At 36.7% G+C, this 57,671-nt stretch carries 60 protein-coding genes (2 of these 60 cut by a window edge); 53 read left to right on the forward strand and 7 right to left on the reverse strand.

From position 1 onward, the window contains the following. From BK577_RS09280 to BK577_RS09300, 5 genes are all read left to right on the forward strand, one after another. Positions 1-246, forward strand: the end of a protein-coding gene (locus BK577_RS09280; RefSeq protein ID WP_078432629.1) for an ABC transporter ATP-binding protein. It extends 723 nt beyond the left edge of the window; only the last 246 of its 969 coding nucleotides appear in the window; its start codon lies off the left edge, out of view; the stop codon is at positions 244-246. A 45-nt stretch (positions 247-291) separates the two neighbouring features. Next, positions 292-1,905 (forward strand): ABC transporter substrate-binding protein, encoded by a 1,614-nt coding sequence (locus tag BK577_RS09285; RefSeq protein WP_078433518.1) that lies wholly within the window; start codon positions 292-294, stop codon positions 1,903-1,905. A 192-nt stretch (positions 1,906-2,097) separates the two neighbouring features. Next, on the forward strand, positions 2,098-3,105 hold the full coding sequence (locus BK577_RS09290; protein WP_078432630.1) for an ABC transporter permease: 1,008 nt from the start codon (positions 2,098-2,100) through the stop codon (positions 3,103-3,105). Positions 3,106-3,123: 18 nt separating this feature from the next. Further along, positions 3,124-4,023, forward strand: coding sequence for a nickel transporter permease (gene nikC, locus BK577_RS09295; protein ID WP_078432631.1), 900 nt, complete (start codon positions 3,124-3,126; stop codon positions 4,021-4,023). Positions 4,024-4,183: 160 nt separating this feature from the next. Next, positions 4,184-5,071, forward strand: a complete 888-nt coding sequence (locus BK577_RS09300; protein WP_078432632.1) for a patatin-like phospholipase family protein — start codon at positions 4,184-4,186, stop codon at positions 5,069-5,071. Here the strand turns inward: BK577_RS09300 and BK577_RS09305 are convergent. Beyond that, positions 5,068-5,448: an SA1362 family protein gene (locus BK577_RS09305; RefSeq protein ID WP_026558835.1), complete on the reverse strand. Its 381-nt coding sequence runs from the start codon at positions 5,446-5,448 to the stop codon at positions 5,068-5,070. The genes BK577_RS09300 and BK577_RS09305 overlap by 4 nt on opposite strands. A gap of 44 nt (positions 5,449-5,492) precedes the next feature. After that, positions 5,493-6,440 (reverse strand): DUF1385 domain-containing protein, encoded by a 948-nt coding sequence (locus BK577_RS09310; RefSeq protein ID WP_078432633.1) that lies wholly within the window; start codon positions 6,438-6,440, stop codon positions 5,493-5,495. A gap of 382 nt (positions 6,441-6,822) precedes the next feature. Here BK577_RS09310 and BK577_RS09315 point away from each other — a divergent pair, with 382 nt between their 5' ends. From BK577_RS09315 to spo0A, 27 genes are all read left to right on the forward strand, one after another. Then, a complete protein-coding gene (locus tag BK577_RS09315) occupies positions 6,823-7,344 on the forward strand; it encodes a YqhR family membrane protein (protein ID WP_078432634.1) in 522 nt (173 codons plus the stop codon). Between the two features lie 141 nt (positions 7,345-7,485). After that, the gene (aroQ, locus tag BK577_RS09320; protein ID WP_078432635.1) at positions 7,486-7,929 is read left to right on the forward strand and encodes a type II 3-dehydroquinate dehydratase; all 444 of its coding nucleotides are present in this window, start codon (positions 7,486-7,488) and stop codon (positions 7,927-7,929) included. After that, on the forward strand, positions 7,926-8,987 hold the full coding sequence (locus BK577_RS09325; RefSeq protein WP_078432636.1) for a M24 family metallopeptidase: 1,062 nt from the start codon (positions 7,926-7,928) through the stop codon (positions 8,985-8,987). The genes aroQ and BK577_RS09325 overlap by 4 nt, the downstream gene beginning before the upstream one ends. Positions 8,988-9,079: 92 nt before the next feature. Next, positions 9,080-9,637 carry an elongation factor P gene (efp, locus tag BK577_RS09330; protein WP_078432637.1) on the forward strand — a complete coding sequence of 186 codons (558 nt, stop codon included), beginning with the start codon at positions 9,080-9,082 and terminating at the stop codon, positions 9,635-9,637. A gap of 195 nt (positions 9,638-9,832) precedes the next feature. Next, a complete protein-coding gene (locus BK577_RS09335; protein WP_078432638.1) occupies positions 9,833-10,114 on the forward strand; it encodes a YqhV family protein in 282 nt (93 codons plus the stop codon). Between the two features lie 106 nt (positions 10,115-10,220). Then, a complete protein-coding gene (gene spoIIIAA, locus BK577_RS09340; protein WP_078432639.1) occupies positions 10,221-11,138 on the forward strand; it encodes a stage III sporulation protein AA in 918 nt (305 codons plus the stop codon). Further along, positions 11,139-11,654, forward strand: a complete 516-nt coding sequence (spoIIIAB, locus tag BK577_RS09345) for a stage III sporulation protein SpoIIIAB (protein ID WP_026558843.1) — start codon at positions 11,139-11,141, stop codon at positions 11,652-11,654. A 19-nt stretch (positions 11,655-11,673) separates the two neighbouring features. Further along, on the forward strand, positions 11,674-11,880 hold the full coding sequence (spoIIIAC, locus tag BK577_RS09350) for a stage III sporulation protein AC (protein WP_026558844.1): 207 nt from the start codon (positions 11,674-11,676) through the stop codon (positions 11,878-11,880). Between the two features lie 8 nt (positions 11,881-11,888). After that, on the forward strand, positions 11,889-12,287 hold the full coding sequence (gene spoIIIAD / locus BK577_RS09355; RefSeq protein ID WP_026558845.1) for a stage III sporulation protein AD: 399 nt from the start codon (positions 11,889-11,891) through the stop codon (positions 12,285-12,287). A 67-nt stretch (positions 12,288-12,354) separates the two neighbouring features. Beyond that, on the forward strand, positions 12,355-13,566 hold the full coding sequence (gene spoIIIAE / locus BK577_RS09360) for a stage III sporulation protein AE (protein ID WP_078432641.1): 1,212 nt from the start codon (positions 12,355-12,357) through the stop codon (positions 13,564-13,566). Between the two features lie 15 nt (positions 13,567-13,581). After that, complete coding sequence (spoIIIAF, locus tag BK577_RS09365; protein WP_078432642.1) at positions 13,582-14,235, forward strand: stage III sporulation protein AF; 654 nt, start codon at positions 13,582-13,584, stop codon at positions 14,233-14,235. After that, positions 14,225-14,884, forward strand: coding sequence for a stage III sporulation protein AG (spoIIIAG, locus tag BK577_RS09370; RefSeq protein WP_078432643.1), 660 nt, complete (start codon positions 14,225-14,227; stop codon positions 14,882-14,884). Before spoIIIAF ends, spoIIIAG begins: the two co-directional genes overlap by 11 nt. Further along, positions 14,885-15,604 (forward strand): SpoIIIAH-like family protein, encoded by a 720-nt coding sequence (locus tag BK577_RS09375; RefSeq protein WP_078432644.1) that lies wholly within the window; start codon positions 14,885-14,887, stop codon positions 15,602-15,604. It abuts the gene before it with no gap. A gap of 271 nt (positions 15,605-15,875) precedes the next feature. After that, entirely contained in the window at positions 15,876-16,376 is a 501-nt protein-coding gene (gene accB / locus BK577_RS09380; protein ID WP_078432645.1) for an acetyl-CoA carboxylase biotin carboxyl carrier protein, read from the forward strand. A 12-nt stretch (positions 16,377-16,388) separates the two neighbouring features. Continuing rightward, positions 16,389-17,741 (forward strand): acetyl-CoA carboxylase biotin carboxylase subunit, encoded by a 1,353-nt coding sequence (accC, locus tag BK577_RS09385; RefSeq protein ID WP_078432646.1) that lies wholly within the window; start codon positions 16,389-16,391, stop codon positions 17,739-17,741. A 48-nt stretch (positions 17,742-17,789) separates the two neighbouring features. Continuing rightward, positions 17,790-18,173 (forward strand): Asp23/Gls24 family envelope stress response protein, encoded by a 384-nt coding sequence (locus tag BK577_RS09390; RefSeq protein ID WP_078433519.1) that lies wholly within the window; start codon positions 17,790-17,792, stop codon positions 18,171-18,173. 484 nt (positions 18,174-18,657) lie between these two features. Then, positions 18,658-19,050, forward strand: a complete 393-nt coding sequence (nusB, locus tag BK577_RS09395) for a transcription antitermination factor NusB (RefSeq protein ID WP_078432647.1) — start codon at positions 18,658-18,660, stop codon at positions 19,048-19,050. Positions 19,051-19,068: 18 nt separating this feature from the next. Next, complete coding sequence (locus tag BK577_RS09400) at positions 19,069-19,926, forward strand: bifunctional 5,10-methylenetetrahydrofolate dehydrogenase/5,10-methenyltetrahydrofolate cyclohydrolase (RefSeq protein WP_078432648.1); 858 nt, start codon at positions 19,069-19,071, stop codon at positions 19,924-19,926. 97 nt (positions 19,927-20,023) lie between these two features. After that, on the forward strand, positions 20,024-21,376 hold the full coding sequence (xseA, locus tag BK577_RS09405) for an exodeoxyribonuclease VII large subunit (RefSeq protein ID WP_078432649.1): 1,353 nt from the start codon (positions 20,024-20,026) through the stop codon (positions 21,374-21,376). Continuing rightward, a complete protein-coding gene (locus BK577_RS09410) occupies positions 21,369-21,623 on the forward strand; it encodes an exodeoxyribonuclease VII small subunit (RefSeq protein WP_026558856.1) in 255 nt (84 codons plus the stop codon). The genes xseA and BK577_RS09410 overlap by 8 nt, the downstream gene beginning before the upstream one ends. Then, the gene (locus BK577_RS09415) at positions 21,620-22,504 is read left to right on the forward strand and encodes a polyprenyl synthetase family protein (protein WP_078432650.1); all 885 of its coding nucleotides are present in this window, start codon (positions 21,620-21,622) and stop codon (positions 22,502-22,504) included. The genes BK577_RS09410 and BK577_RS09415 overlap by 4 nt, the downstream gene beginning before the upstream one ends. Before the next feature lie 325 nt (positions 22,505-22,829). Next, a complete protein-coding gene (gene dxs, locus BK577_RS09420; RefSeq protein WP_078432651.1) occupies positions 22,830-24,731 on the forward strand; it encodes a 1-deoxy-D-xylulose-5-phosphate synthase in 1,902 nt (633 codons plus the stop codon). Beyond that, positions 24,728-25,576 carry a TlyA family RNA methyltransferase gene (locus tag BK577_RS09425; RefSeq protein ID WP_078432652.1) on the forward strand — a complete coding sequence of 283 codons (849 nt, stop codon included), beginning with the start codon at positions 24,728-24,730 and terminating at the stop codon, positions 25,574-25,576. Before dxs ends, BK577_RS09425 begins: the two co-directional genes overlap by 4 nt. Before the next feature lie 222 nt (positions 25,577-25,798). Further along, complete coding sequence (gene ahrC, locus BK577_RS09430; RefSeq protein WP_026558860.1) at positions 25,799-26,248, forward strand: transcriptional regulator AhrC/ArgR; 450 nt, start codon at positions 25,799-25,801, stop codon at positions 26,246-26,248. A 32-nt stretch (positions 26,249-26,280) separates the two neighbouring features. Beyond that, entirely contained in the window at positions 26,281-27,981 is a 1,701-nt protein-coding gene (gene recN / locus BK577_RS09435) for a DNA repair protein RecN (RefSeq protein WP_078432653.1), read from the forward strand. 443 nt (positions 27,982-28,424) lie between these two features. Continuing rightward, positions 28,425-29,702 carry a SpoIVB peptidase gene (spoIVB, locus tag BK577_RS09440; RefSeq protein WP_078433520.1) on the forward strand — a complete coding sequence of 426 codons (1,278 nt, stop codon included), beginning with the start codon at positions 28,425-28,427 and terminating at the stop codon, positions 29,700-29,702. A 335-nt stretch (positions 29,703-30,037) separates the two neighbouring features. Continuing rightward, positions 30,038-30,826: a sporulation transcription factor Spo0A gene (spo0A, locus tag BK577_RS09445; RefSeq protein WP_078432654.1), complete on the forward strand. Its 789-nt coding sequence runs from the start codon at positions 30,038-30,040 to the stop codon at positions 30,824-30,826. A 150-nt stretch (positions 30,827-30,976) separates the two neighbouring features. Here spo0A and BK577_RS09450 read toward each other — a convergent pair whose 3' ends face one another. From BK577_RS09450 to BK577_RS09460, 3 genes are all read right to left on the reverse strand, one after another. Next, a complete protein-coding gene (locus BK577_RS09450) occupies positions 30,977-31,195 on the reverse strand; it encodes a helix-turn-helix domain-containing protein (protein WP_169908181.1) in 219 nt (72 codons plus the stop codon). A gap of 93 nt (positions 31,196-31,288) precedes the next feature. Next, a complete protein-coding gene (locus BK577_RS09455) occupies positions 31,289-32,263 on the reverse strand; it encodes a ketoacyl-ACP synthase III (protein ID WP_078432656.1) in 975 nt (324 codons plus the stop codon). A 193-nt stretch (positions 32,264-32,456) separates the two neighbouring features. Continuing rightward, positions 32,457-32,603: a YycC family protein gene (locus BK577_RS09460; RefSeq protein WP_078432657.1), complete on the reverse strand. Its 147-nt coding sequence runs from the start codon at positions 32,601-32,603 to the stop codon at positions 32,457-32,459. 49 nt (positions 32,604-32,652) lie between these two features. Between BK577_RS09460 and BK577_RS09465 the strand changes: the two genes are divergently transcribed. Continuing rightward, positions 32,653-33,402 carry a glycerophosphodiester phosphodiesterase gene (locus BK577_RS09465; protein WP_078432658.1) on the forward strand — a complete coding sequence of 250 codons (750 nt, stop codon included), beginning with the start codon at positions 32,653-32,655 and terminating at the stop codon, positions 33,400-33,402. 198 nt (positions 33,403-33,600) lie between these two features. Here BK577_RS09465 and BK577_RS09470 read toward each other — a convergent pair whose 3' ends face one another. After that, the gene (locus tag BK577_RS09470; RefSeq protein WP_078432659.1) at positions 33,601-33,843 is read right to left on the reverse strand and encodes a DUF2627 domain-containing protein; all 243 of its coding nucleotides are present in this window, start codon (positions 33,841-33,843) and stop codon (positions 33,601-33,603) included. A 254-nt stretch (positions 33,844-34,097) separates the two neighbouring features. On the opposite strand from BK577_RS09470, the gene BK577_RS09475 reads away from it, so the two are divergent. The 17 genes from BK577_RS09475 (at position 34,098) to BK577_RS09555 (ending at position 54,676) form a co-directional block, all read left to right on the forward strand. Continuing rightward, complete coding sequence (locus BK577_RS09475) at positions 34,098-36,170, forward strand: sigma-54 interaction domain-containing protein (RefSeq protein WP_078432660.1); 2,073 nt, start codon at positions 34,098-34,100, stop codon at positions 36,168-36,170. 317 nt (positions 36,171-36,487) lie between these two features. After that, the gene (yqiS, locus tag BK577_RS09480) at positions 36,488-37,384 is read left to right on the forward strand and encodes a phosphate butyryltransferase (RefSeq protein ID WP_078432661.1); all 897 of its coding nucleotides are present in this window, start codon (positions 36,488-36,490) and stop codon (positions 37,382-37,384) included. Positions 37,385-37,405: 21 nt separating this feature from the next. Then, positions 37,406-38,503 carry a branched-chain amino acid dehydrogenase gene (gene bcd / locus BK577_RS09485; protein ID WP_078432662.1) on the forward strand — a complete coding sequence of 366 codons (1,098 nt, stop codon included), beginning with the start codon at positions 37,406-37,408 and terminating at the stop codon, positions 38,501-38,503. Between the two features lie 194 nt (positions 38,504-38,697). Beyond that, positions 38,698-39,804 (forward strand): butyrate kinase, encoded by a 1,107-nt coding sequence (buk, locus tag BK577_RS09490; RefSeq protein WP_078432663.1) that lies wholly within the window; start codon positions 38,698-38,700, stop codon positions 39,802-39,804. Between the two features lie 125 nt (positions 39,805-39,929). Further along, positions 39,930-41,351 carry a dihydrolipoyl dehydrogenase gene (gene lpdA, locus BK577_RS09495; RefSeq protein ID WP_078432664.1) on the forward strand — a complete coding sequence of 474 codons (1,422 nt, stop codon included), beginning with the start codon at positions 39,930-39,932 and terminating at the stop codon, positions 41,349-41,351. A gap of 77 nt (positions 41,352-41,428) precedes the next feature. Next, positions 41,429-42,421, forward strand: a complete 993-nt coding sequence (locus tag BK577_RS09500) for a thiamine pyrophosphate-dependent dehydrogenase E1 component subunit alpha (RefSeq protein ID WP_078432665.1) — start codon at positions 41,429-41,431, stop codon at positions 42,419-42,421. 12 nt (positions 42,422-42,433) lie between these two features. Beyond that, positions 42,434-43,417 (forward strand): alpha-ketoacid dehydrogenase subunit beta, encoded by a 984-nt coding sequence (locus BK577_RS09505; RefSeq protein ID WP_078432666.1) that lies wholly within the window; start codon positions 42,434-42,436, stop codon positions 43,415-43,417. A gap of 39 nt (positions 43,418-43,456) precedes the next feature. Then, complete coding sequence (locus BK577_RS09510; protein ID WP_078432667.1) at positions 43,457-44,695, forward strand: dihydrolipoamide acetyltransferase family protein; 1,239 nt, start codon at positions 43,457-43,459, stop codon at positions 44,693-44,695. Positions 44,696-44,936: 241 nt separating this feature from the next. After that, positions 44,937-46,835 (forward strand): methylmalonyl-CoA mutase family protein, encoded by a 1,899-nt coding sequence (locus tag BK577_RS09515; RefSeq protein WP_078432668.1) that lies wholly within the window; start codon positions 44,937-44,939, stop codon positions 46,833-46,835. Further along, positions 46,832-48,979: a methylmalonyl-CoA mutase gene (gene scpA / locus BK577_RS09520; RefSeq protein WP_078432669.1), complete on the forward strand. Its 2,148-nt coding sequence runs from the start codon at positions 46,832-46,834 to the stop codon at positions 48,977-48,979. Before BK577_RS09515 ends, scpA begins: the two co-directional genes overlap by 4 nt. Continuing rightward, positions 48,976-49,986: a methylmalonyl Co-A mutase-associated GTPase MeaB gene (meaB, locus tag BK577_RS09525; protein WP_078432670.1), complete on the forward strand. Its 1,011-nt coding sequence runs from the start codon at positions 48,976-48,978 to the stop codon at positions 49,984-49,986. The genes scpA and meaB overlap by 4 nt, the downstream gene beginning before the upstream one ends. Positions 49,987-50,055: 69 nt before the next feature. Then, positions 50,056-50,493 carry a BrxA/BrxB family bacilliredoxin gene (locus BK577_RS09530; RefSeq protein ID WP_078432671.1) on the forward strand — a complete coding sequence of 146 codons (438 nt, stop codon included), beginning with the start codon at positions 50,056-50,058 and terminating at the stop codon, positions 50,491-50,493. Positions 50,494-50,755: 262 nt separating this feature from the next. Continuing rightward, positions 50,756-51,550, forward strand: a complete 795-nt coding sequence (locus tag BK577_RS09535) for a transporter substrate-binding domain-containing protein (RefSeq protein ID WP_078432672.1) — start codon at positions 50,756-50,758, stop codon at positions 51,548-51,550. Between the two features lie 132 nt (positions 51,551-51,682). Beyond that, positions 51,683-52,345 (forward strand): amino acid ABC transporter permease, encoded by a 663-nt coding sequence (locus BK577_RS09540; protein WP_026558879.1) that lies wholly within the window; start codon positions 51,683-51,685, stop codon positions 52,343-52,345. Continuing rightward, positions 52,338-53,060 carry an amino acid ABC transporter ATP-binding protein gene (locus BK577_RS09545; protein WP_078432673.1) on the forward strand — a complete coding sequence of 241 codons (723 nt, stop codon included), beginning with the start codon at positions 52,338-52,340 and terminating at the stop codon, positions 53,058-53,060. Before BK577_RS09540 ends, BK577_RS09545 begins: the two co-directional genes overlap by 8 nt. A gap of 99 nt (positions 53,061-53,159) precedes the next feature. Next, the gene (locus BK577_RS09550; protein WP_078432674.1) at positions 53,160-54,113 is read left to right on the forward strand and encodes an aromatic acid exporter family protein; all 954 of its coding nucleotides are present in this window, start codon (positions 53,160-53,162) and stop codon (positions 54,111-54,113) included. A 38-nt stretch (positions 54,114-54,151) separates the two neighbouring features. After that, positions 54,152-54,676, forward strand: coding sequence for a L,D-transpeptidase (locus tag BK577_RS09555; protein ID WP_078432675.1), 525 nt, complete (start codon positions 54,152-54,154; stop codon positions 54,674-54,676). A gap of 294 nt (positions 54,677-54,970) precedes the next feature. Here the strand turns inward: BK577_RS09555 and prli42 are convergent, their stop codons facing one another. After that, positions 54,971-55,063, reverse strand: a complete 93-nt coding sequence (prli42, locus tag BK577_RS25960; RefSeq protein WP_156931818.1) for a stressosome-associated protein Prli42 — start codon at positions 55,061-55,063, stop codon at positions 54,971-54,973. Positions 55,064-55,223: 160 nt separating this feature from the next. On the opposite strand from prli42, the gene mce reads away from it, so the two are divergent. The 3 genes in view from mce to BK577_RS09570 are tightly spaced (at most 21 nt apart) and all read left to right on the forward strand, a layout consistent with a single transcriptional unit that may run on beyond the window. Continuing rightward, entirely contained in the window at positions 55,224-55,652 is a 429-nt protein-coding gene (gene mce, locus BK577_RS09560) for a methylmalonyl-CoA epimerase (RefSeq protein ID WP_078432676.1), read from the forward strand. Then, a complete protein-coding gene (locus BK577_RS09565) occupies positions 55,642-57,195 on the forward strand; it encodes an acyl-CoA carboxylase subunit beta (RefSeq protein ID WP_078432677.1) in 1,554 nt (517 codons plus the stop codon). The genes mce and BK577_RS09565 overlap by 11 nt, the downstream gene beginning before the upstream one ends. Before the next feature lie 21 nt (positions 57,196-57,216). Further along, a protein-coding gene (locus BK577_RS09570; protein WP_078432678.1) for a M20/M25/M40 family metallo-hydrolase crosses the window boundary here: on the forward strand, positions 57,217-57,671 show its 5' portion. The gene runs 667 nt beyond the window's last position; the window shows 455 of its 1,122 coding nt (coding positions 1-455); the start codon lies at positions 57,217-57,219; its stop codon lies beyond the right edge, outside the window.

Raw genomic sequence — 57,671 nt, forward strand, 5'->3', positions numbered from 1 at the left:
GAACTTTATAAAAAGGCGATGCATCCATATACAAAAGCACTATTGTCTGCTGTTCCAATCGCTGATCCTGATGTTATTCGTCATAACATTCCTCTATCAGGAGAAATGCCAAGTCCTTCAAACCCACCTTCAGGATGTGCCTTTCATACACGGTGTACAGAAGGTATGGACATTTGTAAATCGATTAGACCTAATGATCAAAACATTGATGGTCATTTTGTTGCTTGTCATCTATACAATGGCTGACAAGAAGCATTGATGATAAATAATTAATGGGGGTACGAAATGGAAATGAAAAAGAATATGAAGTGGTTACTAGTTTCATTGTTAGCAATAAGCATGCTGCTGGTTGGATGTAGTGGAAATTCAAATCAAGAAACGGGTGGAGAAGAACAGCCTTCAAACAATACGGAAACCAAAAAAGACACACTGGTATTTGGGCGTGGAGGGGATTCTACATCACTGGATCCTATTACAACGACTGAGGGAGAAACCTTTAAAGTAACGGAAAATATTTTTGAAACACTACTTGAATATGGTGAGCAAGATACGACCTTACATCCTGGTCTTGCCGAATCATGGGTGGTATCAGATGATGCATTAACTTACACTTTAAAGCTCCGTCAGGGTGTGAAGTTCCATGATGGGACAGATTTTAATGCAGATGCTGTTGTTTTTAACTTTAATCGTTGGATGAGTGGGAATGCAGATGATTTTCCTTACTACACGATGTTTGGCGGATTTAAAGGAGAAGAAGGCCATGTCATTAAAGAAATTAAAGCTATAGACGAGTATACAGTTGAATTTACACTTAACCGTCCCCAAGCTCCATTTTTGAAAAATTTAGCCATGTCCCCATTTGGCATTGCAAGTCCAACAGCTGTTGAGGAACATGGTGATGATTTCAGGAAAAATCCAGTCGGTACAGGTCCTTTTAAATTCGTAGAATGGAAGCAGAATGACCGAATTGTTTTGGAGAAAAATGAAAGCTACTGGATGGAAGGATTCCCGAAGTTAAATCAAGTAATATTCAGAGTTATTCCTGAAAATACGGCAAGGCTAAATGCTTTAACGAACGGAGAAATTGATTTAATGGATGGAGTTAATAATTCTGATGAAGCGACCGTCACTAATAATGATCAATTACAATTAATTGAGCGACCATCTATGAATGTTGGATACTTAGGTTTTACGACTAATCGACCGCCATTTGATAATAAGCTTGTTCGCCAAGCATTAAATCATGCGATTGATAAGCAAGGAATAATTGATGCGTTTTATGGTGGCAAAGCGGAGGCGGCGAAGAATCCAATGCCACCTTCAATTGAAGGATATAACAAAGAAATTGAAGATTATCCTTATGATTTAGAAAAGGCGAAAGAGTTGTTGGCGGAAGCTGGATATCCAGATGGATTTGACATGGACCTATGGGCTATGCCGGTAGCACGACCTTATATGCCGGAAGGAATGAAGGTTGCGGAGGTTATTCAGGCATCTTTTGCGGAAATTGGCGTCAAAGCAGAAATTCAGTCAGTTGATTGGGCAACATATTTGGAAAAAGCAGCAAAAGGGGAATTTGATGCATACATGTTAGGCTGGACCGGTGATAATGGTGATCCTGATAACTTCTTATATACCCTCTTAGATAAAGATAGTATCGGAAGCAACAACTATTCTTACTATAGTAATGATGAACTTCATGATGTATTAATTAATGCTCAAAAAGAGACAGAACAAGATAAACGAAATGAATTATATAAGCAGGCTCAAGAGATTATTCATGAAGATGCACCTTGGGTTCCACTTGTTCACTCTACACCTTTATTAGCTGGAACGAGTGATATTGTTAATTACTTCCCACATCCCACCGGCTCAGAAGCATTGACAAAAGTTGAATTTAAATAATGTTGTTAAAGGGGGAGACATAGTCTCCCTTAGATCGCCTGAAAACATTGAATTGGCACACTTTTCTCTCCTAGTAAACTTAATCCCTATTTGAACTTTACTTTAAGGCTAGCTGCTTGATTTCTTTCTCCTCTATAAAAAGGGGGCGTTAAAATACAAAAACCAATATGTTAATAAAAAAGAGGTGAGCATATGTTGTCCTATACCGTTCGTCGACTGTTTTCACTCATACCTGTTTTGTTTGGAATGACATTGGTTGTTTTTGCTATTATTCGAGCAATTCCTGGGGATCCTGCACAGGTTATTCTCGGGCAAAAGGCTACAAAAGAGGCGATTGCTACATTAACGAAAGAATTAGGGTTAGATAAACCGTGGTATATCCAATATGTCGATTATTTACAAGCTCTATTTTCAGGGGATCTTGGTACATCATTACGGACAAGAGGGCCGATAAATGAAGAAATATGGTCATATCTGGCTGCAACCATTGAACTAACACTTGTAGCTATGATTATAGCGATCTTCATTGGAGTCAATGCAGGGATTATCAGTGCGTGGTTTTCAAATTCATGGTTTGATTACCTTGCCATGATTTTGGCATTAATAGGTGTGTCAATGCCTATATTCTGGCTTGGTTTAATGGAGCAATGGGTGTTTTCGATCGAATTAGGATGGTTACCGTCAACTGGAAGGGAAGATGTAAGAAATCCTGTTGAGGCGATAACGAATATTTATATGGTTGATACAATTCTTCAAGGTAGAGCAGATCAATTTGTACAGGTTATCCAACACTTGATTCTTCCCAGCTTTGCCCTTGCTACCATTCCAATGGCTATTATCGCAAGAATGACACGTTCTACCATGCTTGAAGTAATGAAATCAGACTATATTCGTACTGCGAAAGCAAAAGGATTAAACATGTTTTGGGTTGTATATAAACATGCATTAAAAAATGCCATTATACCCGTTTTAACAGTTATTGGGTTGCAGACAGGTCTCCTTTTAGGCGGAGCGATTTTGACTGAAACAATCTTTGGATGGCCTGGTATTGGCCGCTATCTCTATGATGCCATTAGTTACCGTGATTACCCAGTTATTCAATCAGGAATTTTAATGATCGCAGCGATTTTTGTTTTTATTAATCTAGTCGTTGATCTATTATATGCCGTTATCGATCCGCGAATTAAATATCATCAATAACGAAAAGAGGGGATACCAATGGCAGAGATTGCTAAAAATAAACCTCATACTTTGAATAAGATAGCAGAAGAACAGGTTACACCACCATGGAAAGAGGCATGGCAAACCTTTTGTAAAAATAAATTAGCCTTGATTGGATTAGGTCTTGTGATTTTTTTCCTTATCCTGGCGTTTCTTGCTCCAATTATTGCTCCATATGGTTTTAAAGACCAAGAACTGTCAAAACGATTACTAGCCCCTTCAAGTGAGCACTGGTTTGGGACTGATGATTTCGGTAGAGATATTTTTTCCCGCGTTCTTTACGGTGCAAGAATATCTCTCTGGGTTGGTTTCTTTTCAGTATTAGGGTCTGCGGTAATTGGTACGTTTCTTGGTATTATCGCAGGTTATTACGGAAGATGGGTTGATACAATCATCTCAAGGATATTTGATATTATGTTAGCATTTCCTAGTATATTGCTAGCTATTGCAGTTGTAGCTATTCTTGGGCCATCCTTGCAAAATGCCCTGATTGCAATCGCTATTATAAATATTCCAAATTTTGGTCGACTTGTAAGATCAAAAGTACTGAGTGTCAAACAGGAGGAATACATAATGGCAGCAAAAGCAATAGGGATGCGGGACAATAGAATTCTTTTTCGGCATATTTTACCGAACAGTATGACACCAATTATTGTGCAGGGGACATTAGCCATTGCAACAGCTATTATTGAGGCGGCAGCACTAGGCTTCCTCGGATTAGGAGCTCAAGCGCCAAATCCGGAATGGGGAAAAATGTTATCAGATTCAAAGCAATACCTTATGCAGGCTCCTTGGACTTTGTTCTTTCCAGGTTTAGCCATTATGCTAACAGTTTTAGGTTTTAATTTAATGGGAGATGGATTACGAGATGTTCTGGATCCAAAAATGAAACAGTAGAAAAATTACACATTATTATTTTTCAAAAAACTCCAAGTTGCAGGAGTTTTTTATTTTTTACTCCAAGAAATATCGTAACCAAATTGCTTTCTAATGACAATTCGATTGGTCTATTTTTCCTCCCCATCTCTTACACTATATAGGAGGAAGGTGAGGAGATATGCAAATAGATGGTGTATTTTCAGGTGGTGGAATAAAGGGGTTTGCTCTAATTGGAGCATATGAGGCGATTGAAAAGAGAGGGTTCGAGTTTAAACGTCTTGCAGGTACAAGTGCAGGATCTATTATTTGTGCCTTTGTCATGGCTGGTTATAAAAGTGATGAAATTTTAGAAATGATGGACGAATTAGACCTGAAAATGTTATTAGATGCCCGAAAATCATTTCTACCGCTCCCCTTTACAAAATGGATTTCACTTTATTGGAATTTGGGTTTATATCGTGGAGTCAAACTGGAAGAGTGGATCTGTCAAAAATTAAAAAATAAAGGGATTTCTACATTTGCGGATTTGCCGGTAGGTAGTTTAAGAGTTGTTGCATCAGATTTAACAAATGGTCGTTTAATCGTGTTGCCTGATGATCTTCTTAAATATGGAATCGAACCATTATCTTTTTCAGTTGCAAAAGCAGTGAGAATGAGCTGCAGTCTCCCTTATTTTTTTGAACCTGTAAAATTAACAACTTCAAAAGGTGTTAATATTTTTGTTGACGGTGGCGTACTTAGTAACTTTCCAATTTGGCTTTTTCAGCAAAATAGTAAACATGCCAAAAAAAGGCCTGTTCTAGGTATAAAATTGAGTTCTAGTGAACAGGAAAGACCCGCTAAAGAAATTCATAATGCAATTGATATGTTTAATGCTCTATTTGAAACAATGAAAGATGCACATGATAGCAGACATATTTCTAAAAGACATGAAAAAGATATTGTATTTATTCCTGTTGAAAACATTGTCACAACAGAATTCGAAATAAATGAACAAAAAAAACTAGCTCTAATAGAGCTAGGTCGAAGACGAACAAACGAATTTTTGAAAAATTGGTCATTTTAGAAAAACGCTCGGTTTTTCTTTTTTCCTTTCTTTCCTTCAATCACTGTTAAATGTGAAGGTTGTTGCTTTTTCTTTTTAATGGCAGAGGCTTTTTTTGTTTTCTTTACTTGAGATATGTTTCTTACATTTGAACCTTTATTGCTTCGGTCATCAAAACGTCTTTTGGATTGTTTCGCAGCTTTTAAATAGGAAGATTGCTCTTTCCCCATTTTTCTTCTAGAAACTAATCGATAAATAAGGTAAATTAACCCGGCGATTGCTGCATAGATTGCAATTTGTTTTAAAAGCCATAGAGGCTCTGACACGAGGGTTGTGACAAAACCTATTACTCCTAATAAAATAATAACCATGACGATCCAATTAGTACGACGAGTCATCCTGACCACCTCCAAGGAAAGATACCAATCAAAATACGCTCAAATTACACGATTTGCTCTGCGGATGTCTGAGTCTCTTTTTCCATCCGAAGAAGTTCATTAAAACTTGCGATTGCTACTTCAACTTGGTCATTTGTAGGTTCTTTTGTTGTTAAGAGCTGTAACCATAAACCCGGATACCCTAAAAATCGCAAAACCGGAATGTGGCGAACCTTATTTGTGAGCTGTAGTACTTCAAAAGAAATACCAAGTACGACAGGTATTAAAGCCAAGCGATTTACGATTCTTAACCATAATGGATCTGTCGGAACAAGTGTGTAAACAAAAACACCAACAATGACAGTGAAGAGAATAAAGCTACTGCCGCATCTGTAATGCAATCGTGATTGGCTTTGAACATTTTCAACTGTTAGCTCTAGATTGTTTTCGTATGTGTTAATTACTTTATGCTCTGCCCCGTGGTATTGAAACACGCGTCTTATCAAAGGTGTAAATGAGATAGCATATATGTATGCTAAAAGTAACGCGAGTTTGAAAGCACCTTCTATGAGAATTTGCCCGAAATCTGAAGAGATAAGGGGACGGAAAAATTCTGCTAAGAAAACAGGTAAAAGCGTAAAGATAACTTTACCAAAGAAAAAGGAAAGAACCCCTACTGCTGCAATGCCGAGCCACATTGTTAATTTTGAATCACTTTTCTTTTGTTCTTCAATCATTTGCTCGTCATCCGCCGGATCAACTTCAAAGCGCTCAGTAGCGAAATTCAAGTGCTTTGACCCATTAGCACTTGCCTCGATGATTGCCACAATTCCCCGTAAAAAAGGAATCTTTTTCAAAGAAGATAACGTTTTCTGATTTTTCCTAGGTAGATGGAAATAATCAATGGAGCTATCTGTTCGACGAATGGCTGTTACGTAGTGGTGTTTTCCACCAAACATAACGCCTTCGATAACAGCTTGCCCACCATATGCAGGTTTTTTTTCATTTGCCATGTGACACCAACCTATCTAATTCTTATTATGGAAGTAAACAATGTTTAATCAGAGTTTAGCTATTATCTCTATAATACAGAATTTAGAAAGAAACCTCTACAGTGATGTTTAGAAATAAACATTATAAGAGCCAGCATATTACAAGGAACGATTAAACTGTTTATTTGGATGGTAATAATGGACAAATGATCATGATTCTTCCTTTTTCTAACGTTTAGTTTAAACGAATTGTTGGAAATTATTCCTATACTAACATTATACCCACGCATTTTTTTACTAGACATGATTAAGTTGAAAAAAAGTGTAAATTTCAGGCCACAAGATCTTTAAGGAAACATGCATACGCAAAAATTGGACATAGTAAGAATGGAGGTGTTGGAAAATGGCAGCTAAAAAAGAGGATAAAAAGAAAAAAGATCAACCAGATTTAGAGCAGAATAAAAAAGAAGAACCGATGTCTTTGATGGGGAAGTCGATTGTAACGGGATTTATTGGTGGTGTTTTTTGGAGTGCATTGGCCTATCTTGCTTACATCTTGAATTTCACAGAAGTAAGTCCTAACCTGATATTACAACCATTCGCATTAGGAAATTGGAAAGATGGCGTTGTTGGTAACGTGATAAGTATTATTATTATAGGAATAATTTCCATTGGAGCAGCATTAGTGTATTATGCAATCTTAAGACGTTTCGATGGCATATGGCTTGGTCTTGCTTACGGAGTCGCATTGTGGGCGCTGGTATTTTTTGTTCTGAATCCGATTTTTCCAAATGTAGAAACTGTTTTAGAATTATCTCGTGGAACCATAGTAACAACAATATGTCTTTATATATTGTACGGAGTGTTTATCGGATACTCGATTTCATTTGAGTATAAAGAATTCAATACCAGGTTAGAAAGCTAAGGAAAACAATAGCTTGATATGGTAGAATGTTCATGTGATGAACATTCTTTTTTATGTAATTAAAAACGTATCTAATAATATAAGTGCACATCACATTTAGGCACTACATCCTTGCTTATGAAAAGAGGTGTAAAATCATATATGAGAGTGTTAGTTATAAATGGACCGAATTTAAATCGATTAGGCGTACGTGAACCAGGAGTTTACGGGTCAAATACATTAACAGATCTTGAAAAGGATCTCTTAACATTTGGTGAAAAGTTCAACTCTGAAGTGACTTGTTTTCAATCAAATCATGAAGGTGATTTAATTGACGCGATTCATGAAGCAGATGAACAGTATGATGGAATTGTGATCAATCCTGGTGCTTTTACACATTATAGTTATGCCATTCGAGATGCAATTGCGAGTATCACTGTTCCAGTTATTGAAGTCCATATCTCAAATGTTCATGCAAGAGAGGACTTCCGCCATACATCAGTTACAGCTCCCGTTACAGCCGGTCAAATTATTGGGTTAGGGTTTAAAGGGTATGAATTAGCCATTCTTGCATTAAAAGACAAGATAGGAGGCAGTAGAACATGAAATTAGAAAACATTCGCAAACGCTTTAAAGAGTTATCCATTGAAGGGCTTGTTATAACAAGTAGTTACAATAGAAGATATATGACAGGTTTTACAGGTACAGCTGGAGTAGCCGTTATTTCTGAAGAAAAAGCTGTGTTTATTACAGATTTCCGTTATACAGAACAAGCTGCAAAAGAGATAGATGGTTTTGAAATTGTCCAACATACGGGTCCTATCGTTGAGGAAGTTGCAACTCAAGTTGAGAAACTGGGAATTAAGAGATTGGGATTTGAGCAAGATCATGTTACATATCAAACATATACAGCGTATAAAAATGCCTTGAAAAATACAGAGTTTATTCCGGTATCTGGTGCAGTAGAAAAGTTACGCTTGATAAAGTCCCCTTCAGAGATTAAGATATTAAAGGAAGCGGCTGAGATTGCTGATGCTGCGTATAAACATATTCTTACTTTTGTCAAACCGGGTTTAAAGGAGATCGACGTAGCAAATGAGCTCGAATTTTTTATGAGAAAAAACGGAGCTGTTTCTTCATCTTTTGATATTATTGTAGCATCGGGGTATCGTTCCGCATTACCACATGGTGTAGCAAGCGAAAAAGAAATTGAAAAAGGTGATTTTGTTACACTTGATTTTGGTGCATACTACAAAGGATACTGTTCAGACATTACGAGAACGTTTGCTGTAGGTGAACCGAGTGATGAACTGAAAAATATATACTCTGTAGTACTTGAAGCACAATTGCGCGGAATGAATGGTATTAAACCGGGAATGACAGGCAAGCAAGCGGACGCTTTGACTCGTGATTACATAAAAGATCAAGGCTATGGTGAGTATTTTGGTCATTCAACAGGACATGGTCTTGGAATGGAAGTACATGAAGGGCCGGCTTTATCTTTTAGATCTGATACAATTCTAGAACCAGGGATGGTTGTAACCGTTGAACCAGGTATTTATGTAGCTGGTCTTGGCGGGGTGAGAATTGAAGACGATACAGTCATAACCGCTAATGGTAATGAGTCTTTAACACATTCGCCAAAAGATCTTATTATTTTATAATAGGGAAGACATGTTCTTTACATATAAGAATGAGGTTATGAGTGAAATGCTCATGTTTCCTTATTTATTTACCAACTTAGGAGGACTATTTCATGATTTCAGTAAATGACTTTCGTACAGGATTAACGATTGAGGTGGACAACGGTATTTGGCGTGTAATGGATTTCCAACACGTGAAACCTGGAAAAGGTGCTGCATTTGTTCGTTCAAAATTACGTAATCTACGTACCGGAGCGGTTCAAGAAAAAACATTTCGTGCGGGTGAAAAAGTAGCGAAAGCTCAAATCGAAACTCGTAGAATGCAATACCTTTATGCAAATGGTGATCAGCATGCATTCATGGATACAGAAACATATGATCAAATTGAATTACCATCATCTCAAATCGAGTATGAATTGAAATTTCTTAAAGAAAATATGGAAGTTCAAATTATGATGTTTGGTACAGAAACACTCGGCGTAGAGCTTCCAAACACTGTTGAGCTGGAAGTAACAGACACTGAGCCTGGTATTAAAGGTGATACAGCTTCAGGCGGTTCTAAACCAGCTACCCTTGAAACAGGTTTAACTGTACAAGTACCATTCTTTATTAACCAAGGTGATCGTTTACTTATTAATACAACTGAAGGTAGTTACGTATCACGTGCGTAATGACTTTATTGAAAAAAGATGCTGCTTTTGTTAGCATCTTTTTTTTATTGGCTTCTTCCTTATCCCCAATATAAATAACAATGTAACAAACCTCATGATAATTCATTCATTATATTTTATCTTCTGCCATCTTTTCTGTCTAAAATACTTCTCTTTGGCATATGGTGTACAAACTTATGCTTTTAGGAGGACAACATGAAACGTTTATTTTCACATATTGATTCAACAGTATTCGCTATGGCAGGTCTTCGTTTTTTATCAGCTGGAATTGAATTAACAGCTGCTATTTTAATGTTGGTTTTTAATGATGTAAAAAAAGCAGTAACGATTAATTCATTATTGGCGATTGTTGGTCCTGTTATTTTTATTGTAACGATGACAATAGGGATTTTTCATATTGCCGATCAACTGTCTTATGCAAAACTACTATTTATTGGATTAGGTGTTTTTTTTATCCTCTTTGGAATCTACAAATAGATGAATAGCCCATATGCTTCACAATAAATCTCCGGGCTTTTATGTCATGAATGTGGTCAAGCATGCATAGATTAAAGTAACGAATAGGTTAATAGGAGGAAGCGGTATGAAAGAGTTGCTAGAAATGCTTCCGGAATCCATAAGAAAAGAAATCTTAAAGCTTCATCCTGCAAGTTTGTCTCGAGTAGAAGAAATTCGTATTCGTATCCTGAAAAAGGTTGAAGTCATCATAGCCGGGAAACCCATTTTTCTCTCATCTATGACAACATATGAAGATTCAATCAATCTATTAAACGAGCTAAGCCATTATTCAATTTATACGTTAGAAGATGAATTGAAGAAGGGCTATATCACAGTTCGAGGTGGTCACCGTGTCGGGTTAGCCGGCCGGGTGATTACAGAAAATGGACGAGTTAAAGCGATACGTGATGTAACATCTTTTAATATTCGAATTGCAAGAGAGAAGCTGGGAATTGCGGAACCATTTGTTTCATATGTCTACCATCAAAAGTGGTTAAATACCCTTATTATTGGTCCACCACAAACTGGAAAAACCACCTTGTTGCGGGATTTTGCCCGATTAATTAGCAGCGGCTATCAACATATTCCTTCAAGAAAAGTCGGAATTGTCGATGAGCGATCTGAAATAGCAGGATGTGTTAAGGGAGTACCACAGCACAGATTAGGAGATAGAGTGGATGTCCTTGATGCATGCCCTAAAGCTGAGGGAATGATGATGCTGATCAGATCGATGAGTCCGGACGTACTTGTGGTTGATGAAATCGGTACTGCTGAAGATGCAGAAGCTGTTTTAGAAGCTGTACATGCAGGTGTTCAGTTATTTGTTTCTGTACATGGATATAAAGCTAGTGAATTAATGAATCGCCCAAGCATCAGATCGTTGGTAGAGGCAAATGTTTTTGATCGGTATCTTGAATTATCAAGAAGAGATGGACCGGGAACTGTCCAGCAAATCCTAAATCATCAAGGTAAACACTTACTAAAAGAAGGAAGTGTGTCGTAAATGATCAAATGGATGGGTGCGTTCCTTATCATTATTGCTACAACTTGGGCCGGATTTGAGGCAGCAAAGCATTTAAGTCAGCGAACAAGACAACTTCGTCAGCTAAAAGTTGCCCTTCAATCCTTGGAGGCAGAAATTATGTATGGTCATACCTCGCTTATTGTGGCAGCACAGAATATTTCAAAACAGCTTCCAAAGCCATTATCAGGCTTTTTTGAACAGTTTGCTGAAAAGCTAATAAAAGGACACACAAGTGTAAAGGGTGCATGGGAGGAAAGTTTAAAGGAGATATGGCGCTTAACGGCTTTTAAACAGGGAGAATATGAGGTGTTAAAGCAATTTGGTGAAACACTCGGTCAGCATGATCGTGTTTCACAGCAAAAGCACATTAGACTTGCACTCACCCATTTAGAAAGAGAAGAAGCAGATGCTATTGATCGACAAAACCGATATGAACGTATGGTCAAAAGCTTGGGAGTCTTAACGGGGTTGTTATTAGTCATTTTATTGATGTAGGTGAAAGGGAGTTGTCGCAATGGGCGTAGATATAAACACCATTTTTCAAATTGCAGGGATAGGAATCGTCGTTGCATTCCTTCACACAATTTTAGATCAAATGGGCAAGAAGGAGTATGCACAATGGGTCACATTAATTGGCTTCATCTATATTTTGTTTATGGTGGCATCAATTGTAGATGATTTATTTAAAAAGATTAAATCAGTCTTTCTTTTTCAAGGGTAAGGGGGGCGATTTTTATCGAGATCATACAAATTGTCGGACTAGGATTAATTGCAACCTTTCTTGCCCTTATCGTAAAGGAGCAAAAACCTACTTTTGCATTTATGCTTGTTGTATTTGTGGGATGTGTGATTTTTCTTTTTTTAATTGATCAAGTGTATGAAATTGTCCGAATGGTTGAACGGATTGCTCTGAATGCAAATGTAAATTTGATTTATGTTGAAACAATCCTAAAAATAATCGGCATCGCTTATATAGCAGAGTTTGGTGCGCAAATTACAAAAGACGCAGGACAAGGTGCCATTGCTTCTAAGATTGAATTAGGTGGGAAAATTCTAATTCTTACTATGGCTATCCCCATTTTAACGGTTATTATTGAGACGGTTCTAGGGATGATACCAGGAACATAATCCATTCTTAACAAGAAGAAAGGCTGAATGAAGAGAGAAAGAAGCTGAATAAGTTGGAGGTGTGTGAATGCGGCAAATACTTACTTTCGTATTCTTTGTTTCTATTTTTCTAGTAGTCCCGATAAATGTACAAGCCTCCACGACTCCACAGCAAACATCAGAAGAAGCCAATTCGGATTTGGAAATAAATGCCGAGAGCTTTGTTAATGAACAGGTTGAAAATCTTGAAATCACAGATATCAAAACCTATTGGGATGAGGTCATGACAAAATACGGAGGATTTTTACCCGAAAGTCAAAAAGGTAGTCTTCTTCAATTCCTAAATGGTGAAAAAGAACTTTCTTTTCAAGAATGGATAAAAGCTTTTTTGAAATTTATGTTTCATGAATTAATAGCGAATGGAAAATTACTGGGCACACTTATTTTGCTAACAATTTTTAGTATGCTTTTGCAGTTATTGCAAAATGCCTTCAATCAAAGCGCTGTAAGCAAAGTGGCATATGCTTTGGTTTATATGGTATTAATCATTATTGCCCTAAATAGTTTTCATGTGGCCATTGAGTATACAAATGAAGCGATCCATGCAATGACGAACTTTATTTTGGCACTGATTCCACTTTTATTAGCACTAATGGCTTCTTCCGGTGGACTAGCCTCTGCAGCATTTTTTCATCCTGTCATCATTTTTCTTATGAATACAAGCGGCCTATTGATTCAGAATGTTGTGTTGCCGCTATTATTTTTATCTGCCCTTTTGAATATCGTAAGCACACTAACAGATCAATACAAAGTCACCCAGCTTGCTAACTTGTTAAGGAATATAAGTATCGGTTTATTAGCCTCCTTTCTTACGATTTTTCTAGGTGTCATATCTGTCCAGGGAGCCTCGGCGGCTGTAACAGACGGAATTACGATCCGAACGGCAAAATTTATTACGGGGAATTTTATTCCTGTCCTAGGAAGAATGTTTACAGATGCTACGGACACAGTCATAAGTGCATCTGTTTTATTGAAAAACACAGTTGGCGTACTTGGAGTAGCGGTACTGTTGTTTATCGTCGCTTTCCCTGCGATTAAAGTATTATCTCTTGCATTAATCTATAAGTTTGCAGCAGCAATTCTACAACCACTTGGCGGGGGACCTGTCATTTCCTGTTTAGACATCATTAGTAAAAGTGTCATTTATATATTTGCTGCATTGGCTATTGTGTCGTTAATGTTTTTCTTAAGTTTAACAGTTATTATCGCTGCCAGTAATTTAACAATCATGATGCGTTAAAAGGGAGGAGATAAAATGTCGTTTCTAACAGAATGGATAACCAATATCATTGTTTTTATTTTACTGGCCGTTGTTATCGACCTTTTATTACCGAATTCCTCTATGCAAAAATACGCAAAAATGGTCATTAGTTTACTGTTAATCATTGTCATTATCAATCCGATTTTTAAAATTTTTTCAACAGATATGAATGACGTACTAGCGGAATTCAATCTTCAAGCGGCTTCAGAGGATGAAAACGGAAAAAATTTAATAGAATTTCAGAAAAAAGAAATACAAGCCTCACAACGTGCATATATTTTAGAACAAATGGCTGTCCAAATGAAAACGATGGCAGAAGAGGAGCTGGTGCAAAAATATGATGTGATGATTGAATCAATCCTTCTTTCCGAATCAGAAAATGTAGGAGACATTGCCTCTCAAAAGGATTTGCAACATATTCAGGTAATCTTAAAACCAAAAGAAGCAACAGAAGTAGCAGGGGATGGAACAGTGGAAGTTATTGAGCCGGTCAATATTGATGCATCTAAAGACATAACAAAAAATGAATCTGTAGATAACATTCATACAGAAGTAATCGCAGCATCGTTAGCAAAAATTTGGGAAGTCGAAGAAGAAAAAATCACATTGGATCTGGAAAGGGGGGAGGAGTCATTAAATGAGCAATAAAGAAAGCTTTATAGATAAACTTAAAGCAATTCTTGGTCAGTCAAACTCGAAGAAACCATCAAAATATCATTATTTTATTCTAGTGTTTGTTCTAGGAGTTGCCTTTATGCTAGTAAGCAATCTTTTTACAAGCAGTCCGGAACAATCACAGAACTCAATACAAACATCCGCTAATACCTCAGCAAATGAAGAAACTGAGGTATTTAAACAGACAAATGGTGATAAGACTGACTCCATCTCTGATTATGAAGCTGAATATGAGAATCAATTAAAGGAAGTGCTAGAAACAATATCAGGGGTTGGTGAGGTACATGTCGTTGTAAATGTGGATTCCACCTCAAAGAAGATTGTTGAGAAAAACACCGTCACGCAGAGCCAAACAACTACAGAGACAGATCGTGAAGGTGGTAAACGTGAAGTAGAGGATTCTTCAACAGATGAACAAGTTGTCATTATCCAAGATGGTGAAAAAGAGGCACCCATTGTCATTCAAACAAAAAAGCCTGAGATTCGCGGTGTCTTAGTCGTTGCCGGTGGTGCTGACAACATTCACATAAAAAAGACCATTGTAGAATCGGTTACGAGAGTGTTGGGAGTACCCAGCCACCGAGTAGCTGTAGCATCGAAAAAAATGAAGGAGGATGAATAGATGATGTTGAAAAAGCAAACGGTTTGGCTATTAACAATGCTAAGTTTAGTGGTGGTATTATCTGTATATTATGTTACTTCTCCGGAGGGTGGATCCAGTAATGTTGTTATGACTGGTGACGATCAAAAAGTGAGTGAAAATGCAAAAACTGAGGATGGTCAGGAGGTAGCGAAAGAAGAGGGGACAGAAGCTGAAAATGCTGAAGCTACTGAAACAACAGAAGAATCAGAAGCAACAGAAGAATCCCAAGCAACTGACACAGATGAAACATCAGAAAAAACTGAAGGTACTGAAGCTGGTGAAGAAGGTGAAGTACAAACTGAAGAGTTAGAAGATGGAACTGTTATCTCAAGCTCCAGTGTTTCAAGTGATGAATTATTTACTGAACTTCGTTTGCAATTAGATGATCAACGAAATGAGTTAAAAGAGCAATTACAAACGATCGTTGCAAGTAATGATGCATCTGCAACAGAGAAAAGCGACGCTTATGATGAAATGGAAGCATTGAATGATGCAGCAAGAAAGGAAATGCTTCTTGAAACATTAATTAAATCAAAAGGATTTGACGATGCACTTGTTCGTGCGGATGGGAATAATGTGAAAATTACTGTAAAAGCAAAAGAACATAATGCATCTTCAGCTAACCAAATCATGACACTTGTAAGAGATGAAATGGAAAATATGGAAGATGTTATTGTAACTTTCGAGCCTGCTCAATAAAGATGGTATAATAGGAAGGGTCAATCCATAAAGGGTTGATCCTTTTCCTGTTCTATCCATATTCTTCAAATTTTTATGAGAAAAGATCATCCAATAAGAAAAATATTCTCGCTCCTTCAGTAGAATTGCTCATAAATGGGAAGAATTAATGTTGAATTTCTTCTATTATGTATCGTAAGATGGTATTATGGGACTAAGTTTTAGTACTAGATTATAAAATAAAAGATCATGAGTTTTACCATGGTCACATGAATTAAAGGGGTGCTTAAGCATGCTAAAGATCCAGGAAATCAGAGAAATTATTAAATTAATTGATCATTCCTCTATTAATGAATTTACATTTGAACAAGATGGTTCAAAAATAAAAATGAAAAAACAAACAAATGAGGTTGAAACAGTCGTACGTAATGTAGTGGCTGCTCCACCAGCTGAAGCTGTCCATGTGCAGCAAGAAACACAAGCAGCACCTGCACAACCAGCAACACTTGAGGTTGCCGCACCGATAGAGGAGTCTAAAGCAGACACCGCAAATTTACATAAAATTACGTCTCCAATGGTTGGGACATTCTATGCAGCTTCATCTCCTGAGGCAGGAAATTATGTTGAAGTTGGCTCTAAAGTTACAAATGATTCTGTTGTTTGTATCGTAGAAGCGATGAAACTTTTTAATGAAATCGAAGCAGAAGTAAAAGGTGAGATTGTTGAAATACTCGCAGAAAATGGACAACTTGTTGAGTATGGTCAACCTCTATTCCTTGTAAAGCCTGAGTAAGGAGCTAAAATGATGATTAAGAAATTATTAATAGCCAATCGAGGCGAGATTGCTGTTCGAATAATCCGAGCATGTAAAGAGCTTGATATTGAAACAGTTGCTGTTTTTTCAGAAGCGGACAGAGAAGCCCTGCATGTACAGTTAGCTGACGAAGCTTATTGTATTGGTCCAACAGCTTCAAAAGACAGCTATTTAAACTTTACGAATATTATTAGCGTAGCTAAGCTAACGGGAAGTGATGCGATACACCCGGGATACGGCTTTTTAGCAGAAAATGCCGACTTTGCTGAGCTTTGTAAAGAATGTAATATTATCTTCGTAGGTCCTAGTGCTGACGCAATTTCGAAAATGGGAACAAAAGATGTTGCAAGGGAAACGATGCGCCAAGCCGGTGTTCCGATTGTCCCGGGCTCAAAAGGAATTATTGAGAACATTAATGATGCGAAAAAATTAGCCAACGATATGGGATATCCTGTTATAATTAAAGCAACTGCTGGCGGAGGAGGTAAAGGTATCCGTGTTGCTCAAGACGAGCAGGCACTTATAAAAGGAATCGAAATCACCCAGCAAGAGGCAGCAACTGCGTTTGGAAATCCTGGAGTATATATTGAAAAATACATTGAAGATTTCCGTCACGTAGAAATTCAGGTGTTAGCTGATACCCATGGTAATACAATACATCTAGGTGAACGTGATTGTTCAATTCAACGTAGACTTCAAAAATTAATAGAAGAAACTCCATCACCAGCTCTTGACGAAGATATTCGTTCGCAAATGGGAGAAGCGGCAGTTAAGGCAGCTGAAGCAGTTCAATATACTGGTGCAGGAACAGTTGAATTCATTTTTGACCATGTAAATAAGAAGTATTATTTTATGGAAATGAATACTCGTATCCAAGTTGAACATCCAGTAACTGAAATGGTAACGGGCATAGACTTAATAAAAGAACAAATTAAAGTAGCTTCCGGTGAGAAATTGTCTGTATCACAAGATGAAGTAACATTTAATGGCTGGTCTATTGAGTGTCGTATTAATGCAGAAAATCCAGAAAAGAACTTCATGCCGTCTCCAGGCAGAATTGAGATGTACTTACCTCCGGGAGGTTTGGGTGTAAGAGTGGATTCAGCAGCATATCCCGGATATTCAATTCCGCCATATTATGATTCAATGATTGCAAAGCTAATAACATATGGTGCTACCAGAGAAGAAGCAATCTCTCGAATGAAACGTGCATTAAGTGAATTTGTGATAGAAGGTGTATCTACTACAATTCCATTCCATTTGAGACTTCTTGATCACGAAAAATTTGTTAGCGGAGAGTTTAATACAAAATTTTTAGAACTGCATAAAGTGATGGAATCATAAAAATACACGGAGGTGCGATTCTTGAAAGAGACAAATAATGTGTTAGAAATGAATCCTGAGAATAATGGTTTAGGTAAAGTTGAAATTGCTCCGGAAGTCATTGAAGTGATAGCAGGTATTGCTGCTTCTGAAATTGAAGGTGTTGCTTCAATGCGAGGTAATTTTGCAGCAGGGGTTGTAGAGCGTTTAGGAAAGAAAAACCATGGTAAAGGTGTAAAAGTTGATTTAACTGACGTAGGAATCATTATCGACGTATATTGTGTAATGATCTTTGGTGTATCCATTCCGACTGTTGCTCAAAAAATTCAAGATAATATTCGTCAAGCATTATTGAATATGACAGCATTAGAAGTGAACGAAGTGAATATTCACGTTGTGGGTGTTCAATTTGAAACTAAAACTCAAGATGTTGAAGTAGATCAAGAAATGTAATGAAGAAACCAAGTTTCAAAAAAGCCAAGGGTTATACCTTTGGTTTCTTTTTTTGTGTAAGATCAGATAGTATAAGAAAAACTAAGGCGTTCGACATAAGGACTTGGCGATTAGCCAAGTTTTTCTAATCGTCTAGGAAATTATGTGGATAAGGGCGCGACATCCAGCTCCAGCGCCTAGCCACAAAGGAATTGAAGACAAAGAACGTCTTCTATTGCTTTGCGTCTTATTTGCCCTAGGCTGATCAAGGCGCTTGCGCTTTTGTTCTTACATAGTATTTAGTTAAATTGGTTTATAGTATAGTTATCACTGGTTATATTGTTAATAGGATATATTTAAACAACGAATGTTTATTTGGATAAAAGCCTTTTCATTCGGGATATAACAAAAAACATATGAAATTACGAATGAATCTGCTAGTTAGATATGGTATGATCACTTTATGACATTCGACATTTTTAAACATTAAAGGAGCAAGTATAGAATGAAGCGTAGAACAGCAAGGGAAAAGGCCCTGCAGGCACTATTTCAAGTAAATGTTAGCCAAACAGACCCAAATGAAGCAATTGAGCATGCGTTGGAAGAGGAACGATCAGACGCGTTTTTGAACCAGCTCGTTTTCGGAACAATAGAACATCAAAAGGAGTTGGATGAGCTCATTGCTCCACACCTTGTTAACTGGACAATTGAGCGTTTAGCAAATATCGATAAAACGATATTACGTATGGCTGCATATGAACTGAAATTTGCAGAAGATGTTCCTGCAAATGTAGCGATTGATGAAGCTGTTGAATTAGCAAAGGCATTTGGTGATGACCATTCAAGTAAGTTTGTTAATGGTGTACTTTCTAAAATTAAACAAAATCTAGAGAGATAACTTTAGGAGGAATTAGGAATGGCTGCAACAATCATTGATGGTAAAGAATTATCAAAAACAAAAAGAAGTGAGCTGGCGGTAGAGGTAGAACAAATTAAGTCAAGGGGATTACTGCCGAAGCTCGTTGTTATTTTAGTAGGAGATAACCCTGCATCTGTTTCTTACATCAGAGGAAAGCAAAAAGCTGCTGAAGAAATCGGTGTCGGATTTAAATTGGAACATTTCCCTGAGTCTCTAAGTGAAAATGAACTTCTTGATGTTATTGAGAGCTATAATAACAATAATGAATATCACGGGATTTTAGTTCAACTTCCATTACCGGGACATATTAATGAAACAGCTGTTGTAGAAAAAATATCACCTCTAAAAGATGTTGACGGCTTCCACCCAATCAATATCGGTAGAATGATGACTGGACAAGATACATTTTTACCATGCACACCTGCAGGTATTGTTGAAATGATCAAATCAGTAGGTGTTGAAATAGCCGGAAAAAATGTGGTAGTAGTTGGAAGAAGTAATATTGTCGGTAAACCGGTAGGTCAATTACTATTAAACGAACATGCAACAGTTACTTATTGCCATTCAAAAACAAAAGATTTAACTTCTTATACAAAAGAAGCGGATATTTTGGTTGCAGCTGTTGGACGAGCTAATTTTATTAAGGGGAACCAAATCAAACCTGGTGCAGTCGTGATTGATGTTGGTGTAAATCGATTAGATACTGGGAAATTGGTTGGGGATGTAGTATTTGATGAGGCGAAGGAAGTGGCTAGTTTCTTAACACCTGTTCCAGGGGGAGTAGGCCCAATGACGATCACAATGCTTGCCCATAACACTGTACAATCAGCAAAAAATTCCTTGGAAAGCAAATAAGCCTTCTATTAATTAAGAAAGTTTTGGGCGGAATGAGGCTTAGCATTCTGTCCTTAACTTTTTTTAGGATCTATATGATTGGAAAGGAGGCAAATATATGAGTGAACCCAGGTATGTGACAGTTACAGCACTTACAAAATATATAAAACGTAAGTTTGATGTTGATCCTCATCTGACTGATATATGGATTAAAGGAGAAATTTCAAATTTCAATCTACATAGTCGGGGACATATGTACTTTACGCTAAAGGATGAAAAAGCAAGAATCCAAGCTGTGATGTTTGCTGGAGCTAATAAATCCTTGAAATTTAAGCCTGAAAACGGCATGAAGGTTCTATTACGTGGTGAAATCACTGTATATGAACAAAGTGGCGGATATCAAGTATATGTTAAAGAGATGCAGCCCGATGGGATCGGCAGTCTTTATTTGGCTTATGAAGAATTAAAGAAAAAGCTTCAACTAGAAGGTCTTTTTGAAGAGAAATATAAAAAACCAATACCAAGATATCCTAATGAAGTCGGGGTTATCACTTCACCAACCGGAGCGGCGATTCGAGATATTTTAACAACAATAAATAGAAGATATCCAATGGCTAAGGTCATATTAATTCCAGCGCTTGTTCAAGGTGTTCAAGCAGGTCCGTCCGTTGCTAAGGCAATAAAAATGGCAAACCGATTAGGAACCCTAGATGTATTAATTGTTGGTCGTGGTGGAGGATCAATTGAGGAATTATGGGCATTTAATGAAGAAATAGTTGCTCGTGAGATATTCTCTTCACAAGTGCCGATCATTTCAGCAGTTGGACATGAAACAGATTTTACAATTGCAGATTTTGTAGCCGATTTACGTGCACCCACACCTACTGGTGCTGCAGAGATGGCTGTTCCACATTCTACAGAATTGTTGGAAAGAATTTTAGAACGAAAAAACCGATTAACAAGAGCAATGACAGAAAAATTGAGTACACAAAAGGAAAAGCTGAATCATTATAGAACATCCTATGCGTTTCGATATCCTAAACAGCTTTATTTGCAAAAGGAACAACAGCTTGACAACATAATTGATCGATTGCATAAAGAAGGAGAAAGAGTGATCCTTCGTAAAAAAGAAACGTATACATATGTTAAAAACCGACTTGAAAAAGTTCATCCAAAGGATCAGGTAAAACGCTCGAATGAAGCATATGAGACTTTGTTAAGAAAGCTTAACAGGGAAATGTCATCAATCATCACACATAAACATTCGCAATTTCATGCTACAATTGATAAACTAAATGCATTAAGTCCGTTAAAAATTATGGACCGCGGGTATAGCCTGGTTTACCAAGAAGATAAGCTGATCAAAAGCGTAAATCAAATTTCTAAAGGTCAAGTATTAAAGGTGCAATTAAAAGATGGACAACTTGATTGTGAAGTTCAGGGAATAGAGGAGCGTAAGATTCATGAGTAATGAAAAACAAAGTAAAGATGAAGAATTATCATTCGAACAGGCCATGCAACAGCTCGAGGAGATTGTTGGAAAGCTTGAAGAAGGTGATGTTCCGTTAGAAAAAGCAATCGAATATTTTCAAAATGGTATGGAACTTTCCAAGCTTTGTCATGATAAGCTGCAGCATGTTGAAAAACAGATGGATTATATATTGCGTGAAGATGGTGAATTAAAGCCGTTTGAGCTTCAGGAGGAAGAAAAATCGTGAATATAAATGTGAACGATTTTCTAATCTCTCGTAAAAAGAAAATTGAAGAAGCTTTGCCGCTATTTATTAGCGATTTATCTACTCCTCAATCAATTAAAGAATCAATGCTTTATTCATTAAAAGCAGGTGGGAAGCGCTTACGACCAGCGCTGGTCTTGGCTTTACTTCATACGTATAAAAAGCCTGAGGACATAGGAATTGCGACTGCCTGTGCAATTGAAATGATTCATACATACTCATTAGTACATGATGACTTACCTTGTATGGATGATGATGATTTGAGAAGAGGAAAGCCGACTAATCATAAAGTATTCGGAGAAGCAGTTGCCGTTTTAGCAGGTGATGGTTTATTAACACAGAGTTTTTCTCTGATCGTTGATGATCCAGCTATAAAAGCTGAGAATAAGTTAAGACTAGTATCTGAACTTGTTAAAGCAGCTGGTGCAGAAGGAATGGTTGGCGGACAAGTTGCAGATATGGAAGGTGAAGCAAAAAGTCTAAGCCTTGAGGAACTTCAATATATCCATGAAAATAAAACGGCTAAATTATTAGGCTTTAGTATACTTGCTGGAGCAATATTAGCAGAAGCCCCAGAAGAAGATATTGAAAAACTAAGAGAATTTTCTTATCATATTGGAATTGCGTTCCAAATTAGAGATGATATTTTGGATATTGAGGGCAGTCAAGATAAGCTTGGGAAGCCTGTAGGATCAGATACGCTTAATGAAAAAACAACATATCCTTCTATTCTTTCTATGCAGGGGGCTAAAGAAAAACTTCAAGATCATATTAAGCAAGCGAAAGAATTGCTTCAGCACCTATCAACAAAAACCGAATTATTGGAACAGTTTTGTGATTTAATTGCCAAAAGAGATCATTAATTTATGATTAACATCTAACCGTTTTCCATTTGGAGACGGTTTTTTATTAGTTGTTTCTTTACCTGTAATGACGGGTAAACCATATATGAAAAGTTGTATAGAAAATCATGATTATGATAGCGTCCCAGGTAATGTTATGCATAAAACATTGTAATTAGTGCTTTTTTATGGTAAGTTTTTTTTGCTTACTAAAAGTCATCATAAACAATTGTTTTTAAAAATATTTTAACCTTGGTGATTTATACGTTAAAATAGATAGATAAGAATATAATAGAACTAAAGTATATAGTAGAGAAGTAAACTGAATTGAAAGTGAGTGATCCATTTGGATCTTCTATCCATTAAAGACCCAAGCTTTTTGAAAAAATTATCAAATAATGAACTTGAACAATTAAGTGCGGACATTCGAAAATTTCTTATAGAAAAATTATCTGGAACAGGTGGACATATTGGTCCTAACCTGGGTGTCGTTGAATTAACTATTGCACTTCATAAAGTATTTAACAGTCCAAAAGACAAATTTATTTGGGATGTTGGTCATCAATCATATGTACATAAAATCCTAACCGGACGAGCTGGTGATTTTGATACATTACGTCAATATAAAGGGTTATCGGGTTTTCCGAAGCGTGATGAAAGTCCTCATGATGTATGGGAAACCGGTCATAGCTCTACATCATTATCCGCTGCAATGGGGATGGTTATAGCAAGAGATATTAAACAAACAAAAGAGCATATTATCCCGATTATCGGAGACGGAGCATTAACAGGCGGTATGGCACTTGAAGCTCTCAACCACATAGGACATGAACAAAAGGATGTTATTGTGGTCCTCAATGATAATGAAATGTCTATAGCGCCGAATGTCGGTGCTCTCCATAATGTGCTTGGCAGACTTAGAACAGCAGGGAAGTATCATTGGGTAAAAGATGAGCTCGAATACCTTTTGAAAAGGATTCCAGCCGTTGGAGGAAAGCTTGCTTCAACAGCTGAGCGTGTAAAAGACAGTTTAAAATATATGCTTGTCTCTGGAATCTTTTTTGAAGAATTAGGGTTTACTTATTTAGGTCCTGTAGATGGTCATAATTATGATAATTTATTTGAAAATCTTCAATACGCAAAAAAAACATCAGGACCCGTACTACTTCATGTTATTACGAAAAAAGGAAAAGGATATAAGCCTGCTGAGTCTGATACAATCGGAACTTGGCATGGAACAGGTCCTTACAAAATTGAAACAGGTGATTTTGTAAAACCTAAGGTCATTGGGCCTGCTTGGAGTAAGTTAGTAAGTGATACCGTTCAAAAAGTTGCACGTGAAGATAAACGTGTAGTGGCCATTACACCGGCAATGCCTGTTGGATCTAAACTTGAAGCTTTCGCAGAAGAATTCCCGGATCGAATGTTCGATGTCGGAATTGCCGAGCAGCATGCTACAACAATGGCTGCAGGTTTAGCAACGCAAAATATGAAGCCGTTTTTAGCGATATATTCGACCTTCCTTCAAAGGGCATATGATCAAGTGCTTCATGATATTTGCCGCCAAAATTTAAATGTATTTATTGGTATCGACCGTTCAGGACTTGTAGGTGCTGATGGAGAAACACATCAGGGTGTATTTGATATTGCCTTCTTAAGACATTTACCGAATATGGTCATAATGATGGCAAAAGATGAAAACGAAGGACAACATTTAGTAAATACTGCATTAAAATATGAGGATGGACCAATTGCGCTTCGATATGCAAGAGGAAACGGTATTGGAGTACCTATGGATGAAGATCTTAAAGTGATACCGATTGGTACGTGGGAAGTGTTAAAAGAAGGTCGAGATGCTGTTATCCTTACATTTGGAACAACCATTGAGATGGCGATGGAAGCAGCAGATAAATTAGCTGAACAAGGAAAATCTATCCGGGTAGTGAATGCTCGTTTTATTAAACCTTTAGATGAAAAAATGCTTCATAAAGTATTCGCGGAAAAGATTCCGATCCTAACCATTGAAGAAGCCGTATTACAAGGAGGATTTGGAAGTTCAATCCTTGAATTTGCACAAGAGCATAATTACACTCAAACAATTATTTCTCGTATTGGAATTCCTGACAAATTTATTGAACATGGAAGTGTATCAAAATTACTTGAAGAAATAGGAATGACAACAGAGCAGGTAGTAGACAAATTGATGACATTGTTACCTGAACAAGAGAAAAGAGTTTTACGATCATGAGTAATAAAAAGGAAAGACTAGATATCCTTCTAGTTGAAAATGGATTATTTGAAACAAGAGAAAAAGCAAAACGTGCTATTATGGCAGGTGTAGTATACGGTAATGAAGAGCGGCTTGATAAGCCTGGTGAAAAAGTATCTCGGGATTTAGTGCTAACAGTTAAAGGACAAACTCTTCCATACGTTAGTCGCGGAGGATTAAAATTAGAAAAAGCAATAAATGAATTTAATGTTAATGTTCAAGATAAAATTATGATAGATATCGGATCTTCTACAGGAGGATTTACAGACTGCGCTCTTCAGAATGGAGCAAAACTGTCGTATGCACTTGATGTTGGCTATAATCAACTAGCATGGAAACTACGTCAAGATGATCGTGTAGTTGTAATGGAAAGAACAAACTTTCGTTACGTAACACCTTCTGATTTTCAAGAAGGAATGCCGGAATTTGCATCAATTGATGTTTCCTTTATATCATTACGATTAATTTTCCCTGTTCTAAAAACAATTCTTTGTCCTGAGAGTGATGTAGTTGCTTTAATTAAGCCACAATTCGAGGCAGGGAGAGAGTTTGTTGGAAAAAAAGGGATTGTCCGAGATCCTTCAGTACATGAATTTGTCTTAAAAGAAATGTTGGCTTTTGTATTGAAGCAAGGATACGATGTTCATAATCTTTCTTACTCACCTATTACAGGCGGGGATGGCAATATCGAGTTTCTTCTTCACTTAAGTTGGGAAGGAAGCCAAGCGGAAGGAACGAATTATCTTGAAAAAACAGAAAGACAAATTGTCGATGAGGCACATTTAATATTAAAAGAAAAAAAACAAACTGAAAAACAGGAGTAGCAGGTTCGCTATTTCCTGTTTTTTTGATGAAAGAATAGTCTGTATATTCATGCAAAACTTAGGTTAAGTCTTACATCCATTATCTTTCATTTGTTTAATTTTATGCACTTTTTCAGTGTGCGTTTGAATAAATCTGTACAATTAAAGGGATTTAATATAAGATAAAAGGTATAAACATACAGAGATAATTGATTCGCAGCAACGAAAAAAGGGGTGCCTTAGATGAATAAAGGACAAAGACATATAAAAATACGTGAAATTATCACGAATAATGATATTGAAACACAAGATGAATTAGTTGATTTATTAAAAGGAATGGGCTTTAATGTTACACAAGCCACTGTTTCTCGAGATATAAAAGAGCTTCACTTGGTGAAGGTTCCGATGTTGGATGGCCGTTATAAGTATAGTTTACCAGCAGATCAGCGTTTTAATCCTTTACAAAAGTTGAAAAGGGCGCTAATGGATGCTTTTGTGAAAATTGATTCCGCAGGACATATGCTTGTCATGAAAACACTGCCAGGTAACGCCAATGCTATCGGTGCATTAATTGATAATCTTGATTGGGATGAAGTACTAGGTACAATTTGTGGTGATGATACGATTCTGATTATATGTAGAACACCGCTTGATACCGAGAACATTACACAGCGATTTTTAGATATGCTTTAATTAAAAGAATAAATATAAGAGGTGGATTCTGTTTGTTAGCGGAATTATCAATAAAAAACTTTGCTATTATTGAATCTTTGACTGTTTCCTTTGAAAAAGGTTTAACTGTTTTAACAGGTGAAACAGGGGCAGGTAAATCAATTATAATAGATGCGATTCATTTATTGGCTGGAGCACGGGGCTCTTCTGAATTTGTGCGATATGGTGAAAAACGGGCAGAGTTAGAAGCGCTTTTTCTATTAGATGAGGATCAACACCCGGTTTATGAACGTTGTGAAGAATTTGGCATTGATATGAGTGACGGTATGATTATTCTCCGTAGAGATATGAGTTCCTCAGGAAAAAGTATTTGTCGTATAAATGGAAAGCTCGTGACTATAGCAGTATTAAGAGAGATAGGTCAGTTATTAGTTGATATCCATGGACAACATGATAACCAGGAGCTAATGAATGAGGAAAATCACTTATCATTGTTAGATCAATATAGTGGTAAAGAAGTCAAAAGTGCTCTTATTGCTTATTTAGAGCTTTATCAACGTTACGATGGGTTAAAAAGAAAAATTATTCAGCTTTCGGAAAATGAACAAGAGATGGCTCATCGCCTTGATTTGCTTCAATTTCAACTTGAAGAAATTGAAAATGCTGAATTACAACCTAAAGAAGATGAGCTGCTTCAGGAAGAGAAGCATCAAATTTCAAATTATGAAAAAATCTATGATTCATTAAACAACAGTTACAATTCATTGCATGGTGAGCAAAGAGGGTTGGACTGGGTTGGCCTAGCGATGAGCCATCTTGAAAATGTAAGTCATATAAATATAAAATTAAAAGAATTATCCGAGACAATTTCAAATGCGTTTTATATGATAGAAGATCTCTCATATGAAGTTCGGAATGAATTAGACTCATTGGAATTTGACCCGGAGAGATTAAACTATGTTGAAAGTCGTTTAAATGAAATTAATCATTTAAAACGTAAATATGGACAATCAGTTGAAGAGATTTTAACCTACTCTGCGAAAATCGAAGAAGAAATTGATACAATTCAAAACAAAGATAGTCATTTAACCAAATTGCAAAAAGAACTTGAATCAGTGCTGGAAGACCTTTCTGTTGAAGCAAAAAACATTTCAGCTATACGCAAGAAACACGCGAAGGTATTAATTAATGAAATACATCAAGAATTAAAAGAACTGTATATGGAAAAAACAAGCTTTGATGTAAATATTGATGAGAGGCGTACACCGTCACATGAGTTAAAATATAGTTCTAACGGTGTCGATGAAATCGAATTTTATATATCAACAAATCCGGGGGAACCGCTTAAACCACTTAGTAAAACAGCATCAGGTGGAGAGCTTTCAAGAATTATGCTTGCGATGAAAAGTATTTTCTCCCAACACCAAGGGATTACTTCAATTATATTCGATGAAGTAGATACAGGTGTAAGCGGGCGGGTTGCCCAAGCAATAGCGGAAAAAATTTATCGTGTCTCAAGTGGTTCACAAGTATTATGTATTACACACTTACCGCAAGTTGCAGCAATGGCAGATACCCACTTATATATCGCAAAAGAAACAAAAGCCGGTAGAACAAAAACAAGTGTAAAACCTTTAAATGAAGAAGAAAAAATTAAAGAAATTGGTCGTATGATTGCAGGTGTTGAAGTGACTGAATTATCTAAAGAACATGCTAAAGAACTTCTTTCTCTTGCACACACGGCAAAACGATAAATTGAGGCTACCATACTTTATATGGTAGCTTTTTTATCGTCCAAGAAAATATAAAATTGTGGATAAGGGTGCGACATCCAGCTCCAGCGCCTAGCCCCTCAGGTCATAAGCCAATTTAGAAATGAAGGCAAAGAACACCTTCTATTCTAAATCGTCTTATGCTTGTCGGGGCTGATCAAGGCGCTTGCGCTCTTAAAGTAACTACCAAGATTAACATTGCCAACACGGCAAAAGACTATACGATGGGAACGGATTTTGCCAAATTTTAAAATCTTCAAGAGGATATACGTAAAATCCTGCTAAAACATGCAACAAATCCTTCATTTTTCTAGTTATTCAAGTTATAAATAAGCTTCCAAAAGGCTACATTAAAACTGTAGCCATAAAGACTTTATGGTGTGGGTTAGGAGCGAGGAGAGTGAAGGTTTTTGCAGACAGATAAAATGAGAAAATTAGTTGGTGTACTTCTCCTTGTGTTAGTAATGAGTTTAGGTTTTATAAAAGAAGTTCAAGAATATGTAAAGATGCCAAAAACGGTAACAGTATTTCAGTCTCAAACAATGAGTGTTGACAATTCTTTACCTGTAAATGCTAATCAACCTTCTGAGGAAGCATTTACTGTTCAAAAAAATAATGATGGTAAAACACTTGATATACATGGGAAACAAGCAGGTGAAGGTGAAGTTGTTTTTGATCTTGCAGGCTTTCCTGTGAAAAAAGCCGGTGTAAAGGTTTTACCTGATTTTAAGGTTATACCTGGTGGGCAGTCAATAGGTGTAAAACTAAATACTCTTGGCGTATTGGTGGTAGGCCACCATCAAATTGATACAACTGACGGTAAAAAATCTCCCGGTGAACTAGCAGGTGTTGAAATAGGAGACATTATTACTCATATTAATGGAAAAAAAATTGAACAGATGAGTGATGTTACTCCGTTTATTCAAAAAGCTGGAAAAACTGGAGAACCTCTTGACTTAGTTTTAAACAGGGAACAAGTAGAAGTAAAGACCAAATTGTATCCTCTTAAAGACGAACATGATCATTCCTATCGTATTGGATTATATATTCGAGATTCTGCAGCTGGAATTGGAACAATGACATTTTATGACCCTAAGTCGAAAAAATACGGTGCATTAGGACATGTTATATCTGATATGGATACGAAAAAACCGATTGTTGTTGACAATGGACAAATTGTTCGTTCTACAGTTACCTCAATTGAAAAAGGAAGCAATGGTAATCCTGGTGAGAAATTAGCAAGATTTTCAAGTGATCGTCAAGTAATTGGGAATATTACGAGAAACAGTCCTTTTGGAATTTTTGGTGAATTAAATCAGGGTATTAATAATGGTGTAATGGATAAAGCGATGCCTATTGCCTTATCAAATGAAGTGAAAGAAGGACCGGCTAAAATTTTAACTGTAGTAGATCAAGACAAAGTTGAGGAATTTGAAGTTGAAGTAGTTAGTTCTGTTCCTCAAAAATTCCCGGCAACAAAAGGAATGGTTATAAAGATTACCGATCAACGACTACTTGATAAAACAGGTGGCATTGTTCAAGGAATGAGCGGTAGTCCTATTATCCAAAACGGTAAAGTAATAGGAGCCGTGACACATGTTTTTGTTAACGATCCAACTTCAGGATATGGAGTTCATATAGAATGGATGTTAAATGAAGCAGGTATAGATATATATGGAAATCAAGAACAAAAAGCGAGCTAAACTCTTACTGTCAAGAAATTTAATTTCTTGACAGTTTTTTTTTTTTTTTTTTTTTTCTTTTTGCACTCCCTAATTTAACCTTTTCATTTTTGACAAATTTATGTACAATAAAAGAGAAAGATTTTTCGACAAAACCATGTGTTTAGTTAATTGTCAAATGATGCAATAAGTCGAAAAACGAAGTAAAATGAAGAAAATCGTAGTTTACCTCCATTTTTTAAAGTTTTTTTGAAAAAATAAAGGGTTTTTTATAGGATTGTCGAAATTATTTATTATGTAATCATATGTAAAGATATCAGACATATTGGCAAATCAACACTGAGGAGGAAGTTTTTGTGGGAAAAATAAAAGTTTGTATAGTTGATGATAACCGAGAGCTTGTAGGTTTATTGGAGGAGTATCTTTCAAGTCAGGATGATATTGAAGTTCTTGGTGTAGCATATAATGGTCAAGAATGTTTAACAATGTTAAAAGATAAAGATCCCGATGTATTAGTATTAGATATTATTATGCCTCACTTAGACGGTTTAGGTGTTTTAGAAAAACTTAGACAAATGGATCGTCCCCAACCGAATGTTATCATGCTAACAGCATTTGGCCAGGAGGATGTAACAAAGAAAGCTGTTGATTTAGGGGCTGCTTACTTTATTTTAAAACCATTTGATATGGAAGGGCTGGCAAGTCACATCCGTCAAGTCAGTGGAAATGCAGCACCAATTATAAAGCGATCAAGTTCATCCATTAGAACAAGTGAACCTCAATCTAAAGGGAAAAACTTAGATGCAAGTATTACAAGTATTATCCATGAAATTGGAGTTCCTGCACATATTAAAGGGTATTTATATTTACGTGAAGCTATTTCTATGGTTTACAATGATATTGAATTATTAGGTTCAATTACAAAAGTATTGTATCCGGACATTGCGAAAAAATATAATACAACTGCATCCAGAGTGGAGCGTGCCATTCGCCATGCAATTGAGGTAGCATGGAGCCGAGGTAACATCGAATCAATCTCATCTCTTTTTGGTTACACGGTAAGCATGACAAAAGCAAAACCAACAAATTCAGAGTTTATTGCAATGGTAGCTGATAAACTTCGTTTGGAACATAAAGCAAGCTAATCTCGCAAATCAAGCGGTTGAAGTTAATTGTACATGTGTCCGATAAATACATTTTTAGTACTAACTAATTAAAGGTCTCCTATTAATCGAAGGATTGAGGAATAAGGAGGCCTTTTTGTTTTTTTTTTAAAAAAAAAAGAGTGAATCTAATCACTCTCCGGCAACCTTCCAAACATAAAGGTCTTCTATATTACAATTTAGTGCTTTTGAGATTGTCATTGCATTGTTCAAGTTCATGACTTTTTTGTCTAAATAGCCATGTAATTGTTCCAGTGGAATGTTTGTATTTGCCGCCAAAACATCAAGCTCAGTGTTACTTTTGGTTAAAAGTGCTTTTAAATTACTTTTCTTTGCTTTATATGCTGCCAAATTTGACACCTCGCTTCTAGTCAAGCATAGCACAATACAAAATAAATTGAAACTTTTATATGGGGTATTTACATTTTTTGTAATTTATTAAACCTAACCCCATTTTATAACCTGACCGGAATGAGAAAGACCACCACCAAAGCCGTAGAGTAATAATGTATCTCCAACTTTAATTTGTCCTTCTTTAATTCCTAAATCTAAAGATAATGGGATTGAAGCTGCTGATGTATTTCCGTAATTGACCATACTGTAAATAGTCTTTTCTATACTAAATCCGCTTTTCTCACAGATGGATTCGATCATTCTTAAATTCGCACTATGTGGAATAAACCAATCTATATCGTCTATTGTCAGGTTTGTTGTTGAAAGCAGGGTATTCATATACTTAGGGACAGTTGTAACAGCCCATTTATATACTTCTCTGCCATTTTGGACAAGTTGTCTTTTATGTTCAAGATTTTGTTGAAACATAGTATGTGATAAGTTTGTACTATAAAGGTGAATCGCTTTTTCTCCTTCGGAATGAACAGAAGAGGCAAGGAAATGCCCATTTTGATCTTCTTCAACAAGTACTACCCCTGCACCATCTCCAAATAAGATGCAAGTGGTCCGATCAGAAAAATCTGTCATTTTTGAGATGGTTTCTGCCCCAATGACAAGAACCTTTTTATGAATTCCACTAGTAATTAATGCATTTGCCATATGAAGTCCATAGGTAAAACCAGCACAAGCTGCATTTAAATCAATTGCTCCTGCATTTTGAATGCCTAATTTTCCTTGTATATAGGAAGCTACACTTGGTGTTTGATAATCCGGTGAAATGGTACTTACAATTATAAAATCAACATCACTAATTTCTTTGTTATAGCGTATGATTAAATCTTCTATTGCCTTCATACAAAGATCACTTGTAAATTCATTTTCTGCTGCGAATCTTCGCTCTTTAATGCCTGTTCTCTTTGTTATCCACTCATCATTTGTATCGATCATTTTTTCGAAATCATGGTTCGTTATCACTCGTTCAGGTACATAAGATCCAATAGCTGTTATTCGAGCATTTGAAAACATTTGATTCACCTCATCGGGGTTTTAATAACCTTATCATAACATCTATTTCTATTACTTGGTACTAATTTAGATATTAATTGTTGTCATAAAGGAAAAGATGATATGTACGGAGAATGTTATAAAGGGAAAAAAATGAGGAAGGAGTGTATAGCAAACCCCTTACTTTTATTAGAAAAATAAGGGGTTTGCAGGATTATTTCTTTTCTTCTTCGCTTTTGTTAAGTTCAGCAAGCTTTGAAATAAGGATATGCTGTGGCATATGCATAATTTGTTCGAGAGGAACATTGAGTGATTTGGCCAGCTTCTGAGCTGTCTCAGCAGAAATTTGCAATGGTTTCATAAGATCAACCTCCTACATTTATTTTACATGAAAAGAAGGTGTATTCAAGATGACATTAATTTTTGGACATCGGGGAGCAGCTGGTACTTACCCTGAAAATACGATGACATCGTTTATTGCAGCTTATCAGGCTGGGGCAGATGGTATTGAGTTAGATGTTCAAATGACAAAAGACGGTGAACTTGTTGTTATTCACGATGAGACAGTTGATCGAACGACAGATGGGTCCGGTTTTGTTGGGGAGTTGTTATTATCTGACATTTTAAAGTTAGACGCAAGCTATACTTTTTCACAATATACTGGACAAGTCAAAATTCCTACTCTTGAGGAAGTATTAAAATGGGTAGCGACTCTTCCTTCATTTTTAATCAATATCGAATTAAAGAATGGAATAATTGAATATCCTATGATTGAGGAAAGAACGATTGAACTAGTTCAAAAATTTAATCTTGAAAAACGGACGATTATATCCTCTTTTAATCATTATAGCTTAGTGAAATGTGCGGAGCTTACAGGTGAGATCGAAACGGCTATATTGTATATGGAGAGGCTATATAAGCCTTGGGAATACGTGAAGGAGGTTGGTGCTTCAGGGGTGCACCCGCATTATTACGCTGTAAACCGGGAAATCATTGAGAATTCTAAACTTCATCAAGTTTCCGTAAGACCGTTTACAGTCAATGAAGAGAAGATAATGATCGATTTAATGAAAAATGAGTGTACCGCTTTTATTACGGACTTTCCCGAAAGGGCTATCGAGCAGAGAAAAAATACAAACAAAAAGAGTGATCCAATTTAGGTTCACTCTTTTTGTTTTATTGCTTAGGAAAACTATAAAATTCTTTGTACTGTGGATAAGTCTCGGAATCCAGCTCCATCGCCTAGCCCCTCGAGGTCATAAGCCAACTTAGAATGGAAGGCAAAGAACGCCTTCCATTCTGAATCGTCTTATTTGCCCTAGGCTGATCAAGGCGCTTGCGCTTTTGTTCTTGAAATTCTATTTCTGGACTCTGCTGAATTTTTTTTGAACCTTATTTCGTTTTCGATCTCTGTAAAAAATAAATCCTGCGACAAATGAAAGACCGCCAAGAAAAAATAGTAGTCCTATTAAAAACTGTACCCATAAAAAGGGGATAGGAGGCTGAAGAATTCCAAATGTCATATCACGCATAAGTTTAATACCGTAAGCAGCAATTAATCCTGGAATAACCATAATAATTAGAGCAATGATTCTTGACATAAAGCAGGCGTCCTTTCTTCTATACGATAAGAAATTATATATATTTTATGGATGATAGTATAAGGAAACTGAGGCTTTCTCCAATTAGAACTTGGCAACAAGCTAAGTTTCTCAAACTATAAATAATTGTCTGTTTCTTCTCCTTGTTTGTCAAGTAGCATTCTTATGCGATATGATAAAGGTGTGCAAAAAATTGCAAATGTTTGAATTTAAGAGTACGGTCATTCCGATGTGTACAAAGGGGATAGATTTTTATGCAGCGAGTTATGATAGTTGGGGCAGGTAAAGCTGGTTTGGCGCTATTAAAGAGAATGGTTGAAACATCAATTATGAAAGTAGTTGCTGTTATTGACCAAAATGAGCTAGCACCAGGGATAGAATATGCAAAAAAGCGAGGCATACAAACAAGTACAAAATGGGAACCGTTCATGAATTCTAACCTCAATATAATTATTGAGGCAACAGGTTCTAACGAAGTGATGCAAAAATTACAAAATGTAAAGCATTCTGATATGATGATCATTCCCGGATCTGTAGCACTAATCATTTCTGAGCTTGTTGAAGAAAAAGAGGAATTGATTGCAAGACTTAAAGAAGAAACGTATAAACAGCAAACGATCTTTAATTCGACAAATGATGGAATGATTGTTATTGATATAAACGAAAAAATCATTTTGTTCAATAAAATGGCTGAAAAAATTACCGGTTTTCCCCGCGAAAAAGCAATAGGTTTAAATATAAAAAAGGTAATCTCATCAAGTAAGCTTGGCAGAACATTAAAAACCCGTGAAGTTGAAATAAATCAAGAACAAGTCCTGGAAAATGGTTTGAAGATTATTACAACGAGAATTCCAATGATCGATGAATCTGGAAATCTGCTTGGTGCATTGTCGTTGTTTAAAGATATTACCGAGGTTGTGAATTTAGCAGAGGAAGTCACAAATTTAAAAGATATTCAGATGATGCTTGAAGCGATTATTCAATCTTCTGAAGAAGCTATTTCGGTTGTTGATGAGGAAGGTAGAGGAATCCTTATTAACCGTGCATATTCAAGGTTAACAGGGCTAACTGAAGATCAAGTAATAGGTAAACCTGCAACAGCTGATATTTCAGAGGGTGAGAGTATGCATATGAAGGTATTACAAACGAGGCGTGCTGTACGCGGGGCCAGAATGAAAGTTGGACCGGCTAAAAAAGATGTGATTGTTAATGTTGCACCAGTTATTGTTAGCGGTAAGCTAAAAGGAAGTGTTGGAGTCATTCATGATATGTCTGAAATACAGACCTTAACAACTGAACTAAACAGGGCTCGGCAAATTATTCGAACGTTAGAAGCGAAATATTCATTTGAAGATATTATTGGTGTAAGTGACGAAATGAAAATGGCAATTGAACAAGCGAAATTAGGAGCCAAAACACCTGCAACTGTCTTGCTGAGAGGGGAATCGGGTACAGGAAAAGAGCTATTTGCCCATGCAATCCATAATGCAAGTGACAGGAAATACAATAAGTTTATTCGAGTTAATTGTGCTGCGATTTCCGAGAACCTTCTTGAAAGTGAACTGTTTGGTTATGATGAGGGGGCTTTTTCAGGAGCTAAACGAGGCGGAAAAAAGGGATTCTTCGAAGAATCGAATAATGGAAGTATCTTTTTAGACGAGATAGGTGAGCTTTCAGCTAATATGCAGGCAAAGCTATTACGGGTATTGCAAGAAAATGAAATTGTCAGAGTTGGAGGAACTAAGCCAATTGCTGTAAATGTACGCGTAATTGCAGCTACAAATGTAAATATTGAAAAGGCGATGGCTGAAGGAAGCTTTAGGGAGGATTTGTATTATCGACTAAATCGATATCCAATCTCCATTCCACCATTAAGAGATCGTAAGGAAGATATACCGGCATTATGTGAACGTTTGCTTCGAAAATTAAATCAAGATTATGGAAGGAATATTGAAAGCTTAACTTCACAGGCCATCAATCAGCTTATTCAGTATCATTGGCCGGGAAATGTTAGGGAGCTTGAAAATGTCTTGGGAAGAGCAATTATTTTTATGGAATATCAAGAAACTACGATAAGTGAAAAGCATATTCCAATACTTCAACTTTCTCGACATGAAAGAAAAGTACAAGAAAATAAATCATTTGTCCATAATAATGAAGAAACACTTGCTGAGGCAGTTGAACGAGTTGAGGCAGATGTTATAAAACGATCTTTGGAGTTTCATGAATATAATCGAACACAAACAGCAAAAGCTTTAGGAATTTCATTAAGAAGTCTTTATTACAAAATGGAAAAATATAATCTTGCAAACAATAGCATGCAATAGAATTCATAGTTTGCAAAAAGGTGCATGATCGTTATATGATAAAGAAGGATAAATGAAGAAGTCTCTCTTTGCATAATTGAAAGTGTAAGAAATCTATGGATCATGCTTTAGAAAAGCTATGGCTTTCGTAAATAAATATAGCGACAAGCCACGGTTTTTCTACTCTTTTTTTCATACATAAATGTGATTGAGTATTTTTTAATCACTCAACTTAAAATGGGGACAAGGTTTACTATTTTGGCATACTTCTTGCTTATATTTATTTAAGAACAATTAGTTGATGGTCAAACTGATGTTTTGGAAGGAAATGAATGTGAATGAAGTTGGAAAACCTGCTTATAGAAGCAGCAAAAATAAAAGGTCAAAGTGTAGCTGTGGCATCAGCTGAGGATGAAGAGGTCATAGAAGCGGTAGCAGAGGCAATTAATCGAGATTTAGCTCATTTCATGCTTTTTGGCCAAAAGGATGAAATTGAACTTTTGTTGGACAAAAAAGGAATAAAAAAAGAAATGGTTCAAATCATTCAATCTCGATCTCAACAACAAGCTGCAGAGCTTGCTGTAAGAGCTGTTCATCAAAATGAGGCATCAGTTCTTATGAAAGGACATATCCCAACATCAATTCTTTTAAAGGCTGTTTTAAATAAGGAATATGGCTTAAGGACAAGAAGAGTTTTATCTCATGTTGCTATGTTTGACATTCCAGGATTTTCTAAAGCAGTTTTTGTGACAGATGCAGCAATGAACATTGAACCGGATTTACAACAAAAAGAGCAGATCGTTGTAAATGCTATAAATGTTGCGCGGTCAATCGGAGTATCTGTACCAAAGGTTGCAGCAATCGCAGCCGTAGAGGTTGTTAATTCATCTATGAAAGCAACCCTTGATGCAGCAGCACTTACAATGATGTATAAGAGAGGTCAAATTCAAAATTGTGTGATTGATGGCCCTTTAGCACTTGATAATGCGGTCTCTCTTCTTGCGGCACAACATAAAGGAATCACAAGTGAAGTTGCAGGGCAAGTTGACATCCTCTTGGTTCCTAGCATTGAGGCAGGAAATGTTCTCTATAAATCATTGATTTATTTTGCAAAAGCTAAGGTGGGAGCAGTAATCGCGGGAGCAAAGGCTCCAATTGTCCTAACAAGCCGATCTGACAATTCTGAAAGTAAACTATATTCGTTAGCCTTGGCGCTATGTTCTTCAGAAAAGTAAAACCTTAGGAGGAAACACATCATGGAAATTTTCAAATATATGGAGCAATATGACTATGAACAATTGGTATTTTGCCAAGATAAACAATCTGGATTAAAAGCCATTATTGCTATTCACGATACAACATTAGGCCCTGCCCTAGGTGGAACACGAATGTGGACATATGCTTCAGAGGAAGAAGCAATAGAGGATGCACTTCGTCTTGCTCGTGGGATGACATATAAAAATGCTGCGGCAGGTTTAAATCTGGGAGGCGGAAAAACAGTTATAATTGGCGACCCTAGAAAAGATAAAAATGAAGAATTGTTCAGAGCATTCGGCCGGTATATTCAAGGACTGAATGGTCGCTATATTACTGCTGAGGATGTTGGGACTACTGTTGCAGATATGGATCTCATTCATGAGGAAACAGATTATGTAACAGGAATTTCTCCTGCATTTGGTTCATCGGGCAATCCTTCACCGGTTACGGCTTTTGGAGTATACAGAGGGATGAAAGCTGCTGCAAAAGAAGCATTTGGTACAGATTCTCTTGAAGGAAAAGTTGTCGCAGTACAAGGTGTAGGAAATGTTGCATATAATCTTTGCAAGCATCTCCATGAAGAGGGAGCAAAATTAATAGTAACGGATATTAATCAGGAAGCTGTTCGAAGAGCTGTAGAAGATTTTAATGCTAAGGCTGTTGAACCAAACGATATTTATAGTGTTGATTGCGATATTTATGCACCATGTGCATTAGGAGCAACAATAAATGATGTTACGATTCCCCAATTAAAAGCAAAAGTTATTGCGGGTGCGGCAAATAATCAATTAAAAGATACAAAGCATGGTGATGTAATTCATGAATTGGGCATTGTATATGCCCCTGATTATGTTATTAATGCAGGCGGTGTAATCAATGTTGCTGACGAATTGTATGGTTACAATAGTGAAAGAGCGCTCAAAAAAGTGGAAACAATCTACAATAATATCTCACGGGTTATTGAAATAGCAAAACGAGATGGTATTCCAACATACAAAGCTGCTGATCGTTTGGCAGAAGAAAGAATTGAGAGAATGAGAAACTCCCGTAGCCAATTCTTACAAAACGGTCATCATATTTTAAGTCGAAGATCTTAATGATCTTAATAATGAACAAAATTAGGGGATTAACCTTAACAACTAGTACATTTTAATTCAGTAAATGTCCGGAAGCCATTTTGTTGAGGTTAATTCAGTGCATTAATCTTCATCTCAAAAAAACCTCAGGGAAGAAGCTGTACATATAGAAGTAATAAATAAAATGATTGAATGACTACGGAGGTTTTGGCCAATTGCTGAGCAATGAATATCGAATACTTGTCATAAATCCAGGTTCAACCTCAACAAAAATTGGTGTGTTTGACAATAAAAGATCTATATTTGAGAAAACACTTCGGCATGATGCTGAAAAACTTAATACGTTTTCGACTATTATTGATCAATACGAATTTCGGAAACAAACCATCCTTGAAACATTAGATGAAGAAGGGATTAACATCTCAAAATTAAATGCGGTCTGTGCCCGCGGTGGACTCCTTCGTCCAATTGAGGGCGGCACATACACAGTTAATGACGAGATGATTGAGGATTTAAGAAAAGGTTTTGCTGGACAGCATGCTTGTAATTTAGGTGGCATTATAGCTTTTGAAATTGCTGCTGCCTTAAATATCCCAGCTTATATCGTAGACCCGGTGGTTGTGGATGAAATGCAAGAAATCGCGAAAATATCAGGTATTCCTTCTATTCAGAGAAGAAGTATTTTTCATGCATTAAATCAAAAAGCAGTTGCACGTAGAGTGGCGGCAGATCTCAATAAAAAATATGAAGATTTAAACTTAATCATTACTCATATGGGTGGAGGTATCACTGTTGGTGCTCATAAGAACGGTCGTGTTATTGATGTGAATAACGGTTTGCATGGTGACGGACCATTTAGTCCCGAGAGAGCAGGGACTGTACCGGCAGGGGACCTTGTAGCAATGTGTTATTCTGGAGACTTTTACCGGGAAGAAATGATGAAGAAGCTTGTAGGACATGGCGGATTAGTCGGATATTTAGGCACGAATGATGCAACAAAGGTAGAGAAAATGATTAAAGCAGGGGATCAAAAAGCAACATTAATTTATAATGCAATGGCCTATCAAATTGCAAAAGAAATTGGCTCTGCAAGTGCAGTTTTAAAAGGTAAGGTTGATGCAATCGTATTAACTGGAGGATTAGCATATGGAAAAACCTTTGTGAAGGAGATTTCATCGTATGTTGATTGGATTGCAGATGTTTATGTGTTTCCGGGTGAAAATGAGCTGCAGGCGTTAGCTGAAGGTGCACTCCGAGTATTAAGAAAAGAAGAGGAAGCCAAACATTATCCGAATGAGAAAATGGTGTCAAAGGTTTTTTAAATGTTAAAGCAACATCGGACACCTTAGCCTAACTGGCATAAAGAAGTGGTAGAAAAGATGTAGAACAGCAGATGTTCTTTATAAAAAATATTTGTTGCTTCCTACAAATGAAGGAGTGTATGAAAGTGGCTACTGATTACGATTTGGTTATTCTTGGTGGAGGGACCGGTGGCTATGTTGCTGCAATACGGGCTTCACAGCTTGGGCTTAAAACAGCGATTGTGGAGAAGGGAAAGCTTGGAGGAACCTGCCTTCATAAAGGGTGTATCCCTAGTAAAGCATTATTAAGAAGTGCAGAAGTTTTCACCACTGCAAAAAAAGGTGATCAATTCGGTGTAGAAACATCAGATGTTAAGCTTAATTTTTTGAAGGTACAAGAGCGAAAACAAGCAATTGTTGATCAATTGCATCAAGGTGTTCAGCAATTAATGAAAAAAGGAAAAATTGATATTTATGAAGGATTCGGACGAATTCTAGGCCCATCCATTTTCTCACCAATGCCCGGTACGATTTCGGTAGAGATGAACAATGGAACTGAAAATGAAATGCTTATTCCTAAGAATGTCATTATTGCTACGGGTTCAAGGCCTAGAAGTCTTGATGGACTAGAAATCGATGGTAAAACGATTATAAGTTCTGATGAAGCTCTGGAATTAACATCCCTACCAAAATCAGTCATTATTGTTGGTGGTGGTGTGATCGGTATTGAATGGGCTTCAATGCTTTCAGACTTTGGAGTTAGTGTAACTCTTTGTGAATATGCTGACCGCATCCTTCCGACAGAAGATAAAGAAATTTCAAAAGAAATGACTCGATTAATGACAAAAAAGGGTGTAAACATTTATACAAGTACAAGGGTATTACCGGAGACAATTAACAAGGAAAATGGTGTAACCATTCACGCTGAGTATCAGGGTGAACAAATAGAATTTGCAGCAGATATTATGCTCATATCTGTTGGTCGAAATCCAAATGTCGAGGGAATTGGTCTTGAAAATACAGATATTCAGCTAGAAAAAGGTTTTATAAACACTAATCAGTTTTATCAAACGAAGGAAACTCACATTTATGCAATTGGTGATGTTATTGGTGGATTACAGTTAGCACATGTAGCCTCACATGAAGGGATTATTGCTGTGGAGCATATAGCAGGAAAGAATCCAATCCCTATGGATCAGACATTGATATCCAAATGTATTTACAGCTCGCCTGAGGCATCTAGTGTAGGGTTTACTGAAGATGAAGCGAAAGAAAAAGGATATAAAGTGAAGATTGGTAAATTTCCTTTTAAGGCGATTGGGAAGGCCCTTGTATTTGGCGAGACAGATGGATTTGTCAAACTTGTCGTAGATGAGGAATCAGATGACTTATTAGGAGTCCATATGATTGGACCACATGTAACAGACATGATATCTGAAGCAGGTCTTGCGAAAGTCCTAGATGCCACACCGTGGGAGATTTCACACACCATTCATCCGCACCCGACATTATCTGAGGCAATTGGTGAAGCAGCACTTGCTGTTGATGGCAAAGCAATTCATTTTTAATAGTGAAGTGTAAGTACATGATCAGAGACGGTGGTCGCTGAACGGGCGCTTACGCTTTTAAACTAGGAGGTATACAAATGACAGAAAATCGTCATCAAATGTTAAACCTTACTGATGAAGATGTATTAAATATGTATGAAACAATGTTGTTAGCAAGAAAAATTGATGAACGGATGTGGCTTTTAAATCGTGCCGGTAAAATTCCATTTGTTATTTCCTGTCAAGGACAGGAAGCAGCTCAAGTGGGAGCAGCTTTTGCACTAGACCGTAAAGTAGATTATGTGCTTCCCTACTATAGAGATATGGGAGTTATTTTAAGGTTCGGTATGACTGCAAAAGATCTCATGCTTTCAGGCTTTGCGAAAGCAGAGGATCCAAATTCGGGTGGAAGACAGATGCCTGGACATTTCGGTCAAAAGAAAAATAGAATTGTCACCGGATCCTCACCTGTTACAACTCAAGTTCCCCATGCGGTTGGTATCGCCCTTGCAGGGAGACTGCAAAAGAAGAATTTAGTTACATTTGTGACCTTTGGTGAAGGTTCATCAAATCAGGGGGATTTCCATGAGGGAGCGAATTTTGCAGCAGTTCATAAACTGCCTGTTATTTTCATGTGTGAAAATAACAAGTATGCTATTTCTGTTCCTTATGATAAGCAAGTTGCATGTGAGAAGATTTCAGATCGAGCAATCGGATATGGAATGCACGGTGAAACTGTAGATGGTAATGATCCACTTGAAGTGTATCGTGCTGTAAAAGAAGCAGCAGATCGGGGACGTCGTGGAGAGGGTCCTACATTAATTGAAACAATATCATATCGCTTAACACCACATTCAAGTGATGATGATGATCGAAGTTACCGGGAGCAAAACGAAGTGGCTGAAGCAAAGAAAAATGATCCGGTCTTAACGTTTGCCCAGTATTTAACATCACTTGGAATTTTAACAGATGAAAAAGAAAAAGAAATCATCGATAACATAATGACAATTGTGAATGAGGCAACCGAATATGCAGAAGCGGCTCCATATGCGGATCCAAATCACGCTTTAAAATATGTGTATGCTGAGTAGGGGGGAGAAAATATGGCTGTTATATCGTATATTGAAGCCATTACAATGGCAATGCGTGAAGAGATGGAGCGCGACGAAAATGTTTTTGTATTAGGCGAAGATGTCGGCAAGAAAGGTGGCGTTTTTAAAGCAACTGCAGGTCTGTATGACCAATTCGGTGAAGCTCGCGTAATAGATACACCACTTGCTGAATCAGCCATCGCTGGTGTTGGTATTGGTGCAGCTATGTACGGGATGAGACCAGTAGCAGAAATGCAATTTGCTGATTTTATTATGCCTGCTGTAAATCAAATCGTTTCAGAGGCGGCTAAAATTAGATATCGATCGAACAATGATTGGAGTTGTCCTATAACAATTCGAGCACCATTTGGTGGTGGAGTGCATGGAGCTTTATATCATTCTCAATCTGTCGAAGCGATGTTCGCGAATCAACCAGGACTTAAAATCGTTATTCCGTCAACACCATATGATGCCAAAGGGCTTTTAAAAGCAGCGATACGTGATGATGACCCGGTTCTTTTCTTTGAACATAAACGTGCATATCGTTTAATAAAAGGTGAGGTACCAACTGATGATTATGTATTGCCAATTGGAAAAGCAGATGTGAAGCGTGAAGGAGATGACGTAACAGTTATAACGTATGGGTTATGTGTCCACTTTGCTCTTCAAGCTGCTGAGCGCTTGTCAAATGATGGTATTTCTGTTCATGTAGTTGATTTACGTACAGTATACCCACTAGATAAAGAAACAATTATTGAAGCTGCTTCCAAAACCGGTAAAGTATTACTTGTCACAGAAGATAATAAAGAAGGAAGTATAATTGGTGAGGTATCAGCCATCATTGCGGAAAACTGTTTATTTGATTTGGATGCTCCAATTATGAGACTAGCAGGTCCTGATGTACCAGCGATGCCTTATGCTCCGACGATGGAAAAATTCTTTATGATGAATCCCGACAAAGTTGAGGAAGCAATACGTAAATTAGCTGAGTTTTAATAATTTGTAGAAAAGCCTTTTAACCGAGGAGGTTCCATTGTGGCTATAGAAGAAATTAAAATGCCCCAGTTAGGGGAAAGTGTGACAGAAGGTACCATTAGTAAGTGGCTCGTTTCTGTTGGTGAAAAGGTAGAAAAGTATGCCCCGTTAGCAGAGGTTATGACAGATAAGGTCAATGCAGAAGTACCCTCTTCATTTAGCGGTGTCATTAAGGAGCTTATTGCAAATGAAGGGGACACTTTAGATGTGGGAGATGTTATTTGTCACATCGAAGTTGAGGGTGAGTCAGTAGAAATAAAAGATCAACCTTCGAAAATAAAAGAACAAATTGAACATTTAAGTGAGTCACCCCAAAATAATCAAAACAAAAAAAGATATTCCCCTGCAGTCCTAAAACTTGCACAAGAACATGATATAAATCTTGAACAAGTTAATGGTACCGGTGCGGGTGGACGGATTACACGAAAAGATTTATTGAAAATAATTGAATCAGGCTCAATACCTGCTCCAGCTGCAAAAGAAGAAATGCCTGTGCAAATAAAATCTTCTAAAGTCTCAGCACCTGTTACAGCTCAAACAGGTGATCGTGAAATACCAGTATCAGGTGTAAGAAAAGCAATTGCTGCCAATATGGTAAGAAGTAAACAAGAAATTCCACATGCCTGGATGATGATGGAAGTGGACGTGACTGAGCTTGTTAAGTATAGAAACTCAATAAAAGATGATTTTAAGAAAACTGAAGGATTTAATCTAACCTTTTTTGCCTTCTTTGTAAAAGCTGTTGCACAAGCTTTAAAAGAATTCCCGCAAATTAACTCAATGTGGGCTGGTGATAAAATTATTCAAAAGAAGGATATTAATATTTCAATTGCGGTTGCAACTGAGGATTCCTTATATGTGCCTGTTATAAAACATGCAGATGAAAAAACAATCAAAGGAATTGCAAGAGATATCACTGATTTAGCATATAAGGTAAGAAACGGAAAGTTAACCTCAGAAGATATGCAGGGAGGTACTTTTACAGTTAATAATACCGGTTCATTTGGATCTGTCCAATCAATGGGAATTATTAATTATCCCCAAGCAGCGATTGTTCAGGTCGAATCCATTGTGAAACGTCCAGTTATTATTGATGGGATGATTGCAGTAAGAGACATGGTGAATTTATGTATGTCCTTAGATCATAGAATTCTTGATGGATTAGTAAGCGGTCGTTTCCTTTCAAGAGTCAAAGAGATCCTTGAACATACAACCAAAAAAACAACGCCAATTTATTAACACATCAAAAAAAGTAATCGATTTTTCGGTTACTTTTTTTATAGTAATGAAAATGAAAAACATAGGAAAGTTCATTGCTGTGATGAGAAAATTATAATAGAATAAGATTATAAATAAATGTAAGCGCATACTTTTTGTTGTGATTCCGATTTTCCTAAAGTAATTATCTACAAGGAAGCCCGCATAATATGATATATGGTAAAAGTTCAAAGGGGGTGGGCCTCCAATTTGGAGGTGCAATATGGAGGAGGAACAGATAACATCGGTAACTAGGGAGAAACATAAAACATGGAAAAAAGAAGTGGAAAAATCATTAAGAGGGAAACCCATAGAAAATTTAATGAAAATCTCTGATGAAGGAATATCTATCAAAACGTTATACGATGAATTAGATTTAGAACATAATGTAATTAGTAGAACAAATCTAATAGGAAAAGATCATCAATTAAAAATCAGTCAATTAATATCAGCAAAAGATCCCCAAGATTTAAAAGAAAAAATAATCTACGCAAAAAAAAGAGGTCAACACTCCTTCTATATGACAAACATTGATTATTTAGAAAGAGAACAAGATATAGTTGAAGCTTTTACTTCAATAAATTGGACTGAGGATGTTGTTTTTATTGATGTGGGAGAAAACATAGGATTTACACCTTTGTTCTTTCACCACCAAAAAATGCAGCATCAATTTAAACGTGTTGTTGGAACGATTAGCTTTGATCCTTATGAGGAGCTTTTACTTGAAGGGGTAAGTAAGGTTTCACTTGGAACTAAAATGGATTTTTTGGCTGATACGATAAAATGGTCTGCCGCAAATGAAGGACATGTTCGTTGTCTATTAATAAAAGGAAATATCTATAGTGAAGCGGGAGCAAATGCACTTCAAGAGTTAGTTTTTACTTTTTCTCAAGTGATTGATCTCATTAATGAGCTTACAAATAGGGGTATTTCATTTGAAAGTATTGAGAACTCATTAACAATCTCCCTTGGTGTTGGATCAAATTTTTTTATGGAAATCGCTAAGTTACGAGCGGCAAGGAATATATGGGCTTCGATTGTTCAAGCATATGGTGGAAATGCACAAGAGCTTAAAGTTAACTTACACGCTATTACAACAACCTTTAACAAAACCGCATTTGATACTCATGTCAACTTGCTTCGTACAACAACAGAAAGTTTTTCTGCAGTTCTTGCTGGAGTTAATGAGATAACAATTTTACCTTTTGATCATGTGTTAAATCAATCTAGTATTCTGGCAGAAAGAATAGCAAGGAACACATATTTTATATTGAATGAAGAAAGTTTACTATCAAAGGTTGTTGATCCATCTGCTGGTTCTTATTATGTTGAAACAATAACGAAACAACTTGGGATGGAAGCATGGGAGAAAATAAAAGAAATTGAACAAGATGGAGGGTTTTTACCTCAATTAAAACAGGGAACCATTCAGCATGAGCTCGAGAAGATGAGGGAAAAACGAATGGCGGTAGTAAATAATAGAGATAAATTAGTCATCGGAACAAATACGTATGCTCTAACAAATGAAAAAGTAACGATAAGGAAGGAAGAAAAAGGTGAAAAACCCAACAATCTAACAGAGATTAATCCTTCATTTCAGGAAGCGCTAACCTATATTGGTAAAGAGAAAAGGGTACCAACAATAAAAGGTGACAACCAAAAAGAGAAACTTCATATTATTCCCATTCAATGTCAAAGGTTAGTAGAACATTTTGAGAGGCTTCGTTTTCAGGCTGAAAAAGCCAAAGAAAAAGGTCGTTTTGTTAAAGTTGGGATCATTACATTTGGAAAGTTAAAGGACTATAAACCAAGCCTTGATCATATTAGTGGAATCTTAGCAGCAGGAGGAATTGAAATTGAACTTACCTCTTGGGACGACCTAAGAGCTTTACCTAACCTACAAGTTGTTATTCTATGCGGTAAAAAAGAAGATGTTCAAGTTGTAGATTCCTCATATATTCAACAGTTAAGGAAAGATAATCCATCCCTCTACATTTATATCATGGGGAATGAAAAAGAAATGACAGATAACCTCAACCTATCCGGAGTGATTTCTTTGCATGATGATATCTATCAATTTCTGCTAAACATCCATAATATTTTGGGGGTTAGTAAAGAATGAAAAGACGTGATCTATCTAATTCTCCATTCGTTCAATTTAAACATGAGCAAAATACAAAAAATAAAACCTACTTAACAAATGAGCAAATTAATATAAAGAGTCACTATGATGAACGTGATTTATCTTCTCTTCAACATCTAGGGTCTCTTCCAGGGATAGAACCTTTTGTAAGAGGACCATATTCGACAATGTATGTGAATCGGCCATGGACGATAAGACAGTATGCCGGATTTTCAACAGCAGAAGAAAGTAATAAATTTTACCGAAGAAATTTAGAGATGGGACAAAAGGGGCTATCTGTTGCGTTTGATTTGGCAACACATAGGGGCTATGATTCTGATCATCCTCGGGTAACTGGAGATGTTGGAAAGGCAGGTGTCGCGATCGATTCAATCTTAGATATGAAGCAATTATTTGATGGCATACCATTAGATGAGATGTCTGTCTCTATGACAATGAACGGTGCGGTACTACCTATCATGGCTTTTTATATCGTGACAGCAGAAGAACAGGGAGTTCCAATAGAAAAGCTTACTGGCACAATTCAGAACGATATTTTAAAAGAATATATGGTTCGGAATACCTATATTTACCCACCTGACATGTCTATGAAAATTATAGGAGATATTTTTGAATATACATCGAAAAACATGCCGAAATTTAATAGCATTAGTATATCCGGCTACCATATGCAAGAAGCGGGAGCACCTGCCGATCTTGAACTTGCTTATACGCTTGCAGATGGCCTTGAATATATTCGTACCGGTCTTAAAGCCGGTCTGGATATTGACCAGTTTGCCCCTAGGTTGTCATTTTTCTGGGCAATAGGAATGAATTACTTCATGGAAGTAGCAAAGATGAGGGCCGCCCGCTTCTTATGGACATCGATTGTAAAAGAGTTTCAACCGAGAAATCCTAAGTCAACAGCCTTAAGAACCCATTCTCAAACATCGGGATGGAGCTTAACAGAGCAAGATCCTTATAATAATGTTGTTCGTACATGTATCGAGGCCCATGCAGCTGCAATGGGGCATACCCAGTCTCTTCACACCAATGCATTAGATGAAGCAATTGCATTGCCAACTGATTTTTCAGCAAGGATCGCTCGAAATACACAACTTTACCTTCAGCATGAAACTGGGATCTGTGATGTGATTGATCCTTGGGGTGGTTCTTATTATGTTGAATCACTCACCCATTCTTTAATCGAAAGAGCGAAGCTGCATATGAAAGAAATTGAGGAGCTGGGCGGGATGACGAAGGCAATTGAAATAGGATTGCCAAAGATGAAAATTGAGGAAGCTGCTGCCCGGAGACAGGCGAAAATTGATTCAGGTCAAGAAGCAATCATTGGTGTAAATAAATTTAAGTTAGAGCAAGAGGAACCGATCGATATACTGTCAATCGATAATCAAGAAGTAAGAAATAAGCAAATTGCAAAGATTAAACAATTAAAAGCAAATCGAGATGATAGAAAAGTGACAAAGGCACTGCAGGCATTAACTAAATGTGCTGCAGAAAAAGCGGGAAATTTGTTGGAATTAGCTGTTGAAGCGGCAAGACATAGGGCTACTTTAGGTGAAATTTCCTTTGCGATTGAGAAGGTTTCAAAACGTCATCAAGCGATGATACGTACAATTAGTGGTGTGTATAGTTCCGAATTTACTAACGAAGATGAAATAAAGAAAGTAAGAGAATTAACGGATCAATTCTATCAACTTGAAGGAAGACGACCAAGGATTTTAATTGCAAAAATGGGTCAAGACGGCCATGATAGAGGAGCGAAGGTAATCTCAACTGCATTTGCAGATCTGGGCTTTGATGTTGATATCGGTCCACTTTTTCAAACACCTGAAGAAACAGCTGCACAAGCTGTAGAAAATGATGTTCATGTAGTAGGTATGAGCTCATTAGCGGCAGGTCACAAAACATTATTGCCGCAATTAGTGGATGAATTAAGAAAGCTTGGTAGGGAAGATATACTTGTTATTATTGGCGGAGTAATCCCATACCAGGATTATGAAGAATTAATGGATAAAGGAGCTGCAGAAATTTTCGGACCAGGAACTGTCATCCCTGTTGCTGCCACAAAAGTAGTAAACAAAATTTTTGAAAGACTTGGATATGAGGAAGTCGGCGAATGAAAAAGTTCGTAAAGAAAAAAACGGACACTCCTGTAGAACAGCTTATAACAGGAATTGAAAGAGGAGACCGGGGTTTACTAGCACAAGCCATTACATTGGTAGAAAGCAATGCAAAGCAACATTTTGAAAAAGCACAAAAAATAATAGAATCATTGCTTCAAAAAAAGAATTCAACAATTCGTATTGGAATAACAGGTGTTCCAGGTGCAGGTAAAAGTACGTTCATTGACTCGTTTGGAATGTATCTTTGTGAACAAGGATACCGTGTGGCTGTTCTTGCCATCGATCCGACAAGTCAAGTTTCTAAAGGAAGTATAATGGGAGATAAAACAAGGATGGAGAGATTGTCAAAGCATCCAAATGCTTATATTAGACCCTCTCCCTCCGGTGGAAATCTTGGTGGAGTTAGTAGGAAAACAAGAGAAACGATCATTTTATGTGAAGCCGCCGGATATAATATAATTCTTGTTGAAACGATGGGGGTAGGGCAAGGAGAATTTGTTGTACGGGAAATGGTTGATTTTTTCCTTCTACTCGTATTAACCGGAGCCGGTGATGAATTACAAACGATGAAAAAAGGAATTATGGAGCTACCAGATTTAGTTGTAGTGAACAAAGCAGATGGAGAAAATATGTCCAGGGCTAACAAAGCAAAAAGTGAATATAACTCTATTCTTCACTTTTTAACATCCTATACAAAAGACTGGGAAACAAGGGCTGTTACTGCTTCAGCATATGAGGGAACAGGGATCGTGGACATATGGGAAATCGTGAAAGACTTTGAGAAACAAACAAAAAAAAGCAATCTTTTTTATCAAAGACGCAGTGAACAACAATTAAATTGGCTACATGACCTAATCAAACAAGAGTTATTTCGTCATTTTTACGATCAACCGCTTATAAAAAAAGAGCTTAATTTAGCTGAACAAACGGTTAAAACAGGGACGAAACATGTAAGCAGAGCTGCGCTGGAATTAGTACAAATGTATATAGAACATAAACGATAAGCGATCTATTTGCTCATTTAATAGAAAGCTTGGTAAAATAGATTTATTGATGATAAAGGAGAGATTTTTTTGAACATGGATTTTAATTTATTTATGAATGATGTTGTCCAACAAGCTCGTAAAGAAATCGTTGCAGCAGGTTATACAGAACTTACAAGTCCGGAAGAGGTTGATGAGGTACTGAATAAAAAAGGAACAACACTTGTAATGGTTAACAGTGTTTGTGGTTGTGCCGGCGGTATCGCGAGACCAGCTGCAGCACATGCTGTTCATTATGACAAACGCCCTGATCAACTGGTTACTGTATTTGCGGGTCAAGATAAGGATGCAACTGCAAGGGCACGTGAAATGTTCACAGGGTACCCGCCTTCATCTCCATCATTTGCTTTATTGAAGGATGGAAAGCTGCTGACAATGGTTGAACGTCATGAAATTGAAGGTCATGATCCGATGTCAGTTGTAGCGAAGTTGCAATCAGCTTTTGACGAGTATTGTGAAGAAGTATAATACATGAAAAAAGTCAAAGAGACATGGTGATGGTCACATGTCTCTTTATTTTTGGATAATATATACAATGTTTTTGCGGGTTTATTCACTTTTTCGGAAAAGTTTTAATCATCATAATATTTTTATAAATACATTTTTATAAATATTGATTGCATAAATATTAACCTGTGATAAAATACAAATTATCGAATAAATATTAGATAGATTATCGTACATATGTAGATAATACTAAAAAGATAATACATTATAGGAGGAAACTAAAATGAAGAAACTTTCGTTATTCATTATAAGCTTATTAGTTGTAGGTTTACTAGCTGCTTGCGGAACAGCTGAGCAGGAAGGAAATGATACTTCATCTGGTGCAGAAGGAGAGGACAAAAAAGTATTAAAGATGGCAACATCTGCTGATTATCCTCCTTTTGAATATATTGATACGGCAAAAGGCAGTGACATCATTGGTTTTGATATTGATTTAGTAAATGCTCTAGCAGAAAAAACCGGATATGAAGTTGAAATTCAAGATATGGATTTTAATAGTTTGATTCCTGCATTACAAGCAAAACAAATTGATATCGTTCTATCAGGTATGACACCAACACCAGAGCGTGAAGAAAACGTAGATTTCTCAGATGTTTACTATAGTGCAAAACATATGATCGTTTCACTTAAAGACAAGGAAATAAAAACAGTTGAGGAATTAGAAGGTAAAACAATTGGGGTTCAATTAGGATCTATTCAAGAAGAAAAAGCAACTGAAATTTCAGAAGAAGTCAATCTTAAAATCGAAAATCGCAATAAAATCTCTGAATTAGTTCAAGAAATGAAATCAGGCCGAATTGACGCTGCTATTATTGAAGATAAAGTTGCTGAAGGCTATTTTGCAAAAGATGATCAATTAACAGGATTTACACTTGATTCAGCAGAAGAAGCTGGTTCAGCGATTGCATTCCAAAAAGGAAGCGAATATACAGAAGAGTTTAATAAAGCTTTAAATGAAATGAAAGAAAACGGCGAGCTTGACGAATTAATCGTAAAATGGTTTGGTGGGCAGGAATAAGGGTAAATTGGAATTGATAGAGAGAGGCTAACTCAGAAGGGATTCCCTTAAGCTTGAGTCAGCCCTTTTTTATGGATGACAGTTTCTTTTATCAGTACTAAATATTGAAATGGAAAGGAGTTAGAGAAGGAAATGGATATTTTGAATTTTTCTTCAATTGTTCCTTCACTTCCCTTTATTCTAGAGGGAATCTGGGTAACTTTAAAAATTGTTGTCTTATCCTTGTTGCTTGGATTCGTGTGGGGAATTATCCTTGCTTTATTTAAGATAAGTCGAATTAAACCGTTAATGTGGATTGCAGATGCGTATACTTCTATTTTTAGAGGGACTCCTCTTGTTCTGCAATTATTGATTATTTATTTTGGTTTACCGCAAATTCTCGGGTTTCCAATTGACCCATATCCAGCTGCAGTTGCTGCCTTTACATTAAATTCGGGAGCATATATTTCAGAGATTATTCGTGCTGGAATTAATGCAATAGATAAAGGTCAACAAGAGGCATCAATGGCATTAGGTGTTCCTTATTCAAAAATGATGAAGGACATTATCTTACCACAAGCATTTAAAAACATCTTACCTGCATTAATGAATGAATTTATTACACTAACAAAAGAATCAGCTATTGTAACGGTAATCGGTGTACAAGATATTATGAGAAGAGCATATCAAGTTGGAGCAGATTCTTATAATTATTTTGCACCATTAATTTTTGCAGGATTAATTTATTATCTATTAGTCATGTTCTTAACACTTCTTGGTAAGGGAATAGAAGGGAGAATGAGACGAAGTGATTAAAGTAGACAATTTGCATAAATCATACGGGAAATTAGACGTTTTAAAAGGGATATCAACGACAATTGCTTCAGGTGAGGTAATTGCCATCATTGGTCCTTCCGGTTCAGGGAAATCAACCTTTTTACGTTGCTTGAATTTATTAGAAAAACCTACTGATGGTAAAATTCATATCAATAGTATCGATATAACGGATCGTAAAACAGATATTGCAAAAGTTAGACAAAATGTAGGAATGGTGTTTCAGCATTTTCATCTTTTTCCTCATAAAACCGTACTGGATAATATTACGTATGCACCAATTACGGTTAAGGGTTTCTCCAAACAGGAAGCTGAGGAGAAAGGGAATGATTTATTGAAAAAAGTAGGTCTTCTAGAAAAGGCTGATTCATATCCTAATCGTTTATCGGGAGGGCAAAAGCAAAGGGTCGCCATTGCGAGAGCACTTGCGATGAATCCAGATGTTATGTTATTTGATGAGCCAACATCTGCACTGGATCCGGAGATGGTAAAAGAAGTTCTGGAAGTAATGAAGGATTTAGCGCAAACCGGGATGACGATGGCTATCGTTACACATGAAATGGGCTTTGCAAAAGAAGTCGCAGATCGAGTTCTTTTCTTAGACGGAGGGTTATTGGTTGAAGACGCACCTCCTGGTGATTTCTTCACAACACCAAAGACAAAACGTGCACAGGAATTCTTAGAGAAAATGCTTTAAAAAAGATGTATATATTTGAAAAAAAGGTGGTCATATTGATCATCTTTTTTTGTTAATAGTGTAAAATATTCAACAGAATGATATGTTAAGGAGTTTTTTATGTTCAAAATAGGTTACCGTACGGCAAAAACAGCTTTGGGTACTACGATTTCGATTATACTGGCACAGTTGATCGGCTTGGAGTATTATACATCTGCAGGAATTATCACCATTTTATGCATACAAGTAACAAAAAAGAAATCACTCAGGAGTTCGTGGGAACGATTCCTAGCCTGTTCCCTTGCTATGATTTTTTCTTTTATTTTCTTTGAGGGAATTGCTTATCATCCGTTAATTATAGGTTTATTATTACTACTATTTATTCCTGCAACTGTCATCGTAAAAGCAACTCAAGGCATTGTAACAAGTACGGTCGTTATTTTTCATCTTTATAGTACAAATCACATTACCTTTCAAGTTATTGGGAATGAATTTTTACTAGTAACAATAGGTATTGGGGTTGCATTGGTGATGAATTTGTATATGCCGAGTGTTGAGAAGAAATTAAAAAACTATCAAATTCAAATTGAAGAGAATTTAGCAAGTATTTTTCAAGAAATTGAACTTTATCTGATTCAAAAAGATAGAAAATGGGATGGAAAAGAAATTACCATAACAGCACAGCTGATAAATGAGGCAAAAACATTGGCATTTCGTGATGTGGAAAATCATTTTTTACGTCATGAAAATTCATATTATCACTATTTTAAAATGAGAGAAAAACAATTTGAAATTATCGAGCGCGTCATTCCCAGTATTACATCTATACATATTGCAGTCGAACAAAGTAAAATGATTGCTGACTTTCTACATGAACTTAAGGAAAATATCCATCCAGGCAATACTGCTCATAAGTTTTTAGTCCAGCTACTTAACATGAAGAAGTCTTTTGAAGAAATGGATCTACCGAAAACCAGAGAGGAATTTGAAGCAAGAGCAGCTTTGTATCACTTTGTAAGAGAGATGGAGCAATATCTTATTATTAAAAGTCATTTTAAAGGAATGGAACCTTGAAGTAGTGATCATATTAAGGGAAAAAGGATGCTGATGAAATGAGATATTTGCTTCTTTTTCTTTTTATCGTTCAATCCCCAATTTGGCCTCTTGGAGAAAATCCCATGCCTGGTGATCCTTATCTCATTATTAATAAACAAAAAAATGAGATGGCATTTGTACATGAAAATGAAATAAAAGAGATCTATCAAGTGGCGACTGGTATAACAGAAGAGCTTACTCCTGAAGGGGAATTTACCGTAACCGTTAAAGCAGTTGATCCATATTATCGTAAAAAGGACATCCCTGGCGGTGACAAAAGAAATCCGCTTGGGACCAGGTGGATTGGGTTTGATGCTGAAGGAACAGATGGACGGACATATGGAATACACGGGACAAACAATGATAAATCAATAGGCTCCTATGTTACACAGGGCTGTGTAAGATTGCAAAACAAAAAAGTGGAAGCTATTTACGAAAATATTCCTCTAGGTACAAAAGTTTTCATTACAAATTCTGACCGATCGTTTGAACAGCTGGCTATCGAAAATGGAGCAATACAAAAAGAGTCTGCACCTCAATAAATTGAGGTCAGGCTCTTTTTTAACAGGTAAGAAAGTATAAAGTTATATACTTAGTGTTAGTGTCCAGCTTTAGCGCCTAGCCCCTCGAGGTCATAAGACGTAAATGAATTGAAGACAAAGAACGTCTTCTATTCATTTACGTCTTATGCTTGTCGGAGCTGATCAAGGCGCTTGCGCATTTCTTTATGCTCAGATAGTCTAAAACTTTATATAAGATCGTATAAGTAAACGTAGGCTCTCTTATTGAGATAAATTTGCTTCAATTGTTTTGATTAGTAATGGAGCTGAAATTTCCTAAAACCAAACAGAAACTCCTGCAAGTAACGTCGTAATCAGCATAACTCCAATCATTAAATAAACAACAACTTTTTGTGTTTTACGGGACATTTTTCTTCACTCCTTGTAAGTATTATTCTATCGTGAATAGATCGATCGGACAACCGTTAAAATGTGAAATTAATTCGTCAAAAATAGAGGGATTTCTTTTGAAGAAAGAGAAGATTATTATATCTTGATAACGTTTACAAAAAAGGAGTGGATGTTACCAATGGTAAAAAAAGTTGATCATATCGGTATTGCAGTGCATTCAATTGAAGAAGCATTGTTTTTCTATAAAGATATTTTACAACTACATTTTTTGGGAATGGAAGAAGTACACTCTCAGCAGGTAAAGGTTGCTTTTTTATCAGCTGGAGGAGAAACAAAGATTGAATTACTTGAACCAATGTCAGCAGATAGCCCAATTGCGAAATTTTTGGAAAAGAAAGGAGAAGGGATTCATCATATAGCATTCGGAGTGGATGATCTTTCTATTCGGCTGGAAGAACTAAAAATACGCGGTATTCCGCTTATTGATGAAGTTCCACGAAAAGGAGCAGCTAATAACTTAATTGCTTTTCTACATCCTAAAGCAGCTAAAAATGTATTAGTTGAGTTATGTGAAAAAAGCCATGGTGGTGATCGAGATGAATCATGATATCTATGACAAAATCAATGAATTATATGATAAAAGACGTGAAGTGGAGCTTGGAGGAGGGGATAAAAAAGTAGAAAAACAACACGAAAAGGGAAAACTAACAGCGAGAGAGAGAATTGACCTATTACTTGATGAGGGATCTTTCGTGGAAATAAACCCTTTTATCGAACATAGATGCAATGATTTTGGACTTTCTTCTAAAAAAGGTCCTGGCGATGGTGTTGTTACCGGTTTTGGTAAAGTAAATGGAAGACCTGTTTATTTGTTTTCACAGGATTTTACTGTTTTTGGTGGAGCGCTTGGAGAAATGCATGCAAAAAAAATTGCTGCTGTAATGGACCTTGCTGCAAAAAATGGAACACCTTTTATCGGTCTAAATGACTCGGGCGGTGCGAGAATCCAGGAAGGTGTGGTATCATTAGATGGTTACGGACAAGTTTTTTACCGAAATACGATCTATTCAGGAGTGATTCCCCAAATTTCTGTCATTCTTGGACCTTGTGCTGGTGGAGCGGTCTACTCGCCGGCCATTACTGACTTTGTATTTATGGTAGAAAAGACTAGTCAGATGTTTATTACAGGACCTAAAGTGATAGAAACTGTCACAGGTGAAAAAATAAGCTCTGAGGATTTAGGCGGAGCTAATGTACATAATACAATTAGTGGTAATGCTCATTTTTCAGGAGTTACGGAAGTAGACGTCTTACTAAAAGTACGAAAATTATTAAGTTATTTACCACAAAATAATGAACAAAAGCCACCTGTATCTCAGTATAGTGGGGAATCCGATTATCGCCCGGATTTAACAGAGCTCATTCCATTTGATACTGTTCGTCCCTATGATGTTCGCCTTGTTGTTGAACAGGTAGTTGATAAAGGATCTTTTTTTGAAATACATAAAAACTTTGCCAAAAACATTGTGATTGGGTTAGCAAGGATTAAAGGAGAGGTTGTTGGACTTGTTTGTAATCAGCCAAAGTATTTGGCAGGCGGTTTAGATATTGATTCATCTGATAAAGCGGCCAGATTTATTCGCTTTTGTGACTCATTTCAAATTCCGCTAATTACATTTGAAGATGTTACAGGCTTTTTTCCGGGCGTTAAACAAGAGCACGGTGGAATTATCAGACATGGTGCGAAAATTTTATATGCATACTCTGAAGCAACAGTTCCGAAATTAACAGTTATCCTGAGAAAAGCCTATGGTGGTGCATATGTTGCATTAAATAGCAAATCTATAGGAGCAGATCTTGTCTTTGCTTGGCCTAATGCAGAGATAGCAGTAATGGGTCCACAAGGAGCAGCTAATATTATCTTTGCAAAGGAAATTGAGCAAAGTTCAGATCCTGAATTAACGAGAGCCCAAAAAATCGAAGAGTATCGGGAAAAGTTTGCAAACCCTTATGTTGCAGCAAGTCAAGGGATGGTCGATGATGTCATTGATCCGCGGGATACTAGAATTAAGCTTATTCAGGCTCTCGACATGTTAAAAACAAAAAAAGAAAGTAGACCAGCAAAAAAACATGGGAATATTCCCCTTTAACTTATTTGGAGGTAATGATTGATGATCAATAAACAACGATTACTTGATGAATTTTTAGAGCTTGTTCAAATTGATTCGGAAACAAAATTTGAAACAGAAATTGCAAAAGTACTTAAAACCAAATTCACAGAACTAGGCTTAGAAGTGATTGAAGATGACTCCATGAAAACAACAGGGCATGGAGCTGGAAACTTAATCTGTACACTTGAAGCAAAAACTGAAAATATCGATACTATTTATTTTACATCACACATGGACACGGTTGTTCCAGGTAAAGGCATTAAACCTAGCATTAAAGATGGGTATGTAGTGACAGATGGAACGACAATTCTAGGTGCAGATGATAAGGCTGGACTAGCGGCTATGCTTGAGGCAATTAAGACCTTGAAGGAACAAAATATTGCACATGGTAAAATCGAATTTGTGATTACTGCTGGTGAAGAGTCAGGACTTGTAGGTGCTAAAGCATTAGATCC

It is taken from the genome of Metabacillus halosaccharovorans (assembly GCF_002019635.1).
Taxonomy (GTDB): domain Bacteria; phylum Bacillota; class Bacilli; order Bacillales; family Bacillaceae; genus Metabacillus; species Metabacillus halosaccharovorans.

Excerpts from the sequence above, each read along its gene's own strand:
- BK577_RS09285 (WP_078433518.1), top strand. The coding sequence starts at position 292 with ATGAAAAAGAATATGAAGTGGTTACTAGTTTCATTGTTAGCAATAAGC.
- BK577_RS09290 (WP_078432630.1), top strand. The coding sequence starts at position 2,098 with ATGTTGTCCTATACCGTTCGTCGACTGTTTTCACTCATACCTGTTTTG.
- nikC (WP_078432631.1), top strand. The coding sequence starts at position 3,124 with ATGGCAGAGATTGCTAAAAATAAACCTCATACTTTGAATAAGATAGCA.
- BK577_RS09300 (WP_078432632.1), top strand. The coding sequence starts at position 4,184 with ATGCAAATAGATGGTGTATTTTCAGGTGGTGGAATAAAGGGGTTTGCT.
- BK577_RS09305 (WP_026558835.1), bottom strand. The coding sequence starts at position 5,448 with ATGACTCGTCGTACTAATTGGATCGTCATGGTTATTATTTTATTAGGA.
- BK577_RS09310 (WP_078432633.1), bottom strand. The coding sequence starts at position 6,440 with ATGGCAAATGAAAAAAAACCTGCATATGGTGGGCAAGCTGTTATCGAA.
- BK577_RS09315 (WP_078432634.1), top strand. The coding sequence starts at position 6,823 with ATGGCAGCTAAAAAAGAGGATAAAAAGAAAAAAGATCAACCAGATTTA.
- aroQ (WP_078432635.1), top strand. The coding sequence starts at position 7,486 with ATGAGAGTGTTAGTTATAAATGGACCGAATTTAAATCGATTAGGCGTA.
- BK577_RS09325 (WP_078432636.1), top strand. The coding sequence starts at position 7,926 with ATGAAATTAGAAAACATTCGCAAACGCTTTAAAGAGTTATCCATTGAA.
- efp (WP_078432637.1), top strand. The coding sequence starts at position 9,080 with ATGATTTCAGTAAATGACTTTCGTACAGGATTAACGATTGAGGTGGAC.
- BK577_RS09335 (WP_078432638.1), top strand. The coding sequence starts at position 9,833 with ATGAAACGTTTATTTTCACATATTGATTCAACAGTATTCGCTATGGCA.
- spoIIIAA (WP_078432639.1), top strand. The coding sequence starts at position 10,221 with ATGAAAGAGTTGCTAGAAATGCTTCCGGAATCCATAAGAAAAGAAATC.
- spoIIIAB (WP_026558843.1), top strand. The coding sequence starts at position 11,139 with ATGATCAAATGGATGGGTGCGTTCCTTATCATTATTGCTACAACTTGG.
- spoIIIAC (WP_026558844.1), top strand. The coding sequence starts at position 11,674 with ATGGGCGTAGATATAAACACCATTTTTCAAATTGCAGGGATAGGAATC.
- spoIIIAE (WP_078432641.1), top strand. The coding sequence starts at position 12,355 with ATGCGGCAAATACTTACTTTCGTATTCTTTGTTTCTATTTTTCTAGTA.
- spoIIIAF (WP_078432642.1), top strand. The coding sequence starts at position 13,582 with ATGTCGTTTCTAACAGAATGGATAACCAATATCATTGTTTTTATTTTA.
- spoIIIAG (WP_078432643.1), top strand. The coding sequence starts at position 14,225 with ATGAGCAATAAAGAAAGCTTTATAGATAAACTTAAAGCAATTCTTGGT.
- BK577_RS09375 (WP_078432644.1), top strand. The coding sequence starts at position 14,885 with ATGATGTTGAAAAAGCAAACGGTTTGGCTATTAACAATGCTAAGTTTA.
- accB (WP_078432645.1), top strand. The coding sequence starts at position 15,876 with ATGCTAAAGATCCAGGAAATCAGAGAAATTATTAAATTAATTGATCAT.
- accC (WP_078432646.1), top strand. The coding sequence starts at position 16,389 with ATGATTAAGAAATTATTAATAGCCAATCGAGGCGAGATTGCTGTTCGA.
- BK577_RS09390 (WP_078433519.1), top strand. The coding sequence starts at position 17,790 with ATGAATCCTGAGAATAATGGTTTAGGTAAAGTTGAAATTGCTCCGGAA.
- nusB (WP_078432647.1), top strand. The coding sequence starts at position 18,658 with ATGAAGCGTAGAACAGCAAGGGAAAAGGCCCTGCAGGCACTATTTCAA.
- BK577_RS09400 (WP_078432648.1), top strand. The coding sequence starts at position 19,069 with ATGGCTGCAACAATCATTGATGGTAAAGAATTATCAAAAACAAAAAGA.
- xseA (WP_078432649.1), top strand. The coding sequence starts at position 20,024 with ATGAGTGAACCCAGGTATGTGACAGTTACAGCACTTACAAAATATATA.
- BK577_RS09410 (WP_026558856.1), top strand. The coding sequence starts at position 21,369 with ATGAGTAATGAAAAACAAAGTAAAGATGAAGAATTATCATTCGAACAG.
- BK577_RS09425 (WP_078432652.1), top strand. The coding sequence starts at position 24,728 with ATGAGTAATAAAAAGGAAAGACTAGATATCCTTCTAGTTGAAAATGGA.
- ahrC (WP_026558860.1), top strand. The coding sequence starts at position 25,799 with ATGAATAAAGGACAAAGACATATAAAAATACGTGAAATTATCACGAAT.
- spoIVB (WP_078433520.1), top strand. The coding sequence starts at position 28,425 with ATGAGAAAATTAGTTGGTGTACTTCTCCTTGTGTTAGTAATGAGTTTA.
- BK577_RS09455 (WP_078432656.1), bottom strand. The coding sequence starts at position 32,263 with ATGTTTTCAAATGCTCGAATAACAGCTATTGGATCTTATGTACCTGAA.
- BK577_RS09460 (WP_078432657.1), bottom strand. The coding sequence starts at position 32,603 with ATGAAACCATTGCAAATTTCTGCTGAGACAGCTCAGAAGCTGGCCAAA.
- BK577_RS09465 (WP_078432658.1), top strand. The coding sequence starts at position 32,653 with ATGACATTAATTTTTGGACATCGGGGAGCAGCTGGTACTTACCCTGAA.
- BK577_RS09470 (WP_078432659.1), bottom strand. The coding sequence starts at position 33,843 with ATGTCAAGAATCATTGCTCTAATTATTATGGTTATTCCAGGATTAATT.
- BK577_RS09475 (WP_078432660.1), top strand. The coding sequence starts at position 34,098 with ATGCAGCGAGTTATGATAGTTGGGGCAGGTAAAGCTGGTTTGGCGCTA.
- yqiS (WP_078432661.1), top strand. The coding sequence starts at position 36,488 with ATGAAGTTGGAAAACCTGCTTATAGAAGCAGCAAAAATAAAAGGTCAA.
- bcd (WP_078432662.1), top strand. The coding sequence starts at position 37,406 with ATGGAAATTTTCAAATATATGGAGCAATATGACTATGAACAATTGGTA.
- BK577_RS09500 (WP_078432665.1), top strand. The coding sequence starts at position 41,429 with ATGACAGAAAATCGTCATCAAATGTTAAACCTTACTGATGAAGATGTA.
- BK577_RS09505 (WP_078432666.1), top strand. The coding sequence starts at position 42,434 with ATGGCTGTTATATCGTATATTGAAGCCATTACAATGGCAATGCGTGAA.
- BK577_RS09515 (WP_078432668.1), top strand. The coding sequence starts at position 44,937 with ATGGAGGAGGAACAGATAACATCGGTAACTAGGGAGAAACATAAAACA.
- scpA (WP_078432669.1), top strand. The coding sequence starts at position 46,832 with ATGAAAAGACGTGATCTATCTAATTCTCCATTCGTTCAATTTAAACAT.
- meaB (WP_078432670.1), top strand. The coding sequence starts at position 48,976 with ATGAAAAAGTTCGTAAAGAAAAAAACGGACACTCCTGTAGAACAGCTT.
- BK577_RS09535 (WP_078432672.1), top strand. The coding sequence starts at position 50,756 with ATGAAGAAACTTTCGTTATTCATTATAAGCTTATTAGTTGTAGGTTTA.
- BK577_RS09540 (WP_026558879.1), top strand. The coding sequence starts at position 51,683 with ATGGATATTTTGAATTTTTCTTCAATTGTTCCTTCACTTCCCTTTATT.
- BK577_RS09550 (WP_078432674.1), top strand. The coding sequence starts at position 53,160 with ATGTTCAAAATAGGTTACCGTACGGCAAAAACAGCTTTGGGTACTACG.
- BK577_RS09555 (WP_078432675.1), top strand. The coding sequence starts at position 54,152 with ATGAGATATTTGCTTCTTTTTCTTTTTATCGTTCAATCCCCAATTTGG.
- prli42 (WP_156931818.1), bottom strand. The coding sequence starts at position 55,063 with ATGTCCCGTAAAACACAAAAAGTTGTTGTTTATTTAATGATTGGAGTT.
- mce (WP_078432676.1), top strand. The coding sequence starts at position 55,224 with ATGGTAAAAAAAGTTGATCATATCGGTATTGCAGTGCATTCAATTGAA.
- BK577_RS09565 (WP_078432677.1), top strand. The coding sequence starts at position 55,642 with ATGAATCATGATATCTATGACAAAATCAATGAATTATATGATAAAAGA.